The sequence below is a fragment of the Mesorhizobium sp. P2_C7 genome (genome assembly GCF_056404515.1).
The window spans coordinates 53,538-109,570 of the sequence record NZ_JBFUDW010000021.1 but is presented as its reverse complement, the minus strand read 5'-3'; the positions used below and the strand labels follow the sequence as shown (position 1 = coordinate 109,570).

The following is a 56,033-nucleotide window of genomic DNA, read 5'->3' as shown; positions in this document are numbered from 1 at the left end:
TGCAGGATCTGCTCGACGTCCTTCATCACCTCCTTGCGCTTGGCAGGATCGGCCAGCGAAAGCGCCTGCTTCAGCTTGGCGTCGAAATCGGGGTTGGCATAGGCCGTTTCGTTCCAGGCCTCGCCCGAGCGATAGCCGAGCGCCAGCACCTGGACGCCCAGCGGCCGCATGTACCAGATGGTCATCGAGTACGGATACTTCGTCCAGTCGTTCCAGAAGGTCGAGCCCGGCAGCACCGTACGCTTCACCTTGATGCCGGCATCGCGCAATTGGCCGGCGATCGCATCGCCGGTGTTCTTCTGCCATTCGTCCTCGACGGTGATCAGCTCGTGCTCGAAGTCGGCCTGCCCGGCATCCGCCATCAGCTTCTTGGCGGCGGCGGCATCGCGTGTCTTCTTGGGCAGCGGATAGTATTCCGGATGGATCGGGGCGACGTGGTGGTTCTCGCCAACCGTGCCGAGCCCGGCGTAGCCGAGTTGCATGACGGCATTGTTGTCGACGGCCATCTGGAGCGCATTGCGCACCCGCTGGTCGTCATAGGGCTTGTGGGTGATGTTGGTGCGGGCAACGAGCGTGGTCGCCGTCGCGACCTCCGATTTCACCAGATCCATCTTGTCGAGGGCGTCAATGAAGTCGGCCGGCGTTTCGAAATCGAGGTCGATCTCGCCAGATTCGAAGGCATTCAGCGTGGCGTTGAAGTCGGTGCCGTAGTCGATGAACTCGACACCGTCGAGCGGTGTTTCACCGCCCCACCACTTGCCGTTCTCGCGACGCTTGACGATCGCCTTCGAACCCACTGCATAAGACACCAACTCGAAAGGTCCGGTACCGATCGGCTTCTTGATCGGGTCGGCGCCATCCTTATCGAAGTCGCGATGCACGACCAGCGCCGGATAGTCGGTGAAGCCCGGTATGATCGCGATGTCGGGTTCGGTCAGCTTCAGCTTGACCGTGAGGTCATCGACCTTGGTGATAGCGCCATCCCTGGCCTTGCCGGTCTTTGTGTCGATCAGCGCGCCGACGCGTGCCGCCATGGAATTGCCGGAAGCACCCTTCTCGCACCAGCGGTTCAGATTGGAGACCACGTCATCAGCGTTGAAGGCATCGCCGTTGTTCCAGGTGATGCCTTTGCGCAGATGCAGGGTGTATTCGGTGGCGTCGTCATTGACGTCCCAGCTTTCGAGCAGGACCGGCTCGAAAGTGAACTGGTGCGTATAGCGGACGAGCGGCTCCAGCCAACAACGGGTGACGTTTGCCATCTCGGTCCAGTCATAGGTGCGCGGATCCTTCTGCGCCTTGACCGACATCGCGACATGCAGCGTTCCACCCTTTTTCGGTTCATCGGCCAGGGCCTTTGTCGGCGCGGCAAGGCCGATCATACCATAGGCGAAAGCCGTCGACGCGCCGAAGGCGCTGGCCAGCGCCAGGAATTCGCGCCGGTCCATGCGGCCTGCACGCGTCTCTTTCGCCATTGTCTCGATAGCGCCCGGCACGCGGTCGCCATTGCTTCTGAAGAGCGTCATGTTTTCCTCCCTTGGTTGTTCCGTCAGGTCTTCGCCTGTCACATCAACTAACGCTGTTCGGCAGTTTTTCCTCACGCCGCGCGATAAAATCCTTGAGACCCTCGGCGATGCCCTCGTCGAGCTTCGGCTCCTCATAGTCGGCCAGCATGTTGCGCGCCTTCTCGCGGCCGCGCGTGTCGTGGTCCTTCGCGCCTTCGGCCTTCCACTGTTCGTACGAATTGAAGTCCATGATGGTGGGCATGAAGAAAGCGGACTCGAAATGTTCGAGCGTGTGCTGGGTGCCGAGGAAATGGCCCTGCGGCCCCACCTCGCGGATCGCCGCCATCGCTTCCTTGAAATCGTCGAACGGAAGGCCGCCTGCATATTTGTACCAGCCGATAAGCTGCTCGCAGTCGGTGGCGAATTTCGAATAGCCGCAGGTGAGCCCCGCCTCCAGCCATCCGGCCGAGTGCCAGATGTAGTTGGCGCCGGCGAGGATGGCGGCGTGCATCAGCATGTTCGCCTCGTAGCCGGCCTGGGCGTCATTGAGCTTCGAGCCGACATGGAAGCCGGACGTGCGCCAAGGCAGCCGGTATTTCCGCGCCAGCGCGCCCATCAGGTACATCATCTGGGCGGCCTCCGGCGTGCCGCCCATCGGCGCCCCGGTCTTCATGTCGACCGTCACCATGAACTGGCCGTAGATCTGCGGCGACCCCGGACGCAGGAGCTGCGTGAAGGCGACGCCAGCGAGCGCTTCTGCATTGACTTGCGCGACCGCGCCGACGGCAGAGGCCGAGGTCGAGGCGCCGCACAGCGCGAAGGGCGCCAGGATCAACGGCTGGTTGTTGCGCGCATAGACCTTCATGGCGTCCAGCATGGTGGCGTCCCACACCAGCGGCGAGTTGCAATTGGTGATCGACACCAGCACCGGGTTGTCGCGGACGAACTCTTCGCCGAACACGATGCCGGCCATCGCCATCGTGTCTTCGGCGCGTTCCTTCGAGGTGACGATGCCCATGAACGGCTTGTCGGAGTGCTTCAGCGCCGAATGGATGATGTGGAGGTGACGCTTGGGCACTGCAATTTCCATCGGCTCGCAGATGACCGAGCTCGACGAGTGCAGCGCCGGCGCCATGTAGGCGAGCTTGTGAAAATTGCTGAGGTCGGCGAGAGAACCGTAGCGCCTGTTGTTGTCGAGGTCGCGCACATAGGGCGCGCCATACATCGGCACGAAGATGGAATTCTTGCCGCCGACGCGGACGGTACGCTCGGGGTTGCGGGCATTGAGGGTGAATTCCGGCGGGACCTTCGAGACCAACTCCATCAAGAGCGCACGGTCGATGCGGACGCGCGTCTCGGATACATCGGCTCCGGCGGCCTTCCACAGGGCGATCGCCTCATCGTCGCGGAATTCACAACCGACCTCTTCGAGGATCAAGAGCGATTCCTGGTGGATCAACTCCACCGCCTCGTCAGGCACCATCTGATAGGCGGGGATCTGGCGCACCAGCGTAGGAAACGAGGCTATGGGAGCGCCGCGTATCGCCTTGCGCCCCAGGCGACCGCCGCTTCTGCGGTTGGCGTGTTCGGTCACTGCAACGGCCGGTTCATTCATGGCAACTCATCCCTCCAACAGCCCGTCAACTTAGCGAGACGGAATATAGCTGTGACGCTGGAAAATCCTGATCTCTTGTATAAACTCTCCTTATGCGAAGCCTGCGCCACCTGCTGCCCTCCGCCGGCAGCCTGATCGTCTTCGAGGCGGCCGGCCGGCTGTCGAGCTTCACCGCCGCCGGGCGCGAGCTCGGCATGACGCAGGCGGCCGTATCCTACGCCGTGCGCGGGCTGGAGGAACAGCTCGGCGCCAAGCTCTTCCAGCGCCGCCACCGCCAGGTTCTCCTGACGGAGGCCGGCGAGCGCTTCCACGCCGACGTCTCGCTCGGGCTGTCACATATCCGCAAGTCGGCGGAGGATCTGCGCCTGCAGGCGACCGGCGGCCATGTGACGCTGGCCGCCTCGACCGCCTTTGGCTCGTTCTGGATGATGCCGCGCCTACAGCAATTCCGCGACGAACTGCCGGGCGTTGATCTGCGTATCCAGACCGCCGACCGCGACCTCGATATCATCGCCGAGGGCATCCCGCTCGGCGTGCGCGGCGGCGTGCCGCGCGACTGGCCGGACTATCATTCGCTGTTGCTTGCAGACGAGGAGATCTTCCCGGTCGCGGGCCCCAGCTATCTGGCGAAGTTTGGGTTGCCAGAGACTGTCGCCGAACTCGCCATGCATCGGCTCATCCATCTCGAGGAGCCCTACCGCGAGGCCCCGAACTGGGACGAATGGTTCGCGGCAGCCGGAACCAGCCTCCGTAATGCCGAGCGCGGGTTGCGCATCAATGATTATGCCTTGGTGATTCAGGCGGTCATGGAGGGACAAGGCATCTCGCTCGGCTGGCGGCATCTCGTCGAGCGCCTCGTGGCATCAGGCCTGTTGGTGCCGGTGACGGATCATGTGCTGAGGACCGGCATCGGATTCTACGTCATCTGGCCAAAGAACCGCGAGCTCAGCGACAATGCGCGCAAGGTAAGAGATTGGCTGGTGGCGCAGGCGTAGGCTCGCCAGCGCAATCCGGCGCGTGACCGGATTGCGTTCGCATGCCGAAAGGATCAGACCGAGCCGTCATTCTTAAGGCCGAGCACATCGATCTTGTCGATGGTCGGCGGGCCAACGAACAGCGTTTCGGCATTGGCCATCAGCGCCTTGGCAATCTCGCCGGTGAGATGTGCCTGCCGCCCTGCCTCGTCGTGAAAGGCATCGAACACGCCGAAGACGCTTGGCGAAAGCTGCAGGGCGAACCAGATCGGGGTCCTGGCTTCCTGATTGGCCAGTTGCAGCCCGGTGTTGAGGAACGCGGCGACATCCTTCTCCTTGCCGGGCTTGGCTTCGAAGCGTGCGAACAATGCAAGTTTGATCATTTGTCTTCTCCTCGTCGTTGTGCGGCCAAAGCGGCGGCCGTCGAAGCGACAGTCGCAGCATCGAACCGGAAAGCGTATTGGCAAAAATGACATCTTTGATATCATTGTTGCCATGAACATTTCCGTCCTCGCGCTTGATGGTGTCTTCGACACCGGGCTGGCCACGATGCTCGACGTGTTCGGCACCGCCAATGAGCTGGCAGGGATGCTGGCATCCCCGCCCGGCTGTTTGGCCGTGACCATTGTCGGGGTGAGCGGCACGGTCCACACCGCGCAAGGCCTTCAGGTGCCGGTCGTCTCGATGGGCAGCGAGCTGGAGCCCGACTGGCTGGTGATCCCCGCGATCGGCCAGAAGATGCCCGGCCCGCTTGGCGAGGCGCTGAAGCGAAGCGACATTGCCAAGGCGACCAAGGCATTGCGCGCTGCCGCCGATACCGGCGCGCGCATCGGGGCTGCCTGTATCGGTACTTTCATCCTGGCGGAAACCGGCCTGCTCGACCGTCGGCCGTCAACCACAACCTGGTGGCTCGCACCGATGTTCCGGCAACGCTACCCGCAAGTGCGGCTCGATGCCTCGCGCATGCTGATCAATGACGGGCAGTTCGCAACCGCCGGAGCAGCACTCGGCCACATCGATCTCGCTCTAATGGTCATCCGCCAGACAAGCCCGGAGCTTGCGGCGCTGACCGCCAAATATCTGATCGTCGACAGCCGGCCGCTGCAGTCGGCCTATGCCATCTCGGACCATCTCGCCCATTCGAACCCGCTGGTCGAGCGTTTCGAGCGATGGGCGCGCGGCCATCTTGCAGCCGGCTTCAACCTAGACGAAGCTGCCGCGGAACTGGGAGCCAGCAAGCGCACGCTGTCACGGCGGGTCAACGATGTGCTTGGCAAGACACCGCTGTCCTATTTTCAGGATCTGCGGGTCGAGCAGGCTGTGCATTTGTTGAAGACCACATCCGACAGTGTCGATGAGATCGCCGCCAAGGTCGGCTATGGCGACGGGGTGACGCTGCGCAATCTGTTGCGCCGGCGGCTGCACAAAGGCGTGCGTGAAATCCGTGCCGCGCACTGATCCCCCGCTCTCGCGATATTGCCTCTCCCGCGCCCCCCGAATCCGCCTATACTATCTCCATGCCCATTCGCCAGCTTTCCGAAACGATGATCAACCAGATCGCCGCCGGCGAAGTCATCGAGCGTCCGGCAAGCGTGGTCAAGGAACTGGTCGAGAATGCGCTCGATGCCGGTGCCGGCAAGGTCGAGATCGTCACCGCCGGCGGCGGGCTGAACCTGATCCGCGTCACCGACGACGGCTCCGGCATTCCCGAGCCGGAGCTGGCTCTGGCGATCGCACGTCACTGCACCTCCAAGCTCACCGCGGACATCAACGACATTCGTTCGCTCGGCTTTCGCGGCGAGGCGCTGCCGTCGATCGGGTCGGTGTCGCGGCTGTCGATCCGTTCGCGGACAGCAACAAGTGACAGCGCCGCCGAGATCGGCATCGAGGGCGGCCGCGTCTTGCCCGTCAGGCCGGCGGCAGCCAACCGCGGCACCACTGTCGAGGTGCGCGACCTGTTCTTCGCCACGCCGGCAAGGCTCAAATTCATGAAGGGCGAGCGCGCGGAAAGCTCGGCTACCAGCGACGTGGTCAAGCGCATCGCCATCGCCTTCCCCGCCGTGCGCTTCACATTGGCGGGTTCGGATCGCTCGACCCTGGAATTGCCGGCGACGGACGACAGTCCGGAAGGCAGCCTGCGCCGCGTCGCCCAGGTGATGGGCGCCGAGTTTCCGGACAATTCCATTGCCATCGACGCTATGCGCGAAGGCGTGCACCTGACCGGTCACGTGTCGATCCCGTCCTTCACCCGCGCCAACGCGCTGCAGCAGTATGCCTATGTCAATGGCAGGCCGGTGCGCGACAAGCTGATTGCCGGCGCCATACGCGGCGCCTTCGCGGATGTCTTGCCGCGCGACCGCCATGCGGTGACGGTGCTGTTCCTGACGCTCGATCCGGCCGTCGTCGATGTCAACGTCCATCCGGCCAAGGCCGATGTGCGCTTCCGCGATCCCGGACTGGTGCGCGGGCTGATCGTCGGCGCTGTCCGGCAAGCACTCGCGGATGCCGGCATCCGCGCCGCCACCACGGGCGCCGCCGGCATGATGGCGGCGTTCCGGCCTGGTGCGGCATCCTACGGCCACGGCGGGCCCGCCAATGGCCACCGCAGCTATGAAGCATCCTACCATGCCTCCGGCCCAGCCGGCTTTGATCCGACGCGCTCGCCGCAGCGGCCGCTCGACATGGGGTTCGAAGGGGCGGGTTTCGAGGGCCCCGGTCAGCGCGGCTTGCGCGAAAATGAGCAGGCGGCATTCGATGCCGGCCCGCTGGCCAGCGCCGACGCACGCGCCGGGCAGAGCGAAGCGGCCGAGACGCTGCTTGGCGCGGTGCTGGGTGCGGCGCGCGCTCAGGTGCATGAGAACTATATCGTCGCGCAGACCAGGGATTCGCTCATCATCGTCGACCAGCATGCGGCGCATGAGCGGCTGGTCTATGAGGCGCTGAAGAACGCGCTGCAGTCGCGCGCCGTGCCGTCACAGATGCTGTTGCTGCCGGAAATCGTCGACCTGTCGGAAGAAGACGCCGAACGGCTGGCGATGCATTCCGAGACGCTGGCCCGCTTTGGACTTGGCGTCGAGCGTTTCGGCCCGGGTGCGGTCGCGGTGCGCGAGACGCCGTCGATGCTGGGCGAGACCAATGTCCAGCAACTGGTGCGCGACCTTGCCGACGAGATCGCCGACAACGACACGGTCGACACGCTGAAGGAGCGGTTGGACAAGATCGCGGCCACCATGGCCTGCCACGGCTCGGTACGCTCCGGCCGCCTGCTCAAGGCCGAGGAGATGAACGCGCTGCTGCGCCAGATGGAGGCAACGCCCGGCTCCGGCACCTGCAACCACGGGCGGCCGACCTATATCGAACTCAAGCTCGCGGATATCGAGAGGCTGTTTGGGAGGCGTTAAGTGGATTGGCGGGGAAGGTACGACAAGGGCCACTTTTCAGCGGCCCTTTTCGACTCAAGCAATCCTTATAACTGTCTGATTCATCTCTTCAAATTCACCACGATCACACCGCCCAGCGCCAATGCGCCGCCGAGCATGCCAAGCAGTGTCGGCACTTCGCCCAGCCAGAAGAAGCCGATCAGGGCGGACATGGGCGAAACCAGATAGAGGAAGTTCGACGCACGTGCGGCCGGCAGGCGCGACAGCGCGGTCGCCCAGGCGGCATAGGCGATCAGGCTGGGCACGATGCCGAGAAAGATCACGGCGCCGAGGCCGGCTGCGTCGGCGACCGCTGCCTGCGCGAGGCCGCTCGGCAGGAAGGGCGACAGGCAGAGAGCGCCAAGTATCATGTTCGACGCCGAAATGGTCAGCGGGTGGTGGCGAGCGAAGAGCGGCTTCTGGACGATGGTGTTGACGGCCGAGCAAAGCGCCGAACCCAGCACCAGCAGCGCCCCGGCGTTGAAATGCAAGCCATCCCCATCGCCAATCGCGATAATGCCGATGCCGGCGAAGGAAATGGCGGTGCCGACCCATGCCATGCCGGAAAAGCGTTCGCCAAGCAGCGCCATCGCCATGATGGCGGTGAAGATCGGGCTGACATTGATGATGAAGCCGGCAGCGCCGGCCGAGACTGTCAGTTCGCCGAAATTGAGCATTGCCGTGTACAGCGCCACGAAGATGGCGCCGCCAAAGGCCAGGCGCCACAACTCATCCAGCCTTGGCAGCGCCGGACGCTTGACAGCGAGGAAGATCGCCGCCGGCACCGCGGCGATGGCAAAGCGCAGCGCGCCGAGTTCCAGCGGCCCGAAGGCGGCAAGGCCAGCGCGGATAGCCGGAAAGGCAGAGGCCCAGCCGACCACCGTGAGCGCCACCGCGATGGCTGCCGTGGTGTCCATCCGTTGTGTCGGATTCAACGTGCTGGTCATTGCGCTCATCTCACTGTCCTCGTGATTCTCGTGCCCTGAAATGCAGAAAACGCCTTTTCGGGCCAGTTGACAAACGACCAAATCGAGGATCAGCTGTGACTATGGATCACAGCTCAGACACAATGGTGCCGCTCGAAACGCTGCGCGCCTTCGACGCGGCGGCGCGGACGGGCAGCTTTTCGGCAGCAGCTGAAAAGCTCAACATCACCCACGGCGCCGTCAGCCGGCAGATCGCCAAGCTCGAGGACTGGCTGGGGCTGAAAGTGTTCGATCGCGGCGCGCGCGGTGTCTCGCTGACGATCGAAGGCACCAGGCTGCATCTGCGCACGGCGGAAGCATTCGCGCTGATATCGACCCATTCCGACCGCTGGGTCGAGCCGCGCGGCACCGCGGTGGTGCGCTTGACCTCGATCCCTTCGGTCAGCGGGCTGTGGCTGATGCCGCGCATGGCAGCGCTGGAGAACAATCCCTCCAAGCTGCGCATCGTGCTCGACGTCGATATCCGTCAGGCCGACCTTGCCGATGAGGGCATCGATCTGTCGATCCGCTGTGGACGCGGCGGCATTCCGGGTCGCGTCTCGGCGCAGCTTTTCGAGGAACATGTTTTTCCCGTCGCATCGCCCGAGCTTGCCCGCGAGATCGGCCGTGGCGACCCTGCCCGGCTGCTCAAATTTCCACTGATCAACGATTCCGATGCTTCGGCCTGGCGTGCATGGTTTGCCGCGCAAGGCATGGATTACCGCCCGCGCCCGCAGGACCGGCGCTTCGAGGACTACAATCTGGTGCTCGATGCCGCAGCCTATGGGCTCGGCATCGCGCTGGCGCGACCACCCCTGACCGGGCATCAATTGAAGGCCGGACGCATCACCGCCGTCGACGAGCGCACCGCGCTCAATCCGGTGTCCTACTGGCTCGACCGGCCGATGGGACGGCCACGCGCCGCAGCAGCAGAACTGGCGCGCCGTATCGCGGTGCAGGCAGGACTTGCATCGGAAAAGATGGAAGCCTTTATCGAGGCTGAGGGTTAGCGCAGCACCACCAGAACGAACCCGACGACCGCCGCGGCCAGCAGCCCGGCAGTCAGCGACATCAGCCCGACACTCGTCCGCCTGTTTTCAGGCCTGGCCGCTTCGCTCGGCCCGGCGGTTGCACGTTCTCGCCTGGCCACGGCATTGCTGGCTGAGGTGCGGCGTAACGGCAACAGCTCAGATGCGAGAAGCGGGAGCCATGGCAAGGTCGCCGGCCTTGCGGCGGCGCCCTCCTCGACCTTTGATAGAGGCGGCGCCAGACCACGTTGCGCAGCGTCACCGTCAGTTAGTCTCCTCGCTGCAGTGCCCAGCGACGCGGCATCGGCGGCTGTTTCGTCGTCCGGTTGCGCGAGCGCCAGATAGGCCTGCATTATTTCGGTCGAAGCCGTCTGCTGCGCTCTTGCGGCTGTCGCCTGCAATAGCATCGGCAACGCCGGTGTCGCCACGGGTCGCACGGGTGCGCCGGAAGGCGCCGGCGGCGCCACCAGCGCCTTCACCAGTGCCGTTTTGACCGGATCGGCCTTTGCCGACGGCACGGCCTGCGGCGTCATCGCTTCCCCGAGCAAGGCGGCAAGACGAGCTGAGGAAATGTCCATGGTGCCCCGACAACAGCATTTTTCCGCGAAAGATTAAGGGGGCAGCATTGTCTCAGGCTTGTCACATGCTTGACCTAGCCGCCAATTTGTGGCGATGAAATCCTCATGAACCTCGGCGCCGCTGCATGATGAACCGTTTCGAAGGCCCTGGCGGCAAGGAAGCCCGTATCCGCTATCTCGATGGCGACTTCCAGGTTACCAGCCCGGGCGCTTTCGTGCGCTGCGCGGTGACCGGCGAAAGCATCCCGCTCGATGAGTTGAAATACTGGAGCGTCGCCAGGCAAGAGCCCTACATCAACGCTGCCGCTTCGCTGCGCCGCGAAATCGAAGTGCAGCCGGAGCTACGCAGCCGGCGCTAGGATCTGTATCTCGAAAATCTGATTTCCCTGATAGTCCGCAGCGCTACGGCGTCGAGGATGCCGGCACGTTTTCGACTCTGAACTCGAATTCGTGGATAAGGCGATCACCAATGAGCACCTTGATGGAATATCGCCCAGTCGGGTCACCCTCGGCCACACACCAGCCATGCGAGATCCATCCCTCTTTCGGCTTATAGAACAAGGTGGTCTCGGAGACTTTCCGATCGCTCGATATCTTGCTCGAGCTATACTCGTTTCCGTCTATGCCACCCCACTGCTTCGGGACTGCGGGAAGAGTGAACACCTCTGTCGTCGATACCAACTTGTCGCCCAGTTCCAGCCGTATGCGCCATTGATAGCAGGCGCGATCAGCAATAAGCGGAACAACGTTTGAGTGCTCAACGTGGGCAACACCGTCCGCACCGGTGACCGAGACCAGAAATTCAGTGTCGGTCGTGGTGGATGTTTGCGCCGAAGATGGGTTTGCTACCGCCGCAAGGGCACAACCAACAAAGAGCGCCCGAAAACTGACCATTCCACCCTCCGCGCGAAAGCCGTTCTGGCTTAATAATTGTGAAAAGCGGCGAGAATATCCCTGCACCGGAATCGATTGCTCGATCAGCCCTTCAGCTTGCGTTGACGCCAGGCATCCAGCGTTTCGTCGATGATGCGTTCGGGCACGCGATCGAGCTCGAAAACCGTGTCGATTGCCAGGACCTCGAGCCGGTCGAGAAAGTCCTGTGGGGCGCCATGCCGCAGCCGGGCCGCGTCCTTGGCCGTGGTGATGAGGCCGAGCCCTTCGGCGCGTGCCGTCGCCGCCAGTTCGGCAAGCTCGTCCTCACCATAAAAATGATGGTCCGGAAACGGTCGCGTCAACGCCAGTTCGCCGCCGGCCTCGCGCACCGTGTCGAAGAATTTTTCGGGATGGCCGATGCCGGCGAAAGCCAGGAACCGCTTGCCGGCAAGCCCCTGCTTGCTGCTTGGCTTGGTGTGGGCCTCAAAGATCGGCCGGGCGGCGCGTGCCGCCTGGCGGACCACGGCGTCGGCGGCGGTGCCCTCGCCCATCTTCAACAGCCCGCTGGTGAAGACCAGCTGGTCGACGATCCTGGCCCGGAGCGGGCCGCCCGGAATGACGCGGCCATTGCCGATGCCGTAGCGCGCGTCGACGACCACCAGCGCATAATCGATATGGATGCGCGCGCTCTGGAAACCATCGTCCATGATCAGGAAATCGCAGCCATGCCTTTCCAGCAGCAGCCGGGCGCCGGCGGCGCGGTTCGGCGTCACCGCCACCGGCGCGTGTTCGGCCAGGAGCAGCGGCTCGTCGCCGACATGCCTGGCGCTGTCATGATGGGCATCGACGACATGCGGCTCGGCGAACGAGCCGCCATGGCCGCGCGACAGGAAACCGGGTTTGAGCTGCATGCGCTTGGCCTGTTCGGCCAAGGCGATCGCCACCGGCGTCTTGCCGGTGCCGCCGACGGTGAAGTTGCCGATACACAGGACCGGCGCCTCTATCTTCTCGCGCCGGGCGCGCCGCATGCCGCGGCCGGCGACGAGCGCATAGATGGCCGACAGCGGCGACAGTGCCAGGACCCGCCAGTCCGGCTTTTCCCACCAGAATGGTGGTGCTTCGGAAGCCACCTTAGCGCCCGTTCGCGCCCTTCAGGCGCGACTTGATGACCAACGGCTGGATGTAGGGTTCGAGCGATTTCAGCGTGCGTGCCAGCGCGCCGCGCATCTCGTCGACGGTCGCCACGCCCGCAGCCATCATTTCGTGACGCGCCACTTCGTTGGTCAGCAGGAAATTGACGGCGCCGGCCAGCATGTCGCGATCGCGCACCAGCTTGGCGCCGCCGCTGTCGAGCAGGCGCTGGTAGGCCTCGCGAAAATTCTGCACATTGCGCCCAGCGAGTACCGCGGTATCGAGCATGGCCGGCTCGAGCGGGTTCTGGCCACCCTCCGAGGTCAGCGAGCGGCCGACAAAGGCGATTTCGGTCAGCCTGAGATAGAGCCCCATCTCGCCGATCGTGTCGCCAAGCAGAATGTCGGTGTCGGCGGCGATCCTGTCGCCCGTGCTGCGCCGCGCGACCGTCAGGCCCATGCCCGAAATCTGTGCCGCAAGCGCCTCGGCGCGATCGGGATGGCGCGGAACGACAATGGTCAAAAGACCATGATGGCGTTTGTGCAGCGTCGCATGGACCTCGGCGGCGACCACCTCTTCGCCATCATGGGTCGAGATCGCCGCCCAGGTCGGGCGGGCGCCGATCTGACGCCGCAGCGTCGCCAGCACCCGTTCGTCGACAGGCGGTGGCAAGGTATCGACCTTGAGGTTGCCCGACACTGTCACGGGGCGGGCGCCGAGCGCAAGGAAGCGCTCGCCATCGACGTCGGACTGGGCAACGACGTGGGCGAGATTCTCGAACAGCGCCTCGGCGATGTTGGCCCGTTTCTTCCACGAGGTGAACGAACGGTCGGACAGCCTGCCGTTGACCAGCACCTGCGGCACGCGGCGCGCGCCAAGCTCGAGGATCGTCATCGGCCAGATCTCGGATTCGGCGATGATCGCCAGATCCGGCTGCCAGTGATCGAGAAACCGGCTGACCGCCGGCTTGAGGTCGAGCGGCACATATTGGTGGATGATGCGGTCGCCGAGGCGCTCGTCGACGACCTGCGCCGAGGTCACCGTGCCAGTCGTCAGCACAATGTTGACGCCGTAATCGAGAATGCTTTCGACCAGCGGCACGACGGCCAGGGTCTCACCGACGCTCGCCGCATGGATCCAGATCATCGGCCCTTCGGGGCGTGGTCGGCCGGCGACGCCGTAGCGCTCGCGGCGGCGGCTGCGGTCTTCCTTGCCGCGCGAGGTGCGCCAGGCGACATAGGGCCCGACCAGCGGATAGGCGGCGGCACCGGCGAAACGGTATGCCGTCAACATGGTTCGCGCCCAGCGACCGCTCATCGCGAACCATCCACGAGACGGTAGGCCTCGGCGGTCGCGGCGTTGAGCGCGACCGTAATTTCCTGGCGCTTGCGCTCCATTTCGGCCTCGTCGGCGCCGATCGGCACGAAGATCGGCGCGCCGATGACGATCGACGAGCGGCCGAACGGCAGGTTGATGGTGGTCTTGTCCCAGCTCTTCTCCAGGACCTTGCGGCGGCTGGTAGTGATGGCGACGGGCAGCAGCGGCCGACCGGAGAGGCGTGCCAGAAGAACGATACCAAGTCCCGCGTCACGTGGCGTACCGTGGGGAATGTCGGCGATCATGGCGACGTTCTTGCCGGCGGCGAGCGACTTTTTCAGGGCGATGAGCGCCTTTGCCCCGCCCTTGTCGAGATGCCTGGCATTGTCACGCCCGCCCGAACCGCGCACCGCCTCGATGCCAAATTTCCCCAGCATCAGCGCGTTAAGCTCGGCATCGGCGCTGCGCGAGACCATCGCGACCAGCGGCTTGCGCCTGGGATAATAGGCTGGGGTCAACAGGTGCTGGCCGTGCCACAGGGCGATGATGCCGGGCTCGAATTCGGCATAGGCGCTGCTCGAAAACCGCGCCGACCCATCGACGACGCGATTGGTCAGGCGCACCAACCGCACAAACTGGGCGAACAGGCTGGCGATGGCGTTCTTGACGAATCGCGACTGCGCCAGCGGTTCGCGAATCCTGCGCCAGAAAGCCTTGGTCGTGCGGCTGCGCCCCCTGCGCGCGGGGGTGGGTTCAGTGGCTGGCTCTTTCGCCAGATCTTGCTCCATCGAGGTCAACCGACAGCCTTGTTGTCGGGGTCCAGCAGCCGGTGCAGATGAACGACGAAATAACGCATGTGGGCATTGTCCACGCTGGCTTGCGCCTTGGCTTTCCACGCCGTGTGCGCGGATTGATAGTCCGGAAAGATGCCGACGATGTCGAGCCCGTCGAGATCGCGGAACTCGGTGCCGCCAAGCTTCGTCAGTTCGCCACCGAACACCAGGTGCAAAAGCTGCTTTTTTCCGTCTTCCGCGGCCATGTCGGTCCTTCACATATCGTGAGTTTGTGACAGGTCTAGACCAAAGCCGTCGACTTTGGAACCTTCGAAAACGCTTTCACCCATCCAGCCCGGCGATGACGCCGGAGAGCACGGCCAGCAGTTCACCGCTGCCGGCGGCGAGCGCGCCGTGGCGGGTCACCTCGCCGGCATAGAGCGGGGCGCGGCCATGCCGGTCGAGCAACTGGCCGCCGGCCTCGCGCAAAATGAGATCGGCGGCGGCAATATCCCAGTCATGCGCGTTCGGCTTGACGAAAGTGGCATCGAGCGCGCCATTGGCGATCATGGCCAGCCGATAGGCGAGCGACGGGCTGTAGGGCGCCCGCTTCAGTCGCGCCTGCCAGTCGGCCGGCATCAGGTCGGTCAGCTGCTTCAGCCCGGAAATCTCGGCCGTATCCGCCAGCTTGCGCACGGCGATGCGCTTGCCGTTGCGGAAGGCGCCCTGTCCGGGCAGTGCCCAATAGGTCTCGTTCATCGCCGGGCATTCCAGCACGCCGGCAAGCGTGCGGCCAYGCTCGACGACGGCAACGCTGACGCACCAGGTGCGCTGGCCTTCCAGGAAGCCGCGCGTGCCGTCGATCGGGTCGACGACGAAGGTGCGGCGCGCCGAAAGCCGCACCGGATCGTCGGTTGTTTCTTCCGACAACCAGCCATAGTCGGGCCGTGCTGCAAGCAGCGTCTGCCGCAGATAGGCGTCAGCGGCATGGTCGGCTTCGCTGACCGGCGATGTGCCGCCCTTCATCCAGACTTGCGGGTTGTTGCCGAAATAGCGCATGGCGATGACCCCGGCCTCGCGGGCGGCATCGCGCAGCAAAGGCAAATCCTCGGTAGCACTGGCAGTGATCAGGTCATGCTCCGGCAAGGGTCATGCCTTCGATCAGAAGCGTGGGGGCGGCGGTGCCGAAATTGCGGTCGAGGTCATCAGCCGCCACCATGTTCAGGAACATGGTCTTCAGGTTCGAGGCGATGGTAACCTCGGCGACGGGATAGGCCAGCGCACCATTTTCGATCCAGAAGCCGGAGGCGCCACGGCTGTATTCGCCGGTGACCATGTCGACGCCCTGGCCGAACACTTCGGTGACGTAGAAGCCGGTCTTGAGCGATTTGATCAAATCCTCGGGCGACCGGTCGCCCGGTTCGATGGCGAGATTGGTCGAGGACGGCGAGACGGACGAGCCGCCGCGCGAACCGCGCCCATTGGTGACGAGACCAAGCTCGCGCGCGGCCGATGTCGACAGGAACCAGTGGTTGAGCACGCCTTTTTCGACCATGAACAGCTTCTCGCCCTCGATGCCTTCGCCATCGAACGGACGCGAGGCCTGGCCACGCTGCCTGAGCGGCTCGTCTGTGACGGTGATCGCGGAGGCGGCCACCTGCTTGCCCATCATGTCGCGCAGGAACGACGTCTTGCGCGCGACCGAGGCGCCGTTGATGGCGCCGGCAAGATGGCCGGCGATGCCGCGCGCGACGCGCGGGTCGAACACAACGTCGATCGGCCCGGTCGCCGCCTTGCGCGCGCCGATACGGCGCACGGCACGTTCGCCGGCCTTGCGGCCGATGTCTTCAGGCGCATCGAGATCGGCAAAATGCTGGCGCGAGGAGAATTCATAGTCGCGCTCCATGCCGGTGCCCTCGCCAGCAATGACGCTGGCCGAGCGCGAGAAACGCGACCCGACATAGTGGCCGAGGAAGCCGTGCGAGGTGGCCAGCACCAGGCCGCCGAGGCCGGCACCGGCGCTGGCGCCGGCCGAATTGGTCACGCCCTTGACGGCAAGGGCCGCCGCTTCCGCCGCAAGTGCCGCTTCCTTCATTTGATCGGCCGACACCTCGGTGGCGTCGAACAGATCGAGATCGCGCGTCTGCTTCACCAGCAATGCCGGGTCGGCCAACCCTTGATAGGGGTCCTGTGGCGACACTTTCGCCATAGCCACGGCACGCTCGGCCAGGGTTGCCGGATCGGATGCTGCGGTTGCCGAGACGCTGGCCACCCGCCCATCGACGAAGACGCGCAGCGAGACATCCTCGCTCTCGGCCGATTCGGTGCCCTCGACCTTGCCGAGCCGCACCGACACGCCGGTCGAGCGGCTGCGCACGGCCACTGCATCGGCGGCATCGGCGCCAGCCTTCCTGGCAGCTTCGACCAAAGCCGCGACACGGTCGGTCAATTTTGCTGCATCTGTGATATCGGTCATGCGCGTGATCCTGCTGGCGCGGCGAGCTTTGGCCGCAGCCACCATCTATTGTTCCGGTCCGGCTTGTGCAATGGCATAGGCTTCAATCAAAATGCATCGGTTCACGGTTCAGATCTCGAACCGAGGCATGGTAACCCGGTCCGCAGCCCGCTCGGAGCATTTTCGATGACGCCTTTCCATCTCGCCTTCCCGGTCCGTGATCTCGATGAAACTCGCTTTTTCTATGGCGAGGTGCTGGGCTGTGCGATCGGCCGCTCATCGGCGACCTGGGTCGATTTCGATCTTTACGGCCACCAGATGTCGGCGCATCTGCGGCCACAAGCCACGCCAGCCGCCAGCGACGGCAAGGTCGACGGCATCGTCGTGCCGATCCCGCATTTCGGCGCCGTGCTCTTGATGGACGACTGGCAGCGGCTGGCGACGCGGCTGGAGGCGCGCGGCGACATCGACTGGCTGGAACGGCCAATGGTCCGCTTCAAGGGCGAGCCCGGCGAACAGGCAACGCTGTTCATCCGCGATCCCTCCGGCAATGCGCTGGAATTCAAGGGCTTTCGCTCGCTGGAACAGGTTTTCGCGCACTGAGGCGCCGGGCAGGCAGCGAGCCTGTGGTTCAGGACGCCGCAACGGGCGTCCAGATGACGTCATCGACTTTTTGCGCGCCCGTCGCCAGCATCACCAGGCGGTCGAAGCCGAGCGCGATGCCGCTGGCCTGCGGCATGATGGCAAGGGCGGCGAGAAAGTCCTCATCCAGCGGATAGCGCTCGCCATAGATGCGCTCTTTCTCGTCCATCTCGATGATGAAGCGCCGGCGTTGCTCATCGGCATCGGTCAGCTCGCCAAAGCCGTTGGCGAGCTCGACGCCGCAGCAATAGAGCTCGAAGCGCTCGGCAACGCGTGGATCGCGCGAGCTCGGCCGCGCCAATGCCGCCTCGGCCAGCGGATATTCGCACAGGATGGTCGCCCGCCTTTGCCCGAGCAACGGCTCGATCTTTTCCACCATCACCCGGCTGAACAAATCGGCCCAGCTGTCGTCAGGTGCGGTGCGCAGGCCGGCCTGGGTCAAGGCGGCATAAAGCGCGTCCCGGTCGGTGGCGCCATCGGCGGCGACCGTGGCCAGCAGATCGATGCCGGCATAGCGGGTGAAGGCATCCGCGACCGTCAGCCGTTCCGCCTCGGCAATCGGATCGCAGTCGCGGCCCCGGAAGGAAAAGCGCGTCGCCCCTGCCCTTGTCGCGGCCAGCGCCAACATGGCCGCGCAATCCTGCATCAGGCTCTCATAGGCCTCGCCCACCCGGTACCATTCGAGCATGGTGAATTCGGGATGGTGCAAGGGGCCGCGCTCGCGGTTACGGTAGACCGGACCGAGGCTGAAAATGCGCTGTTCGCCGGCGGCAAGCAGTTTCTTGCAGGCGAATTCCGGCGAGGTGTGCAGATAAAGCGGCGACCGCGTGCCGTCCGGTCCGATCGCTTGCGTGGTGAAAGCCGCCAGGTGTGCCTCGTTGCCGGGCGAGACCTGCAGGGCCGCCGTTTCCACCTCGACGAAATCTTCGGCGGCGAACCAGTCGCGCAGGCTGGCGGCGATGGCGTTGCGTAGCATCAGCCGCGGACGGCGGTCGGCGTGGACATGCGGCGTCCACCAGGGCGAGGCATCGGGCGACGTAACGTTCATGGGGCTCAGATCATATGGAATGGGGCTGGCGGTTGCGGCCAAGATGCGCTAGTTCGCAGCGGACGGCTGCTAAAGCCGATTTGTACCAATCAACCATTTCAGGATTGTAAGCCGTGGTGAAAGTCATCGCCAGTTCGCTCCGTAAAGGCAATGTCGTCGACAAGGACGGCAAGCTTTATGTGATCCTCTTTGCCGAAAACATCCACCCAGGCAAGGGCACGCCGGTGACCCAGCTCGACATGCGCCGCATCGGCGACGGTGTGAAGGTTTCGGAGCGCTACCGCACCACCGAGCAGGTGGAGCGCGCCTATGTGGAGGAGCGCGAGCACACCTTCCTCTACGCCGACGGCGAAGGCTATCATTTCATGAATCCGGAAAGCTACGACCAGGTGGCGGTGTCGGAAGCCGTGGTCGGTGACATGGCGCCTTACCTGTTGGAAGGCATGGCCGTGCAGCTGTCACAGTTCAATGGCATTGCCATTTCACTGGTGCTGCCGCAGCGCGCCACCTTCGAAGTGGTCGAAACCGAGCCAACGACCAAAGGACAGACGGCCTCGTCGTCCTACAAGCCGGCCGTACTTTCCAACGGCGTGCGCACGCTGGTGCCGCCGCACATCGCCCCCGGCACCCGCGTGGTGGTGATGACGGCGGACGGGGCTTACGTGGAGCGCGCGAAGGACTGAGGGCGGCGCCTTCGCTCACAAACCCTTTGGGCTATCATCGATGATCAGGTACCGGCGTCGGGCGCGCTGGCCGTGGTATCGGTCTTTCGTAAGCTCGCGCTGAAAGCCCTTCTGACAAAGCGCCCCGATTTTTCATGCAGCGTGTCGCACAAGGCCCGCATGGTTCGTCCTCTGATGGAAGAAGGAGAACGCCATGAGAAAATTGATCGTCACCGAATTCATCAGCGTCGATGGCATTGCCGAGGTCGAGAAGCTGCCCGGCGTGACCTGGAACGACGAGATGAACAGGTTCAAGGAGGACGAGCTTGCCGACAGCGGCGCCATGCTTTTGGGGCGCACGACCTATGAGATTTTTGCCGGTTCTTGGCCCAAGGAAACCGGAGACTTCGCCGACCGGTTCAACGCGCTGCCGAAATATGTCGCGTCGACCAGCCTGAAGGCGCTCGACTGGAAGCCGGCCGAATTGCTGAAGGGAGCCCTGCCGGAAGCGGTCAGGGCGCTGAAGCAAGGCAGCGGCGGCAACATCTATGTGCATGGCAGCCTCAGCGTCGCGCAGGAACTGCTGCGCCACGGCCTGGTCGATCGCGTCAGGCTGCTCAGCTACCCCGGCGCCGTCGGACAGGGCAAGCCGCTGTTCCCCGTCGGCGAGCCAGTGGCGCTCGAGCTGATTTCTGCGACGCCGTTCAGCAACGGCGTGGTGGCGCTGGAATATGTGCCGGTGGCGAAGTCGTAGTTGGCTTCGTGGATGACAACAGCGCTCGACTTTAAGCCCTTGTTTTCATGCATGTCGTTGTCCCAAAACCGGGGCCACTTTTGGGCGACATGCATTAGACGATCAATTGCCGACGTCGCGCGCCTTCACCCAGCCTTCTTCCTCCGCCTGCCCTTGACGGCAGCGCCATTCCTAGCCTCCACCACCCGCTCGACCTCTCGCTTCAGCTGATCCTTTATGTCGGCCGTATCGTTCATCAAAGCGTCGATCTTCAGGAAATCGAGCACGCGGTATTTTGATACTGCCGGGCGGACCAGGATGTCGGGGCTGCACTGCTTCAGCTTGTTGGCGATGATCGACTGCATCATCAATTGCGTGGCGCCGAACATCAGGTCGACGGAGGTCGGGTGCTTGCGGTCGGCTTCTTCCGGCGCGCCGACCACGTCGACGCCGATGATGATGTCGGCATCGTTCTCGATCAGGTCGAACGGCACGGGGTTGTAGATGCCGCCGTCGATCAGCAGCCTTCCGTCGCGCGTCACCGGGCGGAACACGGCGGGTATGGCCGCCGAGGCGGCCAGTGCCGAGTGCAGGTCGCCGTCATGGAACACGGCGAGCTTGTGGCCGAAATAGTCGGTCGCCGTCACCTTGAGCGGGATCTTGAGCTCGGCGAAGGTCTCGGGGATAGCCTCGGGCAAAAAGGCCTTCAGGATGCGCTCGACGTTGAACTGGCTGACGCGGATGCCATTCTGCATGGCTTCGGCGATAGTGCCCGGCCGCGCCCGCCACATGCGGCTCGCCACTTCGGCGCGGCGGCCGAGGATCGAGCGGGCGTAGTCGTGGATGTCCCTGCCGGTCATGCCGGCGGCCATGCCGGCGCCCATGATGGCGCCGATCGACGAGCCGGCAATGGCCGCCGGCCTGATGCCCAGTTCGTCCAGCGCCTCGATGACATGGATATGCGCCAGCCCGCGCGCGCCGCCGCCGCCGAAGGCGATGCCGAAGGTCGGGCTCGTCCTTGGGTTCATCCCTTGCCGGCCCCGGCCAGTTTCGGTCCGATGACCATGATGGTCGGCTCGGCCGACAGCAGCTTTTTCGCCGCCGCCTTGACCTGATCAAGCGTCACCGCGTTGATATAGCCAGCGCGGCGCTGCATGTAGTCGATGCCGAGATCGTCGAGCTGCAGCTCGACCAGCGTCGAGGCAATGGAACTCGAAGAGTCCAGATTGTTGATGGCGTAGGCGCCGATCATGTATTTCTTGGTCGCCGCCAGCTCAGCCTCGGTCGGGCCTTCCTCGGCCAGTTGCTTGACCACGTCGCGGACGATGCCCAGCGTCTCGGCTGCCCGGTCCGACCGGGTCCCGGTGCTGACGACCAGTGCGTCGGCATGGTCCTGGTTGATCAGCGAGGAGTTGACGCTGTAGGCCAACCCACGCTTTTCGCGCACCTCCTGGAACAGACGCGAGGTGAAGGTGCCACCGCCGAGGATCTCGTTCATCAGCACGGCGGCAAAGAAATCCGGCGCCTTGCGCTTCACGCCGGGATAGGCGAGCTGCAGCGAGGTCTGTGGCAGGTCGTAGTCGACCTCGACATGCTGCGCCAGCTTCGGGTCGATATCGGCCACCGGCCTCAGCGCCTGGTTCTGCGGCAGGTCGCCGAACACCATGTCGAGCTTCTTCTTCAGCGTCTCGGGGTCGATGGCGCCGACCACGGCGACATGCAGGCCGCCGCGCGCGAACACCGCCTTGTGCAAGGCTTTCAAATCATCCGGCGTGATGGTGGCGATGCTCTGCCTGGTGCCTTGGTCGGAGCGGGAATAGGGATGATCGCCATAGAGTGCGCGCGCCCATTTGTCCTGCGCGACCGTATCGGGATCGTTCTCGCCGGCGATGATGCCGGACAGGATCTGGGCGCGGATGCGGTCTATCGGCGCCGGGTCGAAGCGCGGCTGGTTGACCGCCAGCCGCAACAGGTCGAACGCCTCGTCGCGCTGCTCGGCCAGCATGCGCATCGAGCCGTAGATGCCGTCGCGGCTTTCGTCGAAGCTCATCTCGGCGCCGGCATCGTCGAGCTTGATCTGGAAGGCTTCTGAGTTGAGCGTGCCGGCGCCTTCGTCGAACAGGCCGGTCATCAGATTGGCCAGGCCCTCCTTGCCGACCGGATCCTGCGTCGAGCCGCCGCCGAAGACGAAGCGGATGGCGACGACCGGCACGGAGTAGTCTTCGACCAGCCAGGCGGTGATGCCCTTTGACGAGGTGACGGACTGGATTTCCATGGCGCGGGCGGTGAGTGCCGGCAGGATCAGGAAGAGGATCGAGAGGAAAAGGGTTGCAAGCACTGCGGCAGCGCGCCGGCCTTTTCCTTCTCCCCTTTCGGGAGACGGTGGATCGGCTCTCAGCGCCGAGACGGTTGAGGGGTGTTGGACGGCGTACGGACGGTGCCAAGCGGGAGCACCCCTCATCCGACCGAGCTGCGCTCGGCCACCGCCCTGGGGCGAGCCACGGGTCTCGCCCCGTCCTTCGGACCCCACAAGGGGGAAAGAAAGAGAGCGGCGGTGCTGGTTCGTCATCAAATCAGTTCTCCGCCTTGACTTGCGGCAGCAAATAGCCGGTCGTCGACCGGTCGAGCACCAGATAGCGCGCGGCGACGGCCTTGATCTCCTCGGCGGTGACCTTGCGGATGCGCTCCGGCCATTGCTGGACGTCTTGCACGTTGCCGCCGGTGGCCAGCGTCGAGCCATAGATGTTGGCCATGGACTCCTGCTTGTCGCGGGCAAAGATCATCGAGCGCACGTAGCGGTCCTTGGCCTTTTCCAGCTCCGACGGCGTGACGCCGTCCCTGGCGATGCGCGCCACCTCGGCATCGACAGCCGCTTCGACATCGGCGAGCTTGACGTCGCCTCGCGGGGTGCCATAGACGGTGAAATTGGTGTCGTCCAGCATCGTGCCCTGGAAATAGGCGCCGGCGTTGGACGCGATGCCTTGCTGGACGACGAGCGCCTGGTAGAGCCGGCTGCGGGTGCCGCCACCGAGGATCTCGGCCAGCAGATCGAGTGCTTCGGCCTCGCCCGGCTTGCCCGAGTGATAGGACGGCACCACCCACTGCGTGGAGAAACTCGGCACGCTGACGCGGGCGTCGGAGAGCGTGACCGTGCGCTTGGTGTTCTGCTCGGGTTCAACCGGGCGGATGCGCGGCGGCAGATCGGGGCCGCGCGCCACCTTGCCATAGGTTTTCTCGGCCAGCGCCCTCACCGTGTCCGGTTCGACATCGCCGGCCACGATCAGCACGGCGTTGTTGGGCCGGTAATATTTGTCATAGAAGGCGGTGGCATCGGTGCGGTTCAGCTGCTCCATCTCCTGCATCCAGCCGATGACCGGGATGCGGTAAGGCTGGTTCTGCCACAGCGTGGCGTCGACTTCCTCGTCCAGCACCGCCTCGGGGTTGTTGTCGATGCGCGAGCGGCGCTCCTCCAGGATGACGTCGCGTTCGGTCTTGATGACGTCGTCGGTGAGGATGAGGTTGCGCATGCGGTCGGCCTCGAAACTCATCATCAGCTCAAGCGCCGACGGCGCCACCGTCTCGTGGAAGGCAGTGTAGTCGTAGGAGGTGAAGGCGTTGTTGGAGCCGCCGATATCGGAGATGGCGCGGTCGAACTCGCCGGCCACATGGTGGGTCGTCGCCTTGAACATCAGGTGCTCGAAGAAATGGGCGATGCCGGATTTTCCGGGCGGCTCGTCGGCGCTGCCGATCTTGTACCACACCATGTGGGTGACGATCGGCGCGCGGTGGTCGGGGATGACGACCACCTCCATGCCGTTGTCGAGCAGGAAATCCGTCACCTTGAATGCGTCCGGTTTCGCGTTGGCCAACACGGTGCTGTCGGCCAGGACCGGGCCGGTCATGGTGATAGCCAGCGATGTCGCCAGCAGTGTTGCGCGCAGCCATTCAATCCTAGATGTCATCAATGGCTCCGATTTCCAGGCAGGACGATAGGCAAGGCGCTGGCGACAGCATAGTGAATTGTTGGTCATGTTGCCGGCAAAGGCGGCGGCAAAGAGGCCGGCATCGATGCAAGGTGCATCACGCAACCTCGATAAACCGGATCACCGTCTCGCCGTAGTTGCGCTCATCCAGCACGGAAAAGCCGGGACCCGGCTCGAAGGGCGCCACAGCCGCCTCCTCGACCACGCATAGCGCGCCGGGACGAAGCCAGCGGCCGGCCTTGGCCGACTGCAAGGCGCGCTCGCCGAGGCCCTTGCCGTAGGGCGGATCGGCGAAGACGAGGCCGAACGGCGCGAGCGTGCCGGCCTCGCCAAGGCCGGTGGCATCGCGGCGAAATATCTTGGTGCGGCCCGTCAGGCCGAAGGCCTCGACATTGTCGCGGATCAGGCCACGGCCTTCCGCCGATTCCTCGATGAAGACGCCGTAGGAGGCACCGCGCGAGAGCGCTTCGAGGCCGAGCGCGCCGGTGCCGGCGAACAGGTCGAGCACGCGCGCCCCGTCCAATTGCTCCGCAAAACGATGCGCCAACACATTGAAGACGGCCTCGCGGGTGCGATCGGTCGTCGGGCGGATAGCGCTGCTGCGGGGCGTCGCCAGGGGACGCCCGCGAAACTCACCGCCGACGATTCTCATCTTGCGCTAGGCCTCATTCCAATCCGGGCCTCATTTCGTCCTGGGACCCTTGGGGCCGTTGCGCGGCCGTTCGCCGCCACCGGCGCCGCCCGGACGCTCGCCACGCGGTTTGCCGAACGGCTTGGCGCCTGCCGGTTTGCCATAAGACGGCTTGAACGACGCCTTGCGCGCCTTGGCGTCGGCCGCCTTGGCGGCGTCGGCCTCAGCCCTGCCCTTGCCGATCGGCCGCGCGCCCGGTGCCATCCAGACATTGGCCTTGCGCTGGCCAGGCGGCTCGATCGGCCGCTGCTCGCGCTCGGATTTCTTGCCACCGCCCGGCTTGCCACCAAAACTGCCGCGCGGCTTGTCACCAAAGCCGCCACGGGGCTTGTCGCCAAAGCTGCGTTCGGGTCGCGGGCCGCGCTCGCCATAGCTCTTTTCCGGCCCGGCGCTTCTGTCGGGACTTGTCGACAGCTTGCCCAGTGCCTCGTCGCGGCTGCCTTCGCGGCGCTTGCGGTTCTTGATCAGCCCGCCCTCGCCGATCGGCCGGCGCTCTCCATCTCTGGTGAACTTCGGCCGCTCCGGCTCCAGCTCGCGGATCTCGGTGCGCCGCACCGGCTTGTTGGAAAACGGCTTTGAAATCTCGGCATCGAAATTGGCGCCGGATTCCTCGACCAGACGCTCGCCAAGCTGGTCGCGCAGCACCCGGCCCTTGATCTCCAGCACATGGCCCTCGGCGAGGTCATCGAGCTGGAACGGTCCGTAAGAAATGCGGATCAGCCGCGTCACATCCAGGCCAAGCGAACCGAGGATGTTCCTGACTTCGCGGTTCTTGCCCTCGCGCAGGCCGATCGTCAGCCAGGCATTGGTGCCCTGCTCACGGTCGAGCGTCGCTTCTATGGCGCCGTAAAAGACGCCATCGACGGCAATGCCTTCACGCAGGCCGGCGAGCGCGCTTTCCTCGACCTTGCCGTGGACGCGCACGCGGTAGCGGCGCAGCCAGCCGGTGGCCGGCAGTTCGAGCACTCGCGACAAGCCGCCATCATTGGTGAGCAGCAGCAGGCCTTCGGTGTTGATGTCGAGGCGACCGATGGTCATCAGCCGCGGCAATTCGGCCGGCAGCACGTCGAAGACGGTCTTGCGGCCCTCGGGATCGCGGTTGGTGGTGACGACGCCGGCCGGCTTGTGGAACAGGAACAGCCGTGTACGCTCGATCGGCGGGATTTCCATGCCGTCGAGGTGGATGATGTCGTCCGGCATGACGTTGAAAGCCGGCGAGGTCAGCGCCCGGCCATTGACCTTGACGCGGCCGGCAGCGATCAGTTCCTCGGCATCGCGGCGCGAAGCAAGGCCGGCGCGGGCCAGCCGCTTGGCGATGCGCTCGCCTGCCTCTTCCGTCACTTCCGCGGAACGCGGACGCGGCTTGAAGCCGGCACCCGATGCCCCTTGCGGCCGATCACTGAAGTCGCGCTTGGGACGGTCGCCACCGAAGTCACGCTTGGGGCGATCGGCGAAATCGCGCTTGGGGCGGTCAGCGAAGTCGCGCTTCGGACGATCGCCGGCGTCGCGCGGCGCGCGATCGCTGAAATCGCGCTTGGGACGGTCGAAGCGCTTTTCGCCGCCCTCCGCCGCCGCAGCAGCCGGACGGTCGCCRCGTGGTGCATAAGGCTTGCGCGGTCCTTCGCGCTTTTCATACGGCTTGCGCTCGCCTTCGGCCGCCATCGGACGGTCGCCACGTGGCGCATAAGGCTTGCGCGGTCCTTCGCGCTTTTCATACGSCTTGCGCTCGCCTTCGGCCGCCATCGGACGGTCGCCACGTGGCGCATAAGGCTTGCGCGGTCCTTCGCGCTTTTCATACGGCTTGCGCTCGCCTTCGGCGGCCATCGGGCGGTCGCCGCGCGGTGCGTAGGGCTTGCGTGGTCCCTCGCGCTTATCGAAGGGCTTGCCTTCGGGACGCGGACCCTTGCCGAATGGCTTGTCACCACCCTTGAAGTCGCGCTTCGGCCGCTCGCCCTCAGCAGCCATCGGCCGATCTCCGCGTGGGGCGTAAGGTTTCTTGGTACCAAAGGACGGCTTGCCGCCTTTGTCGGCGGCGCCATCACGGCTGCGCGGTCCGGCAGCCTTCGAGCCGCTCCTGACCGGACCCTTTTTGGGTCGGAATTTCTTGTTGTTGTCGTCCATGTGGCCTTTGTCCGTTTGCGCTGCTACAGCGTGGCGCATCCTTTGGGGCGCGCAACGAACGCTGTAGCACTTTTGATTTGGCGCATGATCATTTCCGAAAACCGAGTCCGATTTTCGGGGTTATGCGCTCAATAACAGGATCACCAGAGTTTGTCAGGGAAAAGTGGAGACCGGCTTTTTCCGAAAAGACAAACGAAAATCAAAAGCCTGGAGCAAGTGCGGTTCATTCGGAAGCGGACTTGCTCCAGCGAGTGACGAGGAGATAATCGGAATGGAGATCGCGTGAAGCGGCCGGATTTCATGGCGCTGGCGCTGAAAGAGGCTGAGGCCGCCGCCTTGCGCGGCGAAGTGCCGGTCGGCGCCGTGATCGCCAGCGGCGGCACAGTGATTGCCAGCGCCGGCAACCGCACCCGCGAGCTTGCCGACCCGACGGCGCACGCCGAGATGCTGGTCATCCGCGAGGCCTGCCGCAAGCTCTCGAGCGAGCGGCTCACCGGCTATGATCTCTATGTGACGCTGGAGCCTTGCGCAATGTGCGCCGGCGCCATTTCCTTCGCCCGGCTGCGCCGGCTCTATTTCGGCGCCGCCGACGACAAGGGGGGCGCGGTGATCAATGGCGCGCGCTTCTTCGCCTCGACGACCTGCCACCACGCGCCCGACATCTATCCGGGCATGGGCGAGACCGAAGCGGCCCTGCTGCTCAAAGGATTTTTCCGGGAGCGGCGCGACTGAACCGGGCGCACCGCAAAGGCAACGAAGCGTGGCCCGTTCTTACAGGGACGGCAGCCAGTCGAACCAGCCGCTGCCCTTCTTGCCCTCCGCCTCTTTCTTCAGGCGGCGTTCCTTCTTGTATTCGTCTTCGCCAAGCTCGTTCTGCGGCGCGGTGTCGGAGGCGACGCGATATTGCACCGGCGGCTCGCTCAGATATTTACGGGTGTTCGGATCGCCCTGCTTGCTTTCGACAAGGCGGCGCTGGATCTCGGCGGCACGACCTTTGTCCGAATCCGCGGGGCTCCACGCCGGCGGGTGGCTCGAGCCTGAATCCGCCATTGCCTTCTTGATCGATGCTGGATCGGACTGCACGTCGTCGACGATCTCTGACTGATAAGCCGGATCGTTCTGATGGGCGGTCGCGTCGGCGCGCAGGCGGGCGCGACGCTGCTCCGGCGATTCGGGCCATTCGGCGCTCGCCGTCTCGATGCTGTCCTGCGGCGCGGGCAACACTTCCTTCTGGCCAGGTGCCGGCTTGACCAGCGTCGGGCGCGGCTTGTAGTCGATCCGTTCCTTTTGCTTCGGCGCGATCGAAAAGGCGCTTGAAATATCGCCGGCCAGCTGTTCACCGGCGGTCTTGTCGGTGCCATAGGTCGGAGAGCTCATGCAGCCGGACAGAGCGAGGCCCGATGCGACAAGCGGCGCCAGCAGCGCCAGGCGCACGTTATATCTCTCGGTCATGCCAAAAAGTCCCACTCTAGACAGCCTCTCGATTGCCACCGGCCTTGTGTCCGGTCCCCGTCGTCCAAGCACTTGCGACGGAAATCCGGCGACAATTTGTCTTCCGGAGTTTCGCGTGTTTACCTCAACCACTCGTTAAGGGCAACGCGCGGGCGGTTTTCGCGCGCCCGGCGTGGCATTTGTGCACCGATAGAGCCATTCTGACCGGCCGGACTGTCAAAGCCGGCCAAGCGCTTTCAACTCATGCAGCACCGCCGCATCCCTGGCCGAAACGTCGGGAAACGCAACGTCCTGCCCGACATCGGCGGTATAGCGCCAGGAACGCGCGCACTTCACCAGGCCGCGGTCCTCGGCCTTCTCGACCACGACGGCGACACCCCTGACGTCGTCGAGCGTGAAGGCGCCAGCCGGCACCTCACCATGCGCGATGACCAGATCGCTGGTGATCGCCATCTCGGCCATGTCGACATCGGATATCGCCGCTTCGAGCGCTGCATCGTCGATAGTGACGACCGGCACCGCTTCCAGCGACGAACCGATCACCTTCTGTGCGCGCGCGATCTCCAGTGCGCCGGTGACGACGCGTCGCACCTGCCGCACCTTGCGCCACTTTTCCGCCAGCGCCTCGTTCTTCCAGTCCGCCGGGATTTGCGGAAACTGGTCGAGATGCACCGAGACGGCGTCCGCATGAAGGTCGAGCCAGGCTTCTTCCATGGTGAAAGGCAGCATCGGCGCCAGCCATTTGACCAGACAATCGAAGAGATGACGCACCACTTGCACCGAGGCCTTGCGCCTAACGCTCGACGGCGCGTCGCAGTACAGCGCGTCCTTGCGGATGTCGAAATAGAAGGCCGACAGTTCCACCACCATGAAATCAAGCAGCATGCGCGTGATGCGCTTGAATTCGAAGGCGTCGTAGCCCGATCGCACCACCTCGTCCAGCTCGGCCAGCCGATGCAGCATCAGCCGTTCCAGCTCCGGCATCTTGTCGAGCGGCACCTCCTCGCCATCGTCATGGGCAAGCGTGCCCAGCATCCAGCGGATGGTGTTGCGCAGCTTGCGATAGGCGTCGATGTTGGTCTGCAGCACATTCTTGCCGAGACGCTGGTCTTCCCAATAGTCGGTCGTCACCACCCATAGGCGCAGGATGTCGGCGCCCGACTGCTTGATGACGTCCTGTGGCACGACGGTGTTGCCGAGCGACTTCGACATCTTGCGGCCGTCTTCATCCATGGTGAAGCCGTGGGTGACGACGGTGTCGTAAGGCGCCCTGCCCCTGGTGCCGCAGCTTTCCAGCAGCGACGAGTGGAACCAGCCGCGATGCTGGTCGGAGCCTTCGAGATAGACATCGGCCGGCCATTTCAAATCCGGGCGATCCTCCAGCGTGAAAGCGTGAGTCGAGCCTGAATCGAACCAGACGTCGAGGATGTCCATCACCTGCTTCCACTTGGATGCATCGTGGTTGCCAAGGAAACGCTCCTTGGCACCGGCGGCGAACCAGGCGTCGGCGCCTTCCTGCTCGAAGGCGTCCATGATGCGCTGGTTGACAGCCTCGTCCTTCAGCACATTGCCGTCGGCATCGGCGAAGACGGCGATCGGCACGCCCCAGGCGCGCTGGCGCGACAGCACCCAGTCAGGACGCTCCTCGATCATGGCGCGGATGCGGTTCTGGCCGGCGGCGGGCACGAAACGGGTGTCGTCGATCGCCTTCAGCGCGCGGCTGCGCAACGTCGAGCCATCGCCGAGGTCCTTGTCCATATAGACAAACCATTGCGGCGTGTTGCGGAAGATGATCGGTTTCTTGGACCGCCAGGAATGCGGATAGGAGTGCTTCAGCCGGCCGCGTGCGAACAGTGCATTGCGCTTGATCAGCTCATCGATGACTGCCTGGTTGGCGTTGCCCTTCTTGCCATTGTCGTCGATGACGCGCGCGGCTCCGCCCTCGCGGTCCGGGCCAAAACCCGGCGCGTCCTTGGTGAAGAAGCCGCCATCGTCGACGGTGAACGGAATGGCGCTGTCGATGCCGCGCGCGCGCAAATCCGCCGCGGCATCCATCCAGGCGTCAAAGTCCTCGCGGCCATGGCCGGGCGCGGTGTGGACGAAGCCGGTGCCGGCATCGTCGGTGACATGGTCGCCGGCGAGCATCGGCACGGGAAACTCATAGCCGCCGCCAAAACCCTTGAACGGATGGGAAAGCGTAAGCCTTCCAAGCTCTTGCGGCGAAACACTGCGAAGCCGATTCAAGGTGACCTTGGCCTTGGCAGCGGACTCGTCGGCCAGCGCGTCGGCGAAGATCAGCTTTTCGCCCGGCTGCGGGCCGAACGCATTCTCGGCCGCCGTTACCTCGTAGAGGCCATAGCTGATGCGAGGCGAGTAGTTGACGGCGCGGTTGCCCGGGATCGTCCATGGCGTCGTCGTCCAGATGACGACGTGGGCCTGCAACAGATCCAGCGCCCCTTCCGTCAGTTTGGTCACGCCGTCATCGACCGGCTGGTCCAGGCTGACGACCGGGAACTTCACCCAGATCGTGTCGGACTCGTAATCCTGGTACTCGACCTCGGCCTCGGCAAGTGCCGTGCGTTCGACCACACTCCACATCACCGGCTTGGAGCCGCGATAGAGTTGGCCCGACATGGCGAACTTCAGCAGTTCGCCGGCGATGCGTGACTCGGCATGGAAGGCCATCGTCGTATAGGGGTTCTTGAAGTCGCCGATGACGCCGAGCCGCTGGAACTCGCCGCCCTGCACCGTGATCCAGTGCGCGGCGAACTCGCGGCACTCCCGGCGGAACTCGTTGACCGGAACCTCGTCCTTGTTCTTGCCCTTGGCGCGATACTGCTCCTCGATCTTCCATTCGATCGGCAGGCCATGGCAGTCCCAGCCCGGCACGTAGTTCGAGTCATAGCCACGCATCTGGAACGAGCGGGTGATGACGTCCTTGAGGATCTTGTTCAGCGCGTGACCGATATGGATGTTGCCGTTGGCGTAGGGCGGACCGTCATGCAGCACGTATTTGGTCCGGCCGGCCGCGCTCTCACGCAGCTTGCGGTAGAGGTCCATGTCCTGCCAGCGCTGGACCAGCAGCGGCTCCTTTTCGGGCAAGCCGGCGCGCATCGGGAAATCCGTCTGCGGCAAATAGAGCGTCTTGGAATAGTCGATTGTTGAATTATCGGACGTTTTGTCGGTCATTGGTCTGCCATCTACATTACCCGGCCGCGAAGGGCTCGGGCGTGAGGTCGTTGCTTTGACGGATATCGTTTTCCCAAAACCGAAGCCACTTTTGGGCGATATGCGTTGATGATCTGGAAAAAGCGCGAGAGGCCGCGCGCAAAATTCCCGGCGGCTCCGGCGACCCCTCAGGCCGCCCGGAACACCGGGCCGGTAATTCGTATGGTCAGCGCGTGAAGGCGCGAAAAGCTCGTCATCGGTGGGCTTTTAGCGGAGATAGGCGCAAGAATAAAGTGTCTCTCGCTCGATTCCGTTACATCGTAAAATCGAAGCGGTAGCTGGTCGACACGCCGATCATGAACTGATTGCGGTCGCCGCGTTCCCTGACCAGGCTGGAATCGGCCGCCGGTCCCATCAGGCGCGAATATTCACCGAACAGGCTGGCGGTCATCGGCTCCGTCACCTTCCAGGTTATCGCGCCACCGAGGCCGGTCGACTTCAGGCCACCGCCGGGATGATATTCACTGAGCCCGGAGGCCACGGCCTCCTGTGCGTCGACGCCATAATAGGCATCAAAATATTTTTCCGAGGCGAAGGAGACACGCGGTCCCCCAGAAATCCGGACAGTTGGCGTGACATCATAAAAAGCGTCGGCGGCGATATCGGCGACAAAGCCGTTATGGGCGCGGATGCCGTGGCGCAGCTCGGCGCGTGCGCGCAGCCAGTCGGTCGGATAGAATTCGAAGAAGCCGCCGACCTCGCCGCCCCAGCGCACCGGATCGAGGCCCTTCAGTTCATCGGCATTGTCGTCATCACGGGAAAACAGGAACTTGCCGGTCAGGCCGGCGCGAACGCCGCCATCGTCGATCAAGGCCAGCGAGATGTTGTCGTTACGCGAGGTGAAGCGGGCCGCCGGTCCGGCCTTGCCCAGCGAGATGATCGGCGAGGCGCTGAGCAGGTATTTCTTGCCGCCCTCGAAGTCCGGCGCGATCATGCCGGTTGCGCCAACGGTCAGATACCAGTCGCCGGACAGCCAGCTGCCCTCGCCCGCATTGGCGGCGCCCGCACCACCCAGCAGCGCAGCGGCCACCACCACAGAGATTCTTCTGACCGGAATCATGGCCACTCCACTACCACAACGCGCACTGTTTACCGATGACAGCTTTGAAGGCCGTTTGGTAAAATTTGATTTAAATCCGAGACGTCCGATCACGGATTGCAGCGCTGCAGCTTTCGGCCATCGACTGGACGTTGGCAAGCGCCGGGATTAACCTCCGCCCGGCAGTATCCCGCAGCCCCAGATGGAGACCGCGACAATGACCCTGCATGGCGACGCCTTGAGAACCGCGATGGAACAGACACGGACAAAATGGGGATGGTTCGTCGCGCTTGGCGTGCTGCTGCTCATCTTCGGCGGCATTGCCTTTGGCAATCTGTTCATCGCCACCGTGGCTTCGGTCTATGTCGTGGGTTGGCTGATGCTGATGGCCGGCGTGATCGAGATCGTGCATGCCTTCGGCGTCAAGACCTGGAGCCGGTTCTTCTACTGGCTGCTCAGCGGACTGCTCTATGCCATCGCCGGATTTTTCGCCTTCGACAATCCGCTGCTCGCTTCAGCGGTATTGACGTTCCTGCTGGCGATCGCGCTGATCGCTTCCGGGGTGCTCCGGGCCTGGGTCGGCTACAGCCACAGGCCGGAACCCGGCTGGGGCTGGATCGTCGCGGCCGGCATCATCAGCGCGCTTGCCGGCCTGATCATCGCCATGGGCTGGCCCGTCAACAGCCTGTGGGTGCTCGGGCTGTTTCTGGCGATCGACCTGATCTTCCAGGGCTGGACCTTCATCGCCGTCGGCCTGGCACTGAAAAAGTAAATTTTGCCTGGGCATGATCTTGCCCGAAACCGGTTCCCACTTTTCGGGACCATGCTTCTTGCCTGGGGATGATCTTGTCCGAAAACCGGTTCCCACTTTTCGGGACCATGCTTCTTGCCTGGGCATGATCTTGTCCGAAAACCGGTTCCCACTTTTCGGGACCATGCTTCTTGCCTGGGCATGATCTTGTCCGAAAACCGGTTCCCACTTTTCGGGACCATGCCTAGAAGGCCATGGCCGAGTCGAGTTCGGAGAGCGGCCTGACGCTGGCAAGCAGCGCGCGCGCCTCGGCTTCATCGTGCTTCATCTGCGCGACCAGCGCGTCGAGCCCTTCGAACTTCACCTCCGGGCGCAGGAAACCGAAGAAGGAAACCTGGCAGACCTCGCCGTAGAGGTCGCCTGAGAAATCAAAGACGAAGGTTTCCAGCAGCGGCGCGCCGTTGTCGTCGACGGTCGGGCGGCGGCCGAAGCTGGCGACACCGTCGTGAAGCGTGCCATCGGCGCGACGAAAGCGGACGGCATAGATGCCCTCCTTGAGCGCGGCTTCCGTGGAAAGCCTCATGTTCGCGGTTGGGAAGCCAAGCGTGCGGCCGAGCCGCTGGCCGCCCACAACCTCGCTTTCGACGGTGAAGCGATAGCCGAGCAGTCCGGCCGCCTCGGACACCGCGCCCTCGCTCAGCAAGCCGCGGATGCGGCTCGACGACACCACCTCGTGGCCCTCGTCACGAAAGGCGTCGACGAGCGTGACGCCGAAACCATGACGCTCGCCGGCCGCCATCAGGTAGGCCGGGCCGCCTTGACGGTCCTTGCCGAAATGGAAATCGAACCCGGTCACGGCGTGGGTAATGCCAAGGTTCCTTTCCAGCACATCGGTCACGAAGGCTTCCGCCGACAGCGAGGCGAAGTCGCGCGTGAACGGCTGCTCGACAAGCGCGGCAAAACCCAGCAACGACAGGAGCCTCGCCTTCATCGGCGGCGGCGTCAGCACGAACAACGGCATGTCAGGCTTGAAGACCTTGCGCGGATGCGGTTCGAATGTCAGCACCAGGGCCAGCACCTGGCGTCGCCCGGCCTCGGCCAGGGCTCGCTCGAGCACCGTCTGATGGCCGCGGTGGACACCGTCGAAATTGCCGATCGCCACCACGCCGCCACGCAAATCGGCGGGCAGCGGCGCGGTTGCCAAAATGTGCTGGAAGGCCGCCATCGTCACCTACCGCAGTCTGGGAATGACAGCCACCGGACGATACCCATGCTTTTCCAGGAAGGTCGCCAGCCTTGCCGGATCCGGTTGCAATGCATCGCCATAGTCGCGCGCATGGATGCCGCCGGACACATAGAGAACGTCGAAACCATTGTCGACCGCGCCCTTCACGTCGGTCATCATGCCGTCGCCGATGGCCAGCACCTGCGAACGCTCGATCGGCCGGCCAAGAATCTCGGCAACCTCCTTCATCGCGACGTTATAGATCGGCGCGTAAGGTTTTCCGGCGATCAAGGTGCGGCCGCCGAGCTGGGCATAGTCGCGTGCCAGCGCACCGGCACACCAGATGATGCGTTCGCCGCGCTCGACCACGATATCGGGATTTGCACAGATGAAGGGCAGGTTCCTGGCGCGCAGCCGCCGCAGAAGCTCCGTATAGTCCTCGGGCTTCTCGACCTCGTCATCGAACAGGCCGGTGCAGACGACGCCGGACGCCTCGAATTCCTCGACAAGTTCGACGTCGAGACCGTCGTAGAGAGTGAAATCGCGGTCGGCGCCGATATGGAAGATCTTTCGGGGGCCTTCGGCTATCAGGTCGCGGGTCACGTCGCCTGACGTCACGACACGGTCGTAGGCTGATGGCGGGACGCCGATCGCGTTCATCTGCGCCACGACATCGGCACTTCTGCGCGGCGAATTCGTGATCAGGACGATGGGGATTTCCGCCTCGCGAGCCCTCGCCAGCGCCGAGGCCGCGACAGGAAAGTGCGTCTCGCCATTGTGCACCACGCCCCAGACATCGCACAGGATTGCCGAATAGGGCTTCGACACGTCTTCGAGCGAGCCGATGATTTCAGGCGAATCCGCCATTCCGTTTCCTTCAGTCATGATCATTGCGAGCGCCGCGGCCGACGGTTCGCCGCAGCCGGTTCCGATTAACCGAACCGCCCCGGCCTGTCACCAGCTTTCGCCCGGATGCCGGATTGGTTAGCGGTTGGTGAAGCGCGGACCAAGCAATCGAGCGGTTTCCCAAACCCGTCCTTCAGCGTTTTGTGGAAAGTTGGCGCCTGATCAAGAATCCGCCGGCGGGGGCCGCAGCAAGACATGCATGAACTCTGGCGTCGGTTCTGCCGCGACAAACGCGGCAACTATGCTCTTATGACGGTCGTTGCGCTGGTTCCGCTGACGGGCGGCCTGGCGATGGCGGTCGACTACACCGAGATGAACCGTGAAAAGCAGACGGTGTTGAATGCGCTCGATGCCGCCAACTTCGCCACGGCGCGACGGCTGACGGAAGGTGCGACCGACGACCAGTTGAGAGCCTATGCGCTCGACTTCTTCAACGCCAACCTCAACAGCGTTGATCCCGCCAACGCGACGCTCAACGTCACCTTGCCGAGCAACTCCAGCGGCGGCGGCTTGCTCAAGATGAGCGCGCGTCTTGACTACCAGCCCTATTTCTTTCCTGCCTTCGGCCAGCTCATCGGCAAATCCCAAACCGACGCGAACCAGAAAATCAGCTTCGACGTCTCCTCGGAAGTGCGTCTGAAGAACACGCTGGAAGTTGCCCTGGTGCTCGACAATTCCGGATCGATGACCACGACCGGAACCGGCTCGGGGCAAAAGCGCATCGATCTTCTCAAAACTGCGGCCAAGCAGCTGGTCGACACGCTGGCCCTGCAAGCGGCAATGATCAAGCAGGTGGACAGGCCGGTGCAATTCGGCCTCGTGCCCTTTGCTGCCTCGGTCAATGTCGGTGCGAGCAACGGCAACGCATCGTGGATGGACACCGAAGGCCTGTCGCCGGTATCGAACGAGAACTTCGACTGGTCGACGCTGAACACGGCCAACAAATACGCCCAGCAGACCAACGGCATCTGGTACAAGCGCGGCTCCGGATGGGGTGCCGACGAAGGCCAGATGCTGACCCGGTTTTCGCTCTACCGCGACATGAAGGTCGTCACCAACCACGAGCGCGTCACCAACAGCAAACGCGTGGTGTGCGACGAGTACAACTCGAACAACACCTGCAAACGAAGCCACGACGAGTACGACTACATCGATTCCTATGGCCCGTTCGCCAGTTGGCAAGGCTGCGTCGAAGCCCGGCCCTACCCCTACAATGTCAACGACGCACCGCCGTCCGGCGGCTCGTCGAACACCGGCATAGGGGTCGGCGATCCAGCGACGATGTTCGTGCCGATGTTCGCCCCGGACGAACCCGGCAATCATTGGAAGCTCACCCAGGATCCCGATGAGGCCATGCCGACGACCTATGGCGCTGTGAACAGCTGGTGGAATGACAACCCGACGAGCAGCACCGGCCAATCCCGGCTGCGCAACATGGCCAAATATTTCCAGCCGCGGCCGATCGATGCGCCGGCGCTGCCGGCCGGAAACGGCCCGAACTACAGCTGCACCACCAACCCGATCACACCGCTGACCGATGTCAGCGTCACCGACGGACTGACCTCCATCAAGGCCGCGATCGACCTGATGCAGCCGAATGGCGGCACCAGCGTTCCCGAGGGCATGGCCTGGGGCTGGCGGGTGGTCTCAAGCGGCGAGCCGTTCACGCAAGGACGCCCGGAAACAGAAAGAGGCAACGACAAGGTCGTGATCGTGCTGACCGACGGCGCCAACACCTACTACACGCCTGCGTCGCTTGGCTATTCCGATCCCGCCGATTCGAAGTCGACCTACGCGTCCTACGGCTATCTCAACCCCGGCTACAACGGTACCTCGGTCGGCCGCATGTTTCTGGGGACATCGAGCGCCATTGGCCAGTTCGACTATTCGAACGGCAACTACACGAGCGCGCTCAACGAGCAGATGGCGACGCTTTGCAACAACGCCAAGGCAGCCAACATCATGGTGATGACGGTGGCGCTCGACTTGTCCACGACCAAAACCAGCGACCAGGCGGCGATCGCGGCGCTGAAGTCCTGCTCGTCGAACTCGCGCTTCCGCAAGGACCCGACGGATCCGAGCAAGCCGGCCAAGCTGTTCTGGAACGCCACCGGCGCCACCTTGTCGAACGATTTCAAGGAAATCGGCAACGAATTGTCGAACCTGCGCGTCGTCAGCTGATCCGGAGGCACTGGCAGCCATCTGGCGCAACGGCTGGCGGCGCCATGCCCTTGCGGACGCCTGCCGGTGCGGGCAGATATTGGCCGCTCGCTTCCGCACCGGGGTGCGCAGGGGAACCAACAGATGCCCGAAACCGCCAACCATCTCGCCTTTGCGCTGGTCTGCCTCGGCATGGTGCTGACGCCGGGCCCCAACATGATCTACCTGATCTCGCGTTCCCTGTCGCAAGGGCCAAAGGCGGGGCTGATCTCACTTGGCGGCGTCGCGCTTGGCTTTGTCTTCTATGTGCTGGCGGCGGCGTTCGGCATCACCGCACTGCTGCTTGCAGTGCCCTATGCCTATGACGCGCTGCGCTTTGCCGGCGTGCTCTATCTCTTGTGGCTGGCCTGGCAAGCGGTGAAGCCGGGGGGACGCTCGCCGTTCCAGGTGCGCGAGCTGCCGCGGGACGGGCCGCGCAAGCTGTTCGCCATGGGCCTGATGACCAATCTGCTCAATCCGAAGGTGGCCGTGCTCTATCTGTCGCTGCTGCCGCAGTTCATCAGCCTGGACAAAGGCCATGTCCTGTCGCAGCTGCTGGTGCTCGGTGCGACGCAGATATCGATCAGCCTCAGCGTCAATGCCATCATCGCGGTGACAGCGGGCTCGATAGCCACCTTCCTCGCCGGCCGGCCGCTATGGCTGGTTATCCAGCGCTGGATGATGGGCACCGTACTGATGGCACTCGCGCTGAAGATGGCGACAGACGCACAGCGCTGAGAGTGGAAGTACAAGCGGCGATCGCCGCCGTCAGCAGCCGAAGACTTCTTTCAGAAAAGCCCGAGAAACGCGCTTTCGAGTTGCACCGGGCTGGTCGGCGCTTGCCAGCGCAATATTGATGTTGCCAGCAATGCCAAAGCACATCAGCCAGACGACTTCTTGAGCACTCCCGACAGTTTCCACGCCATGGGTCAGTCTCCGTCACTTGGCCACAGCGGGCGCCGACAGGCCGAACATATCAGGCTTTGTCAGGCGCTCTTTGTTTGGCGTTCCGGCGTCGTCACATCGGCCGCCGGATTTGCTGCGCCCGTTCCGGCTCGACCACCTTGCGGTAGAGATGCCAGGTGGCGTGGCCGAGCACCGGCATGACTACGGCGAGCCCGGCAAACAGCGGGATCGAGCCGATCACCAGCAGCACGGCGACCATCAACCCCCACAGCGCCATCTGCAGCGGGTTTGCCATCACCGCGCGCGCCGAGGTCTCGATGGCCGAAACAGCGCCGACATCGCGGTCGAGCAACAGCGGGAAGGCAACCACAGTGGTGGCGAGCACGACAACGGCGAAGACAAAACCAGCGGCATTGCCGGCGAGGATCAGGGTCCAGCCCTTGCCGGTCGTCAGCACCTCTCTGACAAAGTCACTGATCGATGCCGGCGGCTGGTCGCCGAACAGGCCGGTGTAGATCGACTGCGCGGTGTAGAGCCACAACAGGAACAGCGCCACCAGCACGATACCGATCGCCGCGATCGACGGTATCGCCGGCGAGTGGCGCACATCGAGGGCATGCCGCCAGGAGGTGTTCATGCCGAGTTCGCGGCGGCGGCTGATCTCGTAAAGACCGATGGCGGCAAACGGGCCGACCAGCGCGAAACCCGACATCAGGGGATAGATGAGCTGGATGGCATTGGCGCCGGACGTCCATCGCGTCAGGATCAGGCCGACAACGGGGTAGATCAGGCACAGGAACACGTAGTGCGATGGTTTTGCCCAGAAATCCTCGGCGCCGAGGCGCAGCGCATCCCTGAGATCCGCCGTGGTGATGCTGCGCACCGTGGGCTGTACGTGCGCCCCGTGTGCGTCCGCCATGACATGAAAGCCGGCCATAACCTTCCTCCCGTGTGTCGGGGACGGTCACCGCCCGGATGGCCGCCCGCAGCTGCCACTAGTAGATGTAGCACCATAGCCGATTTGCCAGGGGTTGTCGCCGCGTCAATAGCTTGAAGCTGCTCCTCGTGCTCATCTCTCGCTGTCACCTCTCATATGGCCGTGCGTTGGCAGGCTTTCGTTTTGGTCGGCCATCTTGCTGCATTTAAGCATTACAAATTTTAGTAATTACTGAAATAGCGCGTAGAGACCCCCTGGCGTATCACTTGGGCTTTACAGGTTTTGGCGAGGGGCGATGTTCGTATTGAAGAGCTTCTGGTCTTCGGAGCGCGGCAACTTTGCCATGGCGACCGCCATAGCAATGTTGCCGATAATGCTTGTCGTGGCCGGTACCATCGATCTGACTGGCACGAGCGACGACGCCGCGCAATTACAGAATTCGCTGGACGCGGCTGGGCTTGCCGTCGGGACAAAGTACCTACCCAGCATGACCGCGAGTGATGTGCAGGAGCTTGGGCAGGCATTCTTTACGGCCAATATGAGCGTCGCCGACCAGCAGGAGTATACGGGCAGCGTCTCCGCCTTTTCGGCAAGCGCCAGCGGCGACCCGAGTGCCTATTACATCTCGGTTTCGTCCAGCATCAGCCGTCCGAGCTTCATCAATGGCGCGGCCCCCTGGCCAGCCCACCGCTCGGCGACGGTCAAGATGCACCCCGGCGCGCAGGCCTGTGTGCTGGCGCTCGATTCACATGCGTCGGCCGCCGTGAGCCTGCAGGGCTCGACCGATGTCTCTATGAGCAGTTGCGTGATCGCGGCAAACTCGGATGCGTCCGATGCTGTCAGCAGAGGCGGTTCGGCGCAGGTGTCGGCAGGCTGCGTCTCGACCGCCGGCGGCACTTCCGGGCTTTCGCCTCCCAACGCCAATCTTACCTGCGGTGCGCCGCTCGAACATCAATATGCGTCTTTCGACCCACTGGCGGACATCGTCCCACCTCCCTACACATTGTGCCTGCCCGTGCCGAACGGCAAAACTTACACGCTGTCGCCAGGCACGTATTGCGACAAGACCTTGTCGGGAAACATCACGCTCAATCCGGGCGTCTACATCCTGCGCGGCACCACCATAAAGCCGGGCGGCAACGGCAGCCTGAACGGCCAAGGCGTGACCATATTCCTCATGGAGGGCGCACAGACCTACATAAATGCAAATGAAATGGTGAACCTTTCCCCTCCCACCAGCGGTCCATACGCTGGCATTACCATTTTCGAGAGTCATGGCAACACTTCGGCCTTGACGCTGAATGGCGGCGCAAATTCCGTGATCAGCGGGTTCGTCTATGCGCCCGACGCGCCCATTTCCTTTGCCGGCAACTCAGATATGAGCGGTCAAGGCGACTGCCTAAGGCTTGTTGGCCTGACCGTGCAGATGACCGGCAACTCATCCATCAAGACCGACTGCACAGCCGTGCTTGGAAATCGCGAGATGTATGCAAGCCGCCTCATCACTCTGGTGAAATGAGCGGGCAACTGCCGTTTCGATTCCAGATTTCCACCGCCCTGCCCGGCAAAAGCCATGATCGCGACTATCTCAGGCAGGCATGACCACTACGGGAATCGAACACGAGCAGATCGCGAACTTGAACAGGCGCAAATGGCTCAAGGCAGTCGGCCTTGCAGCCCTGGCCGGGCTTGCCGCCTGCAGCACCGTTTCGCTGCCGACCGGCGAAGGCGCCGGCGTCTCCTCGTCCGCCACCGGCACGCTGGCCAGCATCCGCGCCTCGACCGGGCTTCCGCCGCTGGTCGCCGACCCACAGCTCGAGCAAGCCGCCCTGCAGCAGGCCGGCTACATGGCGCGGCGTGGCCGCATGAGCCACACCACCGGCTGGGGAAAGGATTTCGCCTCGCGCGTCAAGGACAATCGCATTGCCGGCGCCGCCGCAGAGAATATTGCCGAGGGCCGTTTCGACCTGCAGAAGCTGTTCGACATATGGGCGCATTCGCCCGGCCACCGGCGCAACATGCTCGACCCACGCTTCACCCGCTTTGGCCTCGCCTATGTGCGCGACGGCCGCGACGGCGCCCTGCGCTACTGGAGCCTTGTGCTCGGAAGGTGAGGGGATCCCTCTAGTTGGTCGTCGCCTTGAATTTCGAGGGCGACGACCAACTAGTCCATGTGTGCGGTGGGTGCGCCACCGGCCGGCGCCTGTTTTGGCTTGCGCAGCAGGAAAACAAACGGAATGGAAATCAGCGTCATCACCATGAGTATTTTGAAGTCATTGACGTAGGAGATCATCATCGCCTGCAGATTGACCATGCGATCCACCTCCGAAAGCGCCATTGGATCGCCGCTTGCGGCCGCCGGTGATACCGCCCACAAATTGGGGTTGAACGGATTGATGAAGGCCGAAAGCTCGGTGTGATTGACCTGCGTGTTGCGCACCATCAGAACAGTCACGACAGAAACGCCGATGGACGAGCCAAGATTGCGCACCAGGCTGAACAAGGCCGTGGCATCGGTGCGGAAGCGCACGTCAAGCGTGGCGAAGGCCACGGTCGACAGCGGCACGAACACCATTCCCATTCCCAGGCCCTGGATGACGCCGGAGCTGATGATCAGCCAGTTGTCCATCTGCGGCGTGAAGCTGGACATGGTGTAGAGTGACTGCGCGGTCAGCAGAAAGCCGATGACGACGAGGATCCTGGCGTCGATCTTGCTCATGATCCGCCCGACGACGAGCATCGAAATCATGGTGCCGATACCACGTGGCCCAAGGACAACGCCAATGGTGATGGTCGGATAGCCGAAGATGGTCGACAGCATTGGCGGCAGCAACGACATGCTCGCCAGGATGAGCACACCCATGACGAAGATGAACGCCAGCCCGGTGACGAAATTGCGGTCGAGGAATATCTTGGGATCGATGAAGGGATGTTCGGCCGTCACCGTGTGGATGATGAACACCCAGAAGCCGGTCAGCGAAAGACCAAGCTCGATCCAGATCTCATTCGAGGAAAACCAGTCGACCTCGCCGCCCCGATCGAGCAGCAGCTGCAGCGCGCCGACCCCAAGCGATATCATGGCGAAGCCGAAGAAATCGAAACCGCGTACCCGCCGGGCAACAGCCGGCAAATAGGCGGCCATGCCGAGGAAGGCGACAATGCCGACCGGCAGGTTGATGAAGAACACCCAGCGCCAGTTGAAATTCTCGGTCAGCCAGCCACCGAGCGTCGGGCCCAGAATTGGCCCGAGCATGATGCCGGCGCCCCAGATGGCCATCGCCTGGCCGTGGCGTTCCCTGGGGTTGATGTCGAGCAGGAAGGTCTGCGACAACGGCACGATCGCGGCGCCGAACACGCCTTGCATCAGCCGGAAGAACACTATGCTCTCCAGGCTCCAGGCGATGCCGCACAGCATCGAGAACACGGTGAAGCCGACCACCGCCGTCAGGAACAGTTCCTTGCGGCCGAAGCGGTCGGCCAGCCAGCCGGTGACCGGCGTCATGATGGCGGCGGCAACGATGTAGGACGTCAGCACCCAGTTGATGTTGTCCGGCGAGGCGCCGAGATCGCCGGTCATGGTCGGCAGCGCAACGTTGGCGATCGTCGTGTCGAGCGCCTGCATGATCGTCGCCAGCATGAGCGCGACCGTGATCAGGCCACGATGCGGCACTTCTTTGAAGGGTTCGGGCGTGCTCATGATGCAGAACTTCCGGCAGGTAACAAAATCGTGTAGAACAGGTTTCCGGGCGGCATGGCCTTCCGTTGAGAGACCCTCATTCGCGGTGGGACGCGATGGTCGATGTGGGGGTTACATCGACCGAAAGTCTCTGATGAGCGGATGCGTGCCGCCCGGAAACATGAGGACCGAGGGGTCCGTGTCGAAGATTTCAGATTCTGGTCGATCCGCGACGCGGCTCCAACCAAACGCTGGTTCTTCCACTCCTCCCATCAGACCAATCCTGCTACCGGCTTGCACCCGCTTGGTTCCCCCCGGGCTCGCGCCGATTTTACTCCGCCGCCTAGCCCGCCGTAGCGTGGCCGAATATGGCGGGAAACCCGCGGGCAACGCCTGTGTCGACTGTAACGGTCGCGCTCATGCCGGTGCGCAACGCCATCTTGGCGTCGGCATCGGTCAGTTCCAGGCGCACCGGAATGCGCTGCGTGACCTTGACCCAGTTGCCTGTGGCATTCTGGGCCGGCAGCAGGGAGAATTCGGCTCCCGTGCCGGCGCCGATTGCCTTGACCGTCGCCTCGAAGGTTCTGCCCGGATAGGTGTCGACCATGATCTCGGCCTTCTGGCCGGGCTTCATGTGGGTCAGCTGGGTTTCCTTGAAATTGGCGTCGATCCAGGTGTCGCCGGTCTCGACCAGCGAAAACAGCGGTGTGCCGGAGCCGACATACTGACCGACCTTGAACGACGAGGCCTGGCTGACGACGCCGTCGGCCGGCGCCTTGACTGTGGTCTGCGCCAGATCGTAGGCCGCCTTGTCGCGCGCGGCGAGCGCGGCCATCACGGTCGGGTGCTTGTCGGTCTCGATGTCTGGATTGCCGCCAAGGGCTGCCTTGGCGCTGATGATGCCTTGCTCGGCAACGGCCAGCTGCTGCTTTGCCTTGTCGAGATCGTTCTTGGCCTGGTCGAGCGATGACTTGGCGTTGATGCCCTTCTGGGCAAGGTCGGCGGCACGGTCGAACTGGGACTGGGCGAAGTCGACCTCACTGGCATCGGACCTTTGCTGTGCCATCGACTGGCCATAGGCCGCGCGCAGCTGCTCGACATTGAGACGCGCGCCCGCCACTGCGGCGTCGGCCTGGGCCAGCGCGATCCGGTAGGGCTCCGGGTCAATGGCAAACAGCACATCGCCCTGCTTGACCAGCTGGTTATCGGCGATGTCGACCTGAACGATGCGACCGGCCGTGTCGGAAGCGATCGACACCTTGGCCTGCTGCAGATTGGCGTTTTCCGTCTCCTGGTAGCGGCCGCCGGTGACCCAGACGTAACCGCCGCCGATAGCCAGCACCGCAGGCAGCGCAACCATCAGCAGGGAGCGGCCCAGCCGGCGCTTCTTCTTCACCGGCGCCGGGGCCGGCTGCATCGGAGGAGCAACCGCCACCGGGGCCGCGGCCGGCTGCGCCGGCGCGTCCATTTCCAGCTCGGTCACCTTCTCGTCTATCTTGGCTACCGCGTTCATGCTGCTGCGCCTTCTGCACTCTTCACTTTTTCAACGGACGGCGTCTCGTCGTCAGTCAGGTTGCGGACCATCGCCTCAAGTCCCTCGATCAGGACGCGACGGGCTTCCGGTTTCACGCCGACCAGCGATTCTTCATAGACTTCTCCCGCAATGCTCTTGATCACGGCGTAGGCGTCGCTCGCCTTGGGCGTCAGGAAGATCATGCGGACACGGCGATCGGCTGCGTCGGGGCGGCGCTCGATCCAGCCCCCCTCCTCCATGCGGTCAACCAGGCGCGAAACGCTGATCGGCTCGATTTCAAGAAGTTCGGCCAGCCGCGCCTGCGCGACACCATCTTCCTTGGCAACGCGGACCAGAAGCCGCCATTGCGCCGAAGAAAGCCCCAAGCCACTGGCCCTCGCCTCGAAGCGCTTGCGCATCAGGCGCTGCACGTCGTGGATCAAGAAGCCCAATCTGTCTATGCCATCAGAAACCATGAGCGGCATATATAATAAGCGTGCTTATTATTCAAGATGCCGGGTTGCACCAGAAACCGGCAAATGTGCATGACGGCCGTGCTTCGCAATCATGGTTAGCAGGCGGTGAACGTCTGGTCGGTGGCCATGGCAGTCGGCCCGCATCCACCACATCAGGATGTGCGCGCTAGAGAGGCGCCGCTTCGTGCCGCTGGTCGAGTGTGACAGATTGATGTACAGCCGCTGTCAGGATCGGGGGATCAACGAAATGCCGACGCTCTACGCTCTCAAGCCAGCTTTCCAGGGAAGGCTGCGGCCACTGGTCAATCGGCTGGCGGCGATCGGGATCACAGCAAACAGCATAACCATCCTTGCCGCCCTGATGTCGATCGCGGCCGGGACGGCCATCGCGATCTGGCATGACTGGCGCTCGCTGCTGCTCGTTCCCGTCGTGATGTTCGTGCGAATGGCGCTGAACGCCGTCGATGGCATGCTGGCGCGGGAACACGGGCAGGCCTCGACGCTCGGCATGTATCTGAACGAGTTTTGCGACGTCGTTTCGGACCTTGCGCTGATCCTGCCGTTCGCCGTCTTTCCACAGTTCGGCCCATGGGGCGTCGTCGCCTTCGCCCTCACCGCTGTGCTGACCGAGTTCGCCGGCGTGCTTGGCATCGCCGCCGGGATCGGGCGAAATTATGCCGGGCCGTTCGGCAAGAGCGACAGGGCGCTGGCGCTGGGCGTGGTCGCAGTGTTGTGCGCCGCCGGGCTCTGGCCGGCTTCCATCGCGCCGCTTGTGTTTCCTGCCATGGCAACGCTTTCACTGTTGACCGCCATAAACCGGATACGCGCTGGCCTTATTGGCAGCGCCAGCTAAGCATCGAGGCTTCGCCATGCCGCCCGAGGGAAAGACCATGATGCACGAACCGATCGCCGCGGAAAGCCTTGAGCGGCAAGCGCAAGAGCGTGTCTTCCGCAGCCATGACGGGACGGAGATCTTCTACCGCTTCTGGCCGGCAGCTTCGGCCAATGCCAAGGGCGCGGTCGTGCTCTTCCACCGCGGCCACGAGCATGGCGGTCGCATGGTCCATCTCGTCGACGAATTGCAGATGCCGGACCACGCCTTCTATGCCTGGGATGCCCGCGGCAATGGCCGCTCGTCCGGCGAGCGCGGCTATGCTCCTTCCTTCTCGGCCCTGGTGCGCGACATCGACTGCTTCGTGCGCGAGATCGCCGCCCGGGATGGCTTCGCCACGCAGGATATTGCGCTGATCGCGCAATCCTTCGGTGCCGTGCTCACTGCGGCCTGGGTGCACGACTATGCACCGAAGCTGCGTGCCATGGTGCTGGCTTCACCAGCCTTTTCGGTCAAGCTCTACGTGCCCTTCGCCAAGGAAGGCATCGCGTTCTGGCAGAACATCAAGGGCCGCTTCTTCGTCAATTCCTACGTCAAGGCGAAGTTCCTGACCCACGATCCCGTGCGCATTGCGTCCTTCGAGAGCGATCCGCTGATCACGCGGCCGATCGCCTCCAACATCCTGGTCGAACTCTACCAGCACGCGGCGCGCATCGTTGCGGACGCCCGCGCCATAACCGTACCGACGCAGCTTCTGCTTTCCGGCAGCGACTGGGTGGTGCGCCACGGCCCGCAGCACGCGTTTTTCGTCAATCTCGGCAGCCGCACAAAGGAACGCCACGTGTTGCCGGGTTTCTTCCACGACACGCTGGGCGAGCGTGACAGAGCGCAGGCCCTCGACCTGATCCGGCCGTTCCTGGAAAAGCAGTTCGCGTCGCCGGATGCGCCTGTCGACCTGAAGCAGGCTGATATCGCCGGGTACACGCGCGATGAGGCCGACAGGCTTGCGTCGCCGCTCGACCTCTTGTCGCCGAAAGGCCTCTATTGGGCATTCAGCCGTGCCTCCATCCGCATGGGCGCCTGGGTCTCGTCGGGCATGAAGGCGGGCGTCACCACCGGCTTCGATTCCGGGTCGACGCTGGATTATGTCTACGAGAACGACGCGCGGGGTCTTACGCCGCTTGGCCGCTTCGTCGACCGCATCTTCCTGGAAGCCATCGGCTGGCGCGGCATCCGCCAGCGCAAGCTGCATCTCGAAGAGCTGATCGGCTCTTGCCTGGCGACGCTCAAGGCCACCGGACGGCCAGCGCACATTCTCGACATCGCCGCCGGCCATGGCCGCTATGTTCTCGACGCTATCGTGAAGAGCCCCGACCAGCCGGCGAGCGTGCGCCTGCAGGATTACTCCGACCTCAATGTCCAGCTTGGCCGCAAGTTGATCGCCGAGCGGCAATTGCCGGCGAGCGTCTCGTTCCAGCGCGCGGACGCTTTCGATGCCGACATGCTCGCCTCGATCAATCCGGCGCCCGACCTCGCCATCGTTTCCGGCCTCTACGAACTGTTCTCCGACAATGCCATGATCGCCCGCTCGCTCGGTGGGCTTGCCCACGCCATGGAGCCGGGCAGCCTGTTGCTCTACACCAACCAGCCCTGGCATCCGCAGCTTGAGATGATCGCCCGCAGCCTGACCTCGCATCGCGGCGGCCAGGCTTGGGTGATGCGCCGGCGCACGCAAGGCGAGATGGACCAGCTCGTCGAAGCCGCCGGTTTCGACAAGCTCGAGCAGCGCATCGACCAATGGGGCATCTTCACCGTCTCGGTCGCACGGCGCCGCTGAACAGGATGGCGTCATCGCTTGCATCCACGGTGCGCGCAGAACCTTATGGCCGGGTGGTCGTCAGGGCAGCCCTTTGGCTGGCCTTCCTGGCGCCGTTCTTCTACCTCAGCTACGGCTTCGCCAACTGGCTGGCGTCGCGGCGCGAGGACGTCGGCAGCATCGTGTTCGCCTGGGAACACAGCATCCCCTTCCTCGCCTGGACCATCGTGCCCTACTGGTCGATCAACCTGTTCTACGGCCTGTCGCTGCTGCTCAACGACAGCAGGCAAGGGGTCGACCGCCTGGCCGGACGTTATCTCACCGCGCAGATCGTCGCCGTTGCCTGTTTCATCCTCTTCCCGCTGACGCTGACGTTCGTGCGGCCTGCAACGAGCGGCCTGCCGGGTTTCCTGTTTGCCGTGCTTGGCGGTTTCGACAAGCCGTTCAACCAGGCGCCGTCACTGCATATCGCACTGCTGGTGATCATCTGGGATCACTGGCGCCACCGGCTCGGCGGCCTCCTCCTGCCGCTCTGGCATGGCTGGTGCTTGCTGATCGGCGCCTCGGTGCTGACGACCTGGCAACATCATTTCATCGACATCCCGACCGGCGCGCTGCTCGGTTTTTTTGCCCTGTGGCTGTTTCCGCGCGCCGGCGAGTTGCCGTTTTCAGGCGCCCGGCTGACCAGCGATACCAAGGCGCGCCGGCTGGCGCTGTTCTATGTGCTGGGCGCCGTCCTTGTGCTGGCCGGAGCCGCGCTTGGCGCCTTCTTTTTCGCCACGGCACTCATCCTGCTTTGGCCGGCACTTGCACTGGCCATCGTCGCCTTCGGCTATGCCGGGGCCGGCGCAAAGGTGTTCCAGAAAACCGCGGAAGGTCATGTGTCCCTGGCAAGCCGCGTCCTGCTTTGGCCCTACCGGCTGGGCGCTGGGGTGAATGCCGCGATTTGGACGCGTAATCTCCCGCCGTTCGTGGCCGTCAGTGACGGTGTCTTTCTCGGCCGCTTTCCGACGGCAAGCGAGGCCCGCGGCTTCGGCACAGTGATCGACCTCGCCGCCGAACTTGAAAAGCCGGCGGCCGCAGATTGCCGCTGGATCAGCTTTCCGATGATCGACCTGTTGCCGCCCCCCGTGACGATGCTTGAGCAGGCAGCCAGTGCGCTGGAGAGCGCGCGCCGCGGCGGTACGGTGCTGGTCTGCTGCGCGCTCGGTTTCCAGCGCAGCGCCGGCGTTGTCGCCGAATGGCTGGTGGCAACCGGCAGGGCCAGGACGCCGACGGTTGCCCGCGAGATGCTGATGGCGACCGGCCGGCCGGTTCATCTTGCCGAGGCTGAGGAACGGGCGGCATGACGGGCAATGCCGACCAGGAACGGGCCGATCGCTTTGCCCGCATGCTGATGAAGCAAGCCGCATGGCCGGCTGCGACTGTGGTGGCCGCAAATATCCTTGCGCCTTTGGCTGCTTCGACGCGCGGCGCCTTTGAGACCTTGCCTGCGGCCATTGCGCTGTCGGTCACAGCCGCGAGCGCGGTTGCCGTGCTGGCGCTGTCGGCGCTTCTGGTGTTCGACGCGCTGTTGTTCCGGCTGATGGCCAGCCACGATGACGAGGCTTCCGGTGGTGCCGCGGTGGATGACATACTGGCGCGCATGCGCCTGAAACCCTTCCCGTCCACGACACGTTCGCTCGATGACCGCATGGCCGGTACCCGCGCCTTACTGTTCAAGCAGCGCACCGCGCTGGCCCCGTTTGCCGCAGCGCTTCTGGCGGCGGGGTTTTGGGCGCCGCGATGAGCAAGCTTTCGCTCACGACCTTCACCTTGCTGCAGACGGTAACTTCCGTCGGCCTGTCTGCGCTGGCCTGGGTGGTGACCGGGGTGCGTCCGATCTGGAATGGCAGCCTGCCGTCCGACCGGCAGCGCATCTATTTCGCCAATCACACCAGCCACGGCGACTTCATCCTGCTGTCGGCCTGCCTGAGCGAGAAGGAGCGCGCGGTCACCCACGCCGTTGCCGCCGGCGAATACTGGGGAAAGTCGCGGCTGCGACGCTTCATCGCCGAGGACATGCTGTCGTCGGTGCTCATCAACCGGCAATGGACGAGACCTGAAGAAAACCCCATAGAGATCATGCTGTCCGTTCTCGACCAGGGCCATTCGCTGATCCTGTTTCCCGAGGGCACGCGCAACATGACCGAAGAGCCGCTGCTGGCCTTCCGCTCGGGGCTCTACAATCTTTCGATGGCACGGCCTGAGGTCGAGCTGATCCCCTGTTGGATCGAGAACATGTCGCGCGTGCTGCCCAAGGGCCAGTTCCTGCCGGTGCCGCTGCTCTGCCGCGTCGTCTTCGGCGCGCCGGTGGCGGTGGCTCCAGGCGAAGAACGCCGCGCCTTTCTCGAGCGCGCCCACGCCACGCTTCTGGCGCTCAACCCGCGCCCCGAGCGAGACGATTGATGCGCCACGAAATCTCCATTCTGATCATCGGCCTGCTGGCGGTGCTGACCACCGCCAGCATCGTCGCCGCCATACTTTCGGCGCGGGCGCCGAAGCCGCTCAGTTCAACGCTGGTCAACCTCACCCAGCGCATCAACGCCTGGTGGGTGATGGTGGTGTTGATAACGGTCGCCTTCTTCTTCGGCCGCGACGGCATGACCATCCTGTTCGCGCTGATTTCGTTTGCGGCGCTGCGCGAATTCGTGACGCTGACGCATACAAGCCGCAGCGACCATTGGGTGCTGCTCGGCATGTTCGGTATCATCATACCGTTTCAATACTGGCTGGTGTGGACCGCCTGGTACGGGCTCTTCGTCATCTTCATTCCGGTCTACTGCTTCCTGCTGATGCCGGCCATCACCGCGCTACATGGCGACACCGAACGCTTTCTCGAGCGGATCGCCGCCCAGCAATGGGCGGTGATGATCTCGGTCTATTGCGTCAGCCACGTTCCGGCGCTGCTGACCCTCAATGTGCCAGGCTTCGAAGGCCGCAACCTGTTGCTGATCGCCTTCCTGATCATCGTCGTGCAAGGCAGCGACGTGCTGCAATACATCTTCGGCAAGCTGTTCGGGAAACACCGCTTCTCGCCGAACGTCTCGCCGTCGAAAACCTGGGAGGGCCTGATTGGCGGCCTGGTGTCGGCGAGCCTGCTCGGCGCGCTGTTGTCGTTCGTGACGCCGTTCTCGCAGCTGCAGGCGGCAGCCGTGGCCTTCGTCGCCTGCTCGATGGGTTTTCTGGGTGGACTGGTCGCCTCGGCCATCAAGCGCGACCAGGGCGTCAAGGACTGGGGCCATCTGATCGAAGGCCATGGCGGCATGATGGACCGCACCGACAGCCTGGTCTTCGCTGCCCCGGTCTTCTTCCACATCGTGCGCTATTTCTGGACGGTGTGAGCGCCTGTTTGGAAACTCTACGCTGGGTCGGCTGAGCGCCAGATGCTTGACGGCGTAGATGCGGCAGTCTCTTGTCCCGACAGACTCGGCCGGCAAAAGAGGTGCCACATGGAAAAGATCATACTGGACTGCGACCCTGGGCATGATGACGCTATCGCCATCCTGCTGGCGGCAGGCAATCCACAGATCGATCTCCTCGGCATCACCACGGTGTCGGGCAACCACAATGTCGAAAACACCACGCGCAATGCTCTTTCGGTATGCACCGCCTACGGCATCAAGGTGCCGGTGGCGAAGGGCTCTCCCGGCCCGCTCCTCATCGATCAGGTGCTGGCCATCGAGATCCACGGCGAAACCGGGCTTGATGGCCCTGTTCTGCCGCCCGCCTCGTTCAAGCTCGACAAGCGGCATGCCGTCGACTTCATCATCGACACGGTCATGGCGCACGAGCCGGAGACGATCACGCTGGTGCCGGTCGGTCCCTACACCAACATTGCACTTGCCGTGCGCAAGGACCCCCGCATCGTCGAGCGGGTGAAGCGCGTCGTCGCGATGGGGGGAAGCTATACCAGAGGCAACATCACGCCCGCGGCGGAGTTCAATGTCTATGCCGACCCGGAAGCCGCCGACGTGGTGTTCCGGGCCAACTGGGACGTCACCATGGTGGGGCTCGACCTCACGCACCAGGCGCTGGCCACCAAGGGACTTCAGGACAGGGTGCGCGCCGTCGGCGGCCCGATGGCCAAGTTCATCCTCGATATCTGGGAGTTCATTGCGACCACGCATGGGGGCCTCCTGCAGATCGAGTATCCTGCCATCCATGACGCATGCTGCGTCGCGGCGATGATCGACCCGACCGTCTTCACCACCGAGAAGGCCGACATCCGCGTCGAGCTTGCCGGCCGGTGGACCAAGGGCATGACGGTCTGCAATTTCGAGAAGATGGGTGGTATGCACCATTTCGGCGGCACGGCGAGCGAGCAGGTCGACTTCCGCCACACCGTTGCGATGAAGCTCGACCATCAAAAATTCTGCGATCTGATTGTGGATGCGCTGGAGCGGCTGACTAGGCAGAAGGGATGACACAACCCTCCTCCGGATAGTCGTCGTAGCGATATCGCTATCTTCGCCCGTGACGGCACACGCGCCCCGTGTGATCCAGCGAACTCTTACCCACCGCGATCAGAGCCGGTCGACTTGCCGGTGAGGGTTGCGAAAGCGCGCAGGGCGGGGTCTGGACCCCGCCCTGGTTCGGACAATCTACAAGAAGAGCCTACTTGCCGGCGAGCTGCTTGGCGTTCTCGGGCGTGATCGCGGTGGTGTCGACGGTGACGGTCGAATCCACTGACGAGGCGCAGTCGAGTAGGATCTTCTTCGACATCTCGATCGCTTCCTTGGCACCGGTCGGATAGGTGAAGGTCGCGGCCCAGTCGCCTTTTGCCACCGCCTCGATGCCGCCGGCAGGTCCCGGCAAGCCGTCGGTGCCGATGATCTTGACGTCCTTGCCGGCGCCCTTGGCGGCGAGCAGTGCGCCGGCCGCCATCATGTCGTTCGAGGCATAAAGCACTTTGATGTCGGGGTGCGCCTGCAGCATGGCCGAGAAGGCGGTCTGGGCTTTGTCCGGCACCCAGTCGGCGGCCTGCTCGGCGACGACCTGGATCTTGGCATTCTCCTTGACGCCATCCTTGAAGCCGTTCAGCCGTTCGACCGCGGGCGTAGAGCTTGGCAGTCCTTCGAGCACGGCTGCTTCGCCACCGTCGGGCAGCAAGGTCTTGGCGGTATACTTGCCCGCCTCAAGGGCGATCTTGTAATTGTCGCCGCCGATGAAAGCGGTGTAGTCCTTGCCGGGATCGCCGACCGTCTTGCGGTCGAGTTCGATGACCGGGATGCCGGCATCCATGGCGCGTTTGACCGCCGGCGTCAGCGGTGCCGCCTCGAAGGGCGAGATCAGCAGCAAATCGACCTTCTGGGTGATGAAATTGTCGACCTGCGAGGTCTGCGTGTTGACGTTGCCGGCGCCGTCGGCGATCTGCAGCGTGAAGCCCGGCACTTCCTTGGCCGCCGCGGTCAGCTCGTCATTGACGTGCTGACGATAGGGTTCGGCATTGTTGGCTTGCGAAAAGCCGATGATGAACTGGCCGTCCTTGGCGCAGGCCTTGACCATGGGATCGGCAGCCTGGGCGGCTCCCGCGATGCACAGGCCAGCGCCTGCCAGAAGTGCTGCCTTGAGGGCACGCCTTTGTCTTGTGGTTTTCATACTCACTCTCCTCCTCGTCGGGCCGGGGCCAGACCTTGGTTGACTTCGACTTCCTGCCGCCAACCTCCTAACGACCCAAACCCTCGCGGCGACGAACGAGGGATTGAAGCACTGCCGCCAGCACGATGATCGCGGCGGTCGCGAGCAGCTGCATGGCAGGGGTGATGTTGTTGAGCTGAAGGATGTTGGCGAGCGCGCCGAGCATAATGGTGCCGGCGACGGTGCCGACCATCGAGCCGGCGCCGCCGAACAGGCTGGTGCCGCCGATGACCACGGCGGCAATCGCAGTGAGCTCGTAGCCCATGCCGTCATTGGCACTGCCAAAATTGAACTGGCCAGCATGCACGATGCCGGCAAGTGCGGCGGCAAAGCCGGTGATGGCGTAGACCGATATCTTGACCATCGACACCGGCACGCCGGAAATACGCGCCGCGCGCTCGTTGCCGCCAACGGCAAAGACATAGCGGCCGAAACGTGTGGTGTTGAGCACGATCGTGGCGATCGCGGCAAAGACGATGAACACGATCGTCGCCACAGGCACGGTGTTGTCGAACAGCCGCTCACCCAACACCGCGAACACCGGTGGCGCCAGCCCCGGCCCGTCGCCGTAGGAAATGTTGATGTACTGATTGCCCGACACGACCAGCGCCAGTCCGCGCGCCGCCTGCAGGCCGGCGAGCGTCACGATGAACGGCTCGAGCCGGAAGCGGCTGGAGATGGTGCCCTGGATGACGCCGAAGACGATGCCCATGACGAGCACCGCGAGGATGGTGGGGATGAGCCCGAAGCCGCCCGAGATCATCATCGATGCCGTGACGACGCTGGAGAGCCCGAGCACAGCGCCGACAGAAAGGTCGATGCCGGCGGTGATGATGACAAAGGTCATGCCAATGGCGATGATGCCGGTCTCGGACACGGCGCGAACGATGTTGGCGATGTTGTCGGGATTGAGGAACAAGATCTCGCCATGCCGCCGCGGCGAGAAGATGACGCCGCCGATCGCCACGACGACGAGGCCGATCAGGCTCTGGAAGCGCACCACCAAGGCTAGCGGATCACGATGCACCGGTGCTGCGGCCACCGGGCCGCTTGCCGCCGAAATCTTCTGCTCAGACATCAGGCCTCCCTGCCATTTGCCGCGTCAAGCACCGTGTGCTCGTCGACGCCGCCGATGAATTCCGCCACGTTGCGCCCTTGGCGCAGCACCACGATGCGGTCGCAAAGGCCGATCAGCTCCGGCATCTCGCTGGAAGCGACCAGGATGCCGAGGCCCTGTGCAGCCAGTTGCCGCAGCCGCGTGTAGATCTCACCCTTGGCGCCGACATCGACGCCGCGCGTCGGTTCGTCGAGCAGCAGCAGCCGGGGATTGCCGAGGATCTCCTTGGCGAGCACCACCTTCTGCTGATTGCCGCCCGAAAGCGCGCCGACGGCGATGTCGGGATTCTTCGGCCTGATATCGAACTGGCCGAAGGACTGCTTCACCGCGTCCGCCTGCCGGCGCGCCGACATCAGCCCGAAGGGTGAGATGCGCCGGATCACCGACATGACCAGGTTGAGGCCGACCGCCATCCTCAGCATCAGGCCGCTGCCGCGCCGATCGTCGGTGACGAAGGCGATGCCGGCGTCGCGTGCGGCCTTGATGGAATTGAGCTTTACCGGGCGGCCGTCGACCGCGACATCACCCTCCCAGCGACCGGTAAGGCCGGTGCCGTAGAGCGCGCTCAAGAGCTCGGTACGCCCTGCCCCCATGATGCCGGCCAACCCGACGATCTCACCCGCCTTGACGTCGAGTGAGATGCCTGTCGGCGGCTGCCATCCAGCGCTTTCATGGGCGAGCCTGAAACTCGCATTGCGCAGGCTGAGCAGCGTCTTGCCGGCCTCCCGGGCGCGTTCGGGATAAAGCTCATCCAGCGGTCGCCCTACCAGAAGGCGCACCAGCTCGGCCTGCGGCGCATGCGGCTCGGTGACGCCGGCGACGCGACCGTCGCGCATCACCGTAACCCGGTCGGCGATCTGCGGCACCTCTTCCAGGCGATGCGAGATATAGACGATGCCGACGCCGCTGGCGGCGAGCTTGCGCATGATGTCGAACAGCCTTTCGACCTCGCCCACCGTCAGTGCTGCCGTCGGCTCGTCCATGATCAGCACGCGCGAGGCGTAGGAAAGCGCCTTGACGATCGCCACCACCTGGCGCTGGCCGATCGACAGGTTCGCCACCATGCTGGCGGGATCGATGGCAAGCTCTATGGCTTCGAGCCGTTTGCGGGCCTCGCTGCGCATCGCCGGCACGTCAAGGAAGCCGCCCGGCCGCATCAGTTCGCGGCCAAGGAAGAGGTTGGCCGCCACGTCGAGCGTTGGCACCAGGTCAAGCTCCTGGAAAATGGTGGCGATGCCGGCCGCCTGCGCTTCACGCGGGTTGTTGAAGCGCACTGGCTTGCCGTCGATCTGGATGGTGCCCTCGTCCGGCGCATAGACACCAGACAACAGGTTCATGAGGGTCGACTTGCCGGCGCCGTTTTCACCGAGGAGCGCGTGGATCTCACCGGGCTTGAGGTCGAAGTCGACGCCACGCAGCGCCTGGACGCCGCCAAAGCGCTTGACCGCGCCGGTGACCGACAGCAGTGGCGCACTCATGCCGGCCTCGCGCAGGATTGGCGGACCTGCAGCGCGGCCTGCAGCCGCACCGCCTGCGGCTCCAAACCGGTGGATGCGATGCGGGCGCACAGCAAGGCAGCCGCCTGCCGTCCGATCTCGGTACAGGGCTGCGCGACAAGCGTCAGGCGCGGCTCGAAGCAGTCTGCCCATTCGAAATCGTCGAAGCCGGCAAGCGAAAGGTCCGCCGGTATCGAGAGGCCTCGTTCGCGGATCGCCCGCACCGCTCCGATCGTCGTCATGTTGTTGCCGGTGACCAATGCCGTAGGCGGCGA

The 56,033-nt window shown here is 64.0% G+C and carries 53 protein-coding genes (2 of these 53 cut by a window edge); 21 read left to right on the top strand and 32 right to left on the bottom strand.

The features are described from left to right. A protein-coding gene (locus AC1D2G_RS31985) for an ABC transporter substrate-binding protein (protein WP_095086675.1) crosses the window boundary here: on the bottom strand, positions 1–1,523 show its 5' portion. 127 nt of this gene lie to the left of the window's left edge; 1,523 of the gene's 1,650 nt are visible here — the first part of the coding sequence; its start codon is at positions 1,521–1,523; the stop codon falls past the left edge of the window. Between the two features lie 43 nt (positions 1,524–1,566). After that, positions 1,567–3,117, bottom strand: a complete 1,551-nt coding sequence (locus AC1D2G_RS31980; protein WP_477226400.1) for a trimethylamine methyltransferase family protein — start codon at positions 3,115–3,117, stop codon at positions 1,567–1,569. Between the two features lie 92 nt (positions 3,118–3,209). Here AC1D2G_RS31980 and AC1D2G_RS31975 point away from each other — a divergent pair, with 92 nt between their 5' ends. Further along, a complete protein-coding gene (locus AC1D2G_RS31975; protein WP_477397086.1) occupies positions 3,210–4,112 on the top strand; it encodes a LysR substrate-binding domain-containing protein in 903 nt (300 codons plus the stop codon). A 53-nt stretch (positions 4,113–4,165) separates the two neighbouring features. On the opposite strand, the gene AC1D2G_RS31970 is transcribed toward AC1D2G_RS31975, so the two are convergent. Then, complete coding sequence (locus AC1D2G_RS31970; RefSeq protein ID WP_457152315.1) at positions 4,166–4,474, bottom strand: putative quinol monooxygenase; 309 nt, start codon at positions 4,472–4,474, stop codon at positions 4,166–4,168. 112 nt (positions 4,475–4,586) lie between these two features. On the opposite strand from AC1D2G_RS31970, the gene AC1D2G_RS31965 reads away from it, so the two are divergent. Beyond that, the gene (locus tag AC1D2G_RS31965) at positions 4,587–5,549 is read left to right on the top strand and encodes a GlxA family transcriptional regulator (RefSeq protein ID WP_477419017.1); all 963 of its coding nucleotides are present in this window, start codon (positions 4,587–4,589) and stop codon (positions 5,547–5,549) included. A 59-nt stretch (positions 5,550–5,608) separates the two neighbouring features. Continuing rightward, positions 5,609–7,492: a DNA mismatch repair endonuclease MutL gene (mutL, locus tag AC1D2G_RS31960; protein WP_477419015.1), complete on the top strand. Its 1,884-nt coding sequence runs from the start codon at positions 5,609–5,611 to the stop codon at positions 7,490–7,492. Positions 7,493–7,572: 80 nt separating this feature from the next. Here mutL and AC1D2G_RS31955 read toward each other — a convergent pair whose 3' ends face one another. After that, on the bottom strand, positions 7,573–8,466 hold the full coding sequence (locus AC1D2G_RS31955) for a DMT family transporter (RefSeq protein WP_457151732.1): 894 nt from the start codon (positions 8,464–8,466) through the stop codon (positions 7,573–7,575). 92 nt (positions 8,467–8,558) lie between these two features. Between AC1D2G_RS31955 and AC1D2G_RS31950 the strand changes: the two genes are divergently transcribed. Further along, entirely contained in the window at positions 8,559–9,485 is a 927-nt protein-coding gene (locus AC1D2G_RS31950; protein WP_477419013.1) for a LysR family transcriptional regulator, read from the top strand. Here the strand turns inward: AC1D2G_RS31950 and AC1D2G_RS31945 are convergent. Then, the gene (locus tag AC1D2G_RS31945) at positions 9,482–10,081 is read right to left on the bottom strand and encodes a hypothetical protein (RefSeq protein ID WP_477419011.1); all 600 of its coding nucleotides are present in this window, start codon (positions 10,079–10,081) and stop codon (positions 9,482–9,484) included. The two genes, AC1D2G_RS31950 and AC1D2G_RS31945, sit on opposite strands and share 4 nt — an antisense overlap. 125 nt (positions 10,082–10,206) lie before the next feature. Between AC1D2G_RS31945 and AC1D2G_RS31940 the strand changes: the two genes are divergently transcribed. Continuing rightward, a complete protein-coding gene (locus AC1D2G_RS31940) occupies positions 10,207–10,440 on the top strand; it encodes a DUF2093 domain-containing protein (protein WP_095085946.1) in 234 nt (77 codons plus the stop codon). 43 nt (positions 10,441–10,483) lie between these two features. Here AC1D2G_RS31940 and AC1D2G_RS31935 read toward each other — a convergent pair whose 3' ends face one another. The 7 genes from AC1D2G_RS31935 to AC1D2G_RS31905 form a co-directional block, all read right to left on the bottom strand. Continuing rightward, positions 10,484–10,975, bottom strand: a complete 492-nt coding sequence (locus tag AC1D2G_RS31935) for a hypothetical protein (protein ID WP_477419009.1) — start codon at positions 10,973–10,975, stop codon at positions 10,484–10,486. 83 nt (positions 10,976–11,058) lie between these two features. After that, positions 11,059–12,084, bottom strand: a complete 1,026-nt coding sequence (gene lpxK / locus AC1D2G_RS31930; protein ID WP_477419007.1) for a tetraacyldisaccharide 4'-kinase — start codon at positions 12,082–12,084, stop codon at positions 11,059–11,061. Between the two features lies 1 nt (position 12,085). Then, positions 12,086–13,402, bottom strand: coding sequence for a lipid IV(A) 3-deoxy-D-manno-octulosonic acid transferase (gene waaA, locus AC1D2G_RS31925; RefSeq protein WP_184871010.1), 1,317 nt, complete (start codon positions 13,400–13,402; stop codon positions 12,086–12,088). Then, positions 13,399–14,190: a lysophospholipid acyltransferase family protein gene (locus AC1D2G_RS31920; protein ID WP_477419005.1), complete on the bottom strand. Its 792-nt coding sequence runs from the start codon at positions 14,188–14,190 to the stop codon at positions 13,399–13,401. Before AC1D2G_RS31920 ends, waaA begins: the two co-directional genes overlap by 4 nt. A 5-nt stretch (positions 14,191–14,195) precedes the next feature. Beyond that, the gene (locus AC1D2G_RS31915; RefSeq protein ID WP_477419003.1) at positions 14,196–14,441 is read right to left on the bottom strand and encodes a DUF4170 domain-containing protein; all 246 of its coding nucleotides are present in this window, start codon (positions 14,439–14,441) and stop codon (positions 14,196–14,198) included. Between the two features lie 76 nt (positions 14,442–14,517). Beyond that, a complete protein-coding gene (locus AC1D2G_RS31910) occupies positions 14,518–15,321 on the bottom strand; it encodes a 3'(2'),5'-bisphosphate nucleotidase CysQ (RefSeq protein ID WP_477419001.1) in 804 nt (267 codons plus the stop codon). Further along, positions 15,308–16,651: a TldD/PmbA family protein gene (locus AC1D2G_RS31905; RefSeq protein ID WP_477418999.1), complete on the bottom strand. Its 1,344-nt coding sequence runs from the start codon at positions 16,649–16,651 to the stop codon at positions 15,308–15,310. Before AC1D2G_RS31905 ends, AC1D2G_RS31910 begins: the two co-directional genes overlap by 14 nt. Before the next feature lie 165 nt (positions 16,652–16,816). On the opposite strand from AC1D2G_RS31905, the gene AC1D2G_RS31900 reads away from it, so the two are divergent. Further along, positions 16,817–17,233, top strand: a complete 417-nt coding sequence (locus AC1D2G_RS31900) for a VOC family protein (protein WP_457151740.1) — start codon at positions 16,817–16,819, stop codon at positions 17,231–17,233. Positions 17,234–17,261: 28 nt separating this feature from the next. Here AC1D2G_RS31900 and epmA read toward each other — a convergent pair whose 3' ends face one another. Further along, positions 17,262–18,320, bottom strand: coding sequence for an EF-P lysine aminoacylase EpmA (gene epmA, locus AC1D2G_RS31895; protein WP_477418997.1), 1,059 nt, complete (start codon positions 18,318–18,320; stop codon positions 17,262–17,264). Positions 18,321–18,433: 113 nt separating this feature from the next. Between epmA and efp the strand changes: the two genes are divergently transcribed. Both efp and AC1D2G_RS31885 read left to right on the top strand, forming a co-directional pair. After that, positions 18,434–19,003, top strand: coding sequence for an elongation factor P (gene efp / locus AC1D2G_RS31890; RefSeq protein ID WP_095085972.1), 570 nt, complete (start codon positions 18,434–18,436; stop codon positions 19,001–19,003). 193 nt (positions 19,004–19,196) lie between these two features. Then, complete coding sequence (locus tag AC1D2G_RS31885; protein ID WP_457151742.1) at positions 19,197–19,736, top strand: dihydrofolate reductase family protein; 540 nt, start codon at positions 19,197–19,199, stop codon at positions 19,734–19,736. Positions 19,737–19,861: 125 nt separating this feature from the next. On the opposite strand, the gene AC1D2G_RS31880 is transcribed toward AC1D2G_RS31885, so the two are convergent. From AC1D2G_RS31880 to AC1D2G_RS31860, 5 genes are all read right to left on the bottom strand, one after another. After that, complete coding sequence (locus tag AC1D2G_RS31880; RefSeq protein ID WP_477418995.1) at positions 19,862–20,743, bottom strand: patatin-like phospholipase family protein; 882 nt, start codon at positions 20,741–20,743, stop codon at positions 19,862–19,864. Beyond that, complete coding sequence (locus AC1D2G_RS31875; RefSeq protein WP_477418993.1) at positions 20,740–22,176, bottom strand: M16 family metallopeptidase; 1,437 nt, start codon at positions 22,174–22,176, stop codon at positions 20,740–20,742. The genes AC1D2G_RS31880 and AC1D2G_RS31875 overlap by 4 nt, the downstream gene beginning before the upstream one ends. 112 nt (positions 22,177–22,288) lie before the next feature. Beyond that, a complete protein-coding gene (locus tag AC1D2G_RS31870; RefSeq protein WP_477418991.1) occupies positions 22,289–23,677 on the bottom strand; it encodes a M16 family metallopeptidase in 1,389 nt (462 codons plus the stop codon). A gap of 118 nt (positions 23,678–23,795) precedes the next feature. After that, on the bottom strand, positions 23,796–24,350 hold the full coding sequence (rsmD, locus tag AC1D2G_RS31865; RefSeq protein WP_477418989.1) for a 16S rRNA (guanine(966)-N(2))-methyltransferase RsmD: 555 nt from the start codon (positions 24,348–24,350) through the stop codon (positions 23,796–23,798). A gap of 30 nt (positions 24,351–24,380) precedes the next feature. Then, positions 24,381–26,510 (bottom strand): pseudouridine synthase, encoded by a 2,130-nt coding sequence (locus tag AC1D2G_RS31860; protein WP_477418987.1) that lies wholly within the window; start codon positions 26,508–26,510, stop codon positions 24,381–24,383. A 282-nt stretch (positions 26,511–26,792) separates the two neighbouring features. Between AC1D2G_RS31860 and AC1D2G_RS31855 the strand changes: the two genes are divergently transcribed. Continuing rightward, positions 26,793–27,242 (top strand): nucleoside deaminase, encoded by a 450-nt coding sequence (locus AC1D2G_RS31855; RefSeq protein WP_477226384.1) that lies wholly within the window; start codon positions 26,793–26,795, stop codon positions 27,240–27,242. Between the two features lie 39 nt (positions 27,243–27,281). On the opposite strand, the gene AC1D2G_RS31850 is transcribed toward AC1D2G_RS31855, so the two are convergent. The 3 genes from AC1D2G_RS31850 to AC1D2G_RS31840 form a co-directional block, all read right to left on the bottom strand. Continuing rightward, positions 27,282–27,962: a hypothetical protein gene (locus AC1D2G_RS31850; RefSeq protein ID WP_457152033.1), complete on the bottom strand. Its 681-nt coding sequence runs from the start codon at positions 27,960–27,962 to the stop codon at positions 27,282–27,284. A gap of 216 nt (positions 27,963–28,178) precedes the next feature. After that, a complete protein-coding gene (gene ileS, locus AC1D2G_RS31845; RefSeq protein ID WP_477397066.1) occupies positions 28,179–31,151 on the bottom strand; it encodes an isoleucine--tRNA ligase in 2,973 nt (990 codons plus the stop codon). Positions 31,152–31,443: 292 nt separating this feature from the next. Next, positions 31,444–32,250, bottom strand: a complete 807-nt coding sequence (locus AC1D2G_RS31840) for a MipA/OmpV family protein (RefSeq protein WP_477397064.1) — start codon at positions 32,248–32,250, stop codon at positions 31,444–31,446. 196 nt (positions 32,251–32,446) lie between these two features. Here AC1D2G_RS31840 and AC1D2G_RS31835 point away from each other — a divergent pair, with 196 nt between their 5' ends. Then, complete coding sequence (locus tag AC1D2G_RS31835) at positions 32,447–33,001, top strand: HdeD family acid-resistance protein (protein ID WP_477397062.1); 555 nt, start codon at positions 32,447–32,449, stop codon at positions 32,999–33,001. Positions 33,002–33,224: 223 nt separating this feature from the next. Here the strand turns inward: AC1D2G_RS31835 and AC1D2G_RS31830 are convergent, their stop codons facing one another. Both AC1D2G_RS31830 and AC1D2G_RS31825 read right to left on the bottom strand, forming a co-directional pair. Continuing rightward, positions 33,225–34,205, bottom strand: a complete 981-nt coding sequence (locus tag AC1D2G_RS31830; protein WP_477418985.1) for a bifunctional riboflavin kinase/FAD synthetase — start codon at positions 34,203–34,205, stop codon at positions 33,225–33,227. A gap of 6 nt (positions 34,206–34,211) precedes the next feature. Then, positions 34,212–35,072 (bottom strand): TIGR01459 family HAD-type hydrolase, encoded by an 861-nt coding sequence (locus AC1D2G_RS31825; protein ID WP_167392152.1) that lies wholly within the window; start codon positions 35,070–35,072, stop codon positions 34,212–34,214. 234 nt (positions 35,073–35,306) lie between these two features. Here AC1D2G_RS31825 and AC1D2G_RS31820 point away from each other — a divergent pair, with 234 nt between their 5' ends. Both AC1D2G_RS31820 and AC1D2G_RS31815 read left to right on the top strand, forming a co-directional pair. Continuing rightward, positions 35,307–37,292, top strand: a complete 1,986-nt coding sequence (locus tag AC1D2G_RS31820) for a TadE/TadG family type IV pilus assembly protein (protein WP_477418983.1) — start codon at positions 35,307–35,309, stop codon at positions 37,290–37,292. Positions 37,293–37,415: 123 nt separating this feature from the next. Further along, positions 37,416–38,048 (top strand): LysE family translocator, encoded by a 633-nt coding sequence (locus AC1D2G_RS31815; protein ID WP_477418982.1) that lies wholly within the window; start codon positions 37,416–37,418, stop codon positions 38,046–38,048. A gap of 30 nt (positions 38,049–38,078) precedes the next feature. On the opposite strand, the gene AC1D2G_RS31810 is transcribed toward AC1D2G_RS31815, so the two are convergent. Then, the gene (locus AC1D2G_RS31810; protein ID WP_477418980.1) at positions 38,079–38,231 is read right to left on the bottom strand and encodes a hypothetical protein; all 153 of its coding nucleotides are present in this window, start codon (positions 38,229–38,231) and stop codon (positions 38,079–38,081) included. Between the two features lie 97 nt (positions 38,232–38,328). After that, positions 38,329–39,153, bottom strand: a complete 825-nt coding sequence (locus AC1D2G_RS31805) for a DUF2189 domain-containing protein (RefSeq protein ID WP_477418978.1) — start codon at positions 39,151–39,153, stop codon at positions 38,329–38,331. 295 nt (positions 39,154–39,448) lie between these two features. Between AC1D2G_RS31805 and AC1D2G_RS31800 the strand changes: the two genes are divergently transcribed. Both AC1D2G_RS31800 and AC1D2G_RS31795 read left to right on the top strand, forming a co-directional pair. After that, positions 39,449–40,672 (top strand): TadE/TadG family type IV pilus assembly protein, encoded by a 1,224-nt coding sequence (locus tag AC1D2G_RS31800; RefSeq protein ID WP_477418976.1) that lies wholly within the window; start codon positions 39,449–39,451, stop codon positions 40,670–40,672. Between the two features lie 79 nt (positions 40,673–40,751). After that, a complete protein-coding gene (locus AC1D2G_RS31795; protein WP_457151774.1) occupies positions 40,752–41,267 on the top strand; it encodes a CAP domain-containing protein in 516 nt (171 codons plus the stop codon). A gap of 50 nt (positions 41,268–41,317) precedes the next feature. On the opposite strand, the gene AC1D2G_RS31790 is transcribed toward AC1D2G_RS31795, so the two are convergent. From AC1D2G_RS31790 to AC1D2G_RS31780, 3 genes are all read right to left on the bottom strand, one after another. Next, positions 41,318–42,850, bottom strand: a complete 1,533-nt coding sequence (locus tag AC1D2G_RS31790) for a DHA2 family efflux MFS transporter permease subunit (protein WP_477397050.1) — start codon at positions 42,848–42,850, stop codon at positions 41,318–41,320. A 322-nt stretch (positions 42,851–43,172) separates the two neighbouring features. Then, the gene (locus AC1D2G_RS31785) at positions 43,173–44,342 is read right to left on the bottom strand and encodes an HlyD family secretion protein (RefSeq protein ID WP_477226374.1); all 1,170 of its coding nucleotides are present in this window, start codon (positions 44,340–44,342) and stop codon (positions 43,173–43,175) included. After that, positions 44,339–44,818, bottom strand: a complete 480-nt coding sequence (locus AC1D2G_RS31780; RefSeq protein ID WP_457151787.1) for a MarR family winged helix-turn-helix transcriptional regulator — start codon at positions 44,816–44,818, stop codon at positions 44,339–44,341. The genes AC1D2G_RS31785 and AC1D2G_RS31780 overlap by 4 nt, the downstream gene beginning before the upstream one ends. 247 nt (positions 44,819–45,065) lie before the next feature. On the opposite strand from AC1D2G_RS31780, the gene AC1D2G_RS31775 reads away from it, so the two are divergent. The 7 genes from AC1D2G_RS31775 (at position 45,066) to AC1D2G_RS31745 (ending at position 51,932) form a co-directional block, all read left to right on the top strand. Continuing rightward, positions 45,066–45,671 carry a CDP-alcohol phosphatidyltransferase family protein gene (locus AC1D2G_RS31775; RefSeq protein ID WP_477306011.1) on the top strand — a complete coding sequence of 202 codons (606 nt, stop codon included), beginning with the start codon at positions 45,066–45,068 and terminating at the stop codon, positions 45,669–45,671. Positions 45,672–45,708: 37 nt separating this feature from the next. After that, positions 45,709–47,487, top strand: coding sequence for a bifunctional alpha/beta hydrolase/class I SAM-dependent methyltransferase (locus tag AC1D2G_RS31770; protein WP_477418974.1), 1,779 nt, complete (start codon positions 45,709–45,711; stop codon positions 47,485–47,487). A 5-nt stretch (positions 47,488–47,492) separates the two neighbouring features. Next, positions 47,493–48,815 carry a phosphatase PAP2/dual specificity phosphatase family protein gene (locus tag AC1D2G_RS31765; RefSeq protein ID WP_477397046.1) on the top strand — a complete coding sequence of 441 codons (1,323 nt, stop codon included), beginning with the start codon at positions 47,493–47,495 and terminating at the stop codon, positions 48,813–48,815. Further along, a complete protein-coding gene (locus tag AC1D2G_RS31760; protein ID WP_477418972.1) occupies positions 48,812–49,255 on the top strand; it encodes a hypothetical protein in 444 nt (147 codons plus the stop codon). The genes AC1D2G_RS31765 and AC1D2G_RS31760 overlap by 4 nt, the downstream gene beginning before the upstream one ends. Next, positions 49,252–49,914 carry a lysophospholipid acyltransferase family protein gene (locus AC1D2G_RS31755; protein ID WP_457151781.1) on the top strand — a complete coding sequence of 221 codons (663 nt, stop codon included), beginning with the start codon at positions 49,252–49,254 and terminating at the stop codon, positions 49,912–49,914. The genes AC1D2G_RS31760 and AC1D2G_RS31755 overlap by 4 nt, the downstream gene beginning before the upstream one ends. Continuing rightward, positions 49,914–50,849 carry a phosphatidate cytidylyltransferase gene (locus tag AC1D2G_RS31750; protein WP_095086039.1) on the top strand — a complete coding sequence of 312 codons (936 nt, stop codon included), beginning with the start codon at positions 49,914–49,916 and terminating at the stop codon, positions 50,847–50,849. Before AC1D2G_RS31755 ends, AC1D2G_RS31750 begins: the two co-directional genes overlap by 1 nt. Positions 50,850–50,957: 108 nt before the next feature. After that, positions 50,958–51,932, top strand: a complete 975-nt coding sequence (locus AC1D2G_RS31745) for a nucleoside hydrolase (protein ID WP_477418970.1) — start codon at positions 50,958–50,960, stop codon at positions 51,930–51,932. 190 nt (positions 51,933–52,122) lie between these two features. Here AC1D2G_RS31745 and AC1D2G_RS31740 read toward each other — a convergent pair whose 3' ends face one another. The 4 genes from AC1D2G_RS31740 to AC1D2G_RS31725 form a co-directional block, all read right to left on the bottom strand. Beyond that, a complete protein-coding gene (locus tag AC1D2G_RS31740) occupies positions 52,123–53,106 on the bottom strand; it encodes a substrate-binding domain-containing protein (RefSeq protein WP_457151784.1) in 984 nt (327 codons plus the stop codon). 67 nt (positions 53,107–53,173) lie between these two features. Beyond that, positions 53,174–54,223 (bottom strand): ABC transporter permease, encoded by a 1,050-nt coding sequence (locus tag AC1D2G_RS31735; protein ID WP_457151785.1) that lies wholly within the window; start codon positions 54,221–54,223, stop codon positions 53,174–53,176. Next, a complete protein-coding gene (locus AC1D2G_RS31730; protein ID WP_477418968.1) occupies positions 54,223–55,740 on the bottom strand; it encodes a sugar ABC transporter ATP-binding protein in 1,518 nt (505 codons plus the stop codon). The genes AC1D2G_RS31735 and AC1D2G_RS31730 overlap by 1 nt, the downstream gene beginning before the upstream one ends. Further along, positions 55,737–56,033, bottom strand: the end of a protein-coding gene (locus tag AC1D2G_RS31725) for a LacI family DNA-binding transcriptional regulator (RefSeq protein WP_477397036.1). The gene runs 702 nt beyond the window's last position; 297 of the gene's 999 nt are visible here — the last part of the coding sequence; its start codon lies beyond the right edge, outside the window — the gene reads right to left on this strand; it ends in the stop codon at positions 55,737–55,739. Before AC1D2G_RS31725 ends, AC1D2G_RS31730 begins: the two co-directional genes overlap by 4 nt.

Bases quoted from the DNA above. Each gene is read 5' to 3' on its own strand.
- waaA (WP_184871010.1), bottom strand. From the start codon at position 13,402: ATGAGCGGTCGCTGGGCGCGAACCATGTTGACGGCATACCGTTTCGCC.
- AC1D2G_RS31975 (WP_477397086.1), top strand. From the start codon at position 3,210: ATGCGAAGCCTGCGCCACCTGCTGCCCTCCGCCGGCAGCCTGATCGTC.
- AC1D2G_RS31945 (WP_477419011.1), bottom strand. From the start codon at position 10,081: ATGGACATTTCCTCAGCTCGTCTTGCCGCCTTGCTCGGGGAAGCGATG.
- AC1D2G_RS31770 (WP_477418974.1), top strand. From the start codon at position 45,709: ATGATGCACGAACCGATCGCCGCGGAAAGCCTTGAGCGGCAAGCGCAA.
- AC1D2G_RS31730 (WP_477418968.1), bottom strand. From the start codon at position 55,740: ATGAGTGCGCCACTGCTGTCGGTCACCGGCGCGGTCAAGCGCTTTGGC.
- AC1D2G_RS31805 (WP_477418978.1), bottom strand. From the start codon at position 39,153: ATGGCCGGCTTTCATGTCATGGCGGACGCACACGGGGCGCACGTACAG.
- AC1D2G_RS31840 (WP_477397064.1), bottom strand. From the start codon at position 32,250: ATGATTCCGGTCAGAAGAATCTCTGTGGTGGTGGCCGCTGCGCTGCTG.
- rsmD (WP_477418989.1), bottom strand. From the start codon at position 24,350: ATGAGAATCGTCGGCGGTGAGTTTCGCGGGCGTCCCCTGGCGACGCCC.
- AC1D2G_RS31760 (WP_477418972.1), top strand. From the start codon at position 48,812: ATGACGGGCAATGCCGACCAGGAACGGGCCGATCGCTTTGCCCGCATG.
- AC1D2G_RS31905 (WP_477418999.1), bottom strand. From the start codon at position 16,651: ATGACCGATATCACAGATGCAGCAAAATTGACCGACCGTGTCGCGGCT.
- AC1D2G_RS31915 (WP_477419003.1), bottom strand. From the start codon at position 14,441: ATGGCCGCGGAAGACGGAAAAAAGCAGCTTTTGCACCTGGTGTTCGGT.
- AC1D2G_RS31965 (WP_477419017.1), top strand. From the start codon at position 4,587: ATGAACATTTCCGTCCTCGCGCTTGATGGTGTCTTCGACACCGGGCTG.
- AC1D2G_RS31800 (WP_477418976.1), top strand. From the start codon at position 39,449: ATGTTCGTATTGAAGAGCTTCTGGTCTTCGGAGCGCGGCAACTTTGCC.
- AC1D2G_RS31950 (WP_477419013.1), top strand. From the start codon at position 8,559: ATGGATCACAGCTCAGACACAATGGTGCCGCTCGAAACGCTGCGCGCC.
- AC1D2G_RS31820 (WP_477418983.1), top strand. From the start codon at position 35,307: ATGCATGAACTCTGGCGTCGGTTCTGCCGCGACAAACGCGGCAACTAT.
- AC1D2G_RS31970 (WP_457152315.1), bottom strand. From the start codon at position 4,474: ATGATCAAACTTGCATTGTTCGCACGCTTCGAAGCCAAGCCCGGCAAG.
- AC1D2G_RS31790 (WP_477397050.1), bottom strand. From the start codon at position 42,850: ATGAGCACGCCCGAACCCTTCAAAGAAGTGCCGCATCGTGGCCTGATC.
- AC1D2G_RS31935 (WP_477419009.1), bottom strand. From the start codon at position 10,975: ATGGTCAGTTTTCGGGCGCTCTTTGTTGGTTGTGCCCTTGCGGCGGTA.
- AC1D2G_RS31885 (WP_457151742.1), top strand. From the start codon at position 19,197: ATGAGAAAATTGATCGTCACCGAATTCATCAGCGTCGATGGCATTGCC.
- AC1D2G_RS31755 (WP_457151781.1), top strand. From the start codon at position 49,252: ATGAGCAAGCTTTCGCTCACGACCTTCACCTTGCTGCAGACGGTAACT.
- AC1D2G_RS31875 (WP_477418993.1), bottom strand. From the start codon at position 22,176: ATGAGGGGTGCTCCCGCTTGGCACCGTCCGTACGCCGTCCAACACCCC.
- AC1D2G_RS31815 (WP_477418982.1), top strand. From the start codon at position 37,416: ATGCCCGAAACCGCCAACCATCTCGCCTTTGCGCTGGTCTGCCTCGGC.
- AC1D2G_RS31980 (WP_477226400.1), bottom strand. From the start codon at position 3,117: ATGAATGAACCGGCCGTTGCAGTGACCGAACACGCCAACCGCAGAAGC.
- AC1D2G_RS31835 (WP_477397062.1), top strand. From the start codon at position 32,447: ATGACCCTGCATGGCGACGCCTTGAGAACCGCGATGGAACAGACACGG.
- AC1D2G_RS31870 (WP_477418991.1), bottom strand. From the start codon at position 23,677: ATGACATCTAGGATTGAATGGCTGCGCGCAACACTGCTGGCGACATCG.
- AC1D2G_RS31775 (WP_477306011.1), top strand. From the start codon at position 45,066: ATGCCGACGCTCTACGCTCTCAAGCCAGCTTTCCAGGGAAGGCTGCGG.
- AC1D2G_RS31780 (WP_457151787.1), bottom strand. From the start codon at position 44,818: ATGGTTTCTGATGGCATAGACAGATTGGGCTTCTTGATCCACGACGTG.
- AC1D2G_RS31900 (WP_457151740.1), top strand. From the start codon at position 16,817: ATGACGCCTTTCCATCTCGCCTTCCCGGTCCGTGATCTCGATGAAACT.
- AC1D2G_RS31880 (WP_477418995.1), bottom strand. From the start codon at position 20,743: ATGAACCCAAGGACGAGCCCGACCTTCGGCATCGCCTTCGGCGGCGGC.
- AC1D2G_RS31740 (WP_457151784.1), bottom strand. From the start codon at position 53,106: ATGAAAACCACAAGACAAAGGCGTGCCCTCAAGGCAGCACTTCTGGCA.
- AC1D2G_RS31920 (WP_477419005.1), bottom strand. From the start codon at position 14,190: ATGGAGCAAGATCTGGCGAAAGAGCCAGCCACTGAACCCACCCCCGCG.
- AC1D2G_RS31785 (WP_477226374.1), bottom strand. From the start codon at position 44,342: ATGAACGCGGTAGCCAAGATAGACGAGAAGGTGACCGAGCTGGAAATG.
- AC1D2G_RS31745 (WP_477418970.1), top strand. From the start codon at position 50,958: ATGGAAAAGATCATACTGGACTGCGACCCTGGGCATGATGACGCTATC.
- AC1D2G_RS31750 (WP_095086039.1), top strand. From the start codon at position 49,914: ATGCGCCACGAAATCTCCATTCTGATCATCGGCCTGCTGGCGGTGCTG.
- AC1D2G_RS31795 (WP_457151774.1), top strand. From the start codon at position 40,752: ATGACCACTACGGGAATCGAACACGAGCAGATCGCGAACTTGAACAGG.
- AC1D2G_RS31940 (WP_095085946.1), top strand. From the start codon at position 10,207: ATGATGAACCGTTTCGAAGGCCCTGGCGGCAAGGAAGCCCGTATCCGC.
- AC1D2G_RS31825 (WP_167392152.1), bottom strand. From the start codon at position 35,072: ATGGCGGATTCGCCTGAAATCATCGGCTCGCTCGAAGACGTGTCGAAG.
- ileS (WP_477397066.1), bottom strand. From the start codon at position 31,151: ATGACCGACAAAACGTCCGATAATTCAACAATCGACTATTCCAAGACG.
- epmA (WP_477418997.1), bottom strand. From the start codon at position 18,320: ATGAACGTTACGTCGCCCGATGCCTCGCCCTGGTGGACGCCGCATGTC.
- mutL (WP_477419015.1), top strand. From the start codon at position 5,609: ATGCCCATTCGCCAGCTTTCCGAAACGATGATCAACCAGATCGCCGCC.
- AC1D2G_RS31830 (WP_477418985.1), bottom strand. From the start codon at position 34,205: ATGGCGGCCTTCCAGCACATTTTGGCAACCGCGCCGCTGCCCGCCGAT.
- AC1D2G_RS31955 (WP_457151732.1), bottom strand. From the start codon at position 8,466: ATGAGCGCAATGACCAGCACGTTGAATCCGACACAACGGATGGACACC.
- AC1D2G_RS31765 (WP_477397046.1), top strand. From the start codon at position 47,493: ATGGCGTCATCGCTTGCATCCACGGTGCGCGCAGAACCTTATGGCCGG.
- AC1D2G_RS31735 (WP_457151785.1), bottom strand. From the start codon at position 54,223: ATGTCTGAGCAGAAGATTTCGGCGGCAAGCGGCCCGGTGGCCGCAGCA.
- AC1D2G_RS31850 (WP_457152033.1), bottom strand. From the start codon at position 27,962: ATGACCGAGAGATATAACGTGCGCCTGGCGCTGCTGGCGCCGCTTGTC.